This window comes from Actinacidiphila sp. DG2A-62 (genome assembly GCF_035825295.1).
Classification (GTDB): Bacteria; Actinomycetota; Actinomycetes; order Streptomycetales; family Streptomycetaceae; genus Actinacidiphila.
Map to the genome: position 1 here is coordinate 5708480 of NZ_JAYMGI010000002.1, position 57671 is coordinate 5766150.

General features: G+C 74.5%; 47 protein-coding genes and 2 pseudogenes (2 of these 49 running past the window's edge). 19 read left to right on the plus strand and 30 right to left on the minus strand.

Going from position 1 to position 57671, the window contains the following annotated elements; translation table 11 throughout:
• On the minus strand, nt 1-16 hold the beginning of the coding sequence (locus VSR01_RS25685) for a PadR family transcriptional regulator (protein WP_326451479.1). The gene continues 509 nt to the left of window position 1, outside the view; only the first 16 of its 525 coding nucleotides appear in the window; its start codon is at nt 14-16; its stop codon lies off the left edge, out of view.
• 254 nt (nt 17-270) lie between these two features.
• On the opposite strand from VSR01_RS25685, the pseudogene VSR01_RS25690 reads away from it, so the two are divergent.
• Nucleotides 271-1502: pseudogene (locus VSR01_RS25690) on the plus strand (APC family permease).
• Nucleotides 1503-1773: 271 nt separating this feature from the next.
• Here VSR01_RS25690 and VSR01_RS25695 read toward each other — a convergent pair.
• The 4 genes from VSR01_RS25695 to VSR01_RS25710 all read right to left on the minus strand — a co-directional run bounded on the left by VSR01_RS25695 (nt 1774) and on the right by VSR01_RS25710 (nt 7750).
• On the minus strand, nt 1774-4179 hold the full coding sequence (locus VSR01_RS25695; protein ID WP_326451480.1) for a SpoIIE family protein phosphatase: 2406 nt from the start codon (nt 4177-4179) through the stop codon (nt 1774-1776).
• 321 nt (nt 4180-4500) lie between these two features.
• Nucleotides 4501-5175: a class I SAM-dependent DNA methyltransferase gene (locus tag VSR01_RS25700; protein WP_326453815.1), complete on the minus strand. Its 675-nt coding sequence runs from the start codon at nt 5173-5175 to the stop codon at nt 4501-4503.
• A gap of 326 nt (nt 5176-5501) precedes the next feature.
• A complete protein-coding gene (gene fomD / locus VSR01_RS25705; protein ID WP_326451481.1) occupies nt 5502-6182 on the minus strand; it encodes a cytidylyl-2-hydroxypropylphosphonate hydrolase in 681 nt (226 codons plus the stop codon).
• A gap of 125 nt (nt 6183-6307) precedes the next feature.
• Entirely contained in the window at nt 6308-7750 is a 1443-nt protein-coding gene (locus tag VSR01_RS25710) for a class II fumarate hydratase (protein WP_326451482.1), read from the minus strand.
• 189 nt (nt 7751-7939) lie between these two features.
• On the opposite strand from VSR01_RS25710, the gene VSR01_RS25715 reads away from it, so the two are divergent.
• Nucleotides 7940-8533: a malonic semialdehyde reductase gene (locus VSR01_RS25715; RefSeq protein WP_326451483.1), complete on the plus strand. Its 594-nt coding sequence runs from the start codon at nt 7940-7942 to the stop codon at nt 8531-8533.
• A 39-nt stretch (nt 8534-8572) separates the two neighbouring features.
• Here the strand turns inward: VSR01_RS25715 and VSR01_RS25720 are convergent, their stop codons facing one another.
• The gene (locus VSR01_RS25720; RefSeq protein ID WP_326451484.1) at nt 8573-9145 is read right to left on the minus strand and encodes a DUF4245 domain-containing protein; all 573 of its coding nucleotides are present in this window, start codon (nt 9143-9145) and stop codon (nt 8573-8575) included.
• 129 nt (nt 9146-9274) lie between these two features.
• Between VSR01_RS25720 and glpX the strand changes: the two genes are divergently transcribed.
• Complete coding sequence (gene glpX, locus VSR01_RS25725) at nt 9275-10306, plus strand: class II fructose-bisphosphatase (RefSeq protein WP_326451485.1); 1032 nt, start codon at nt 9275-9277, stop codon at nt 10304-10306.
• Between the two features lie 183 nt (nt 10307-10489).
• On the opposite strand, the gene VSR01_RS25730 is transcribed toward glpX, so the two are convergent.
• From VSR01_RS25730 to VSR01_RS25740, 3 genes are all read right to left on the minus strand, one after another.
• Nucleotides 10490-10843, minus strand: a complete 354-nt coding sequence (locus VSR01_RS25730) for a WhiB family transcriptional regulator (protein WP_431059414.1) — start codon at nt 10841-10843, stop codon at nt 10490-10492.
• Nucleotides 10844-11061: 218 nt separating this feature from the next.
• Nucleotides 11062-11826, minus strand: a complete 765-nt coding sequence (locus VSR01_RS25735) for a DUF1707 SHOCT-like domain-containing protein (RefSeq protein WP_442785539.1) — start codon at nt 11824-11826, stop codon at nt 11062-11064.
• A 110-nt stretch (nt 11827-11936) separates the two neighbouring features.
• Entirely contained in the window at nt 11937-12830 is an 894-nt protein-coding gene (locus tag VSR01_RS25740; protein WP_326451486.1) for an IS982 family transposase, read from the minus strand.
• A gap of 218 nt (nt 12831-13048) precedes the next feature.
• Between VSR01_RS25740 and VSR01_RS25745 the strand changes: the two genes are divergently transcribed.
• From VSR01_RS25745 to VSR01_RS25755, 3 genes are all read left to right on the plus strand, one after another.
• Nucleotides 13049-14704, plus strand: coding sequence for a fumarate hydratase (locus tag VSR01_RS25745; RefSeq protein WP_326451487.1), 1656 nt, complete (start codon nt 13049-13051; stop codon nt 14702-14704).
• A gap of 108 nt (nt 14705-14812) precedes the next feature.
• The gene (locus VSR01_RS25750) at nt 14813-15247 is read left to right on the plus strand and encodes a hypothetical protein (RefSeq protein ID WP_326451488.1); all 435 of its coding nucleotides are present in this window, start codon (nt 14813-14815) and stop codon (nt 15245-15247) included.
• A 770-nt stretch (nt 15248-16017) separates the two neighbouring features.
• On the plus strand, nt 16018-17784 hold the full coding sequence (locus VSR01_RS25755; protein WP_326451489.1) for a tetratricopeptide repeat protein: 1767 nt from the start codon (nt 16018-16020) through the stop codon (nt 17782-17784).
• 6 nt (nt 17785-17790) lie between these two features.
• Here the strand turns inward: VSR01_RS25755 and VSR01_RS25760 are convergent, their stop codons facing one another.
• Nucleotides 17791-18117: an exodeoxyribonuclease VII small subunit gene (locus VSR01_RS25760; protein ID WP_326451490.1), complete on the minus strand. Its 327-nt coding sequence runs from the start codon at nt 18115-18117 to the stop codon at nt 17791-17793.
• A 125-nt stretch (nt 18118-18242) separates the two neighbouring features.
• A complete protein-coding gene (xseA, locus tag VSR01_RS25765; RefSeq protein WP_326451491.1) occupies nt 18243-19454 on the minus strand; it encodes an exodeoxyribonuclease VII large subunit in 1212 nt (403 codons plus the stop codon).
• Nucleotides 19455-19614: 160 nt separating this feature from the next.
• On the opposite strand from xseA, the gene VSR01_RS25770 reads away from it, so the two are divergent.
• Together VSR01_RS25770 and ppgK are read left to right on the plus strand one after the other, a co-directional pair.
• A complete protein-coding gene (locus tag VSR01_RS25770; RefSeq protein ID WP_326451492.1) occupies nt 19615-20601 on the plus strand; it encodes a 4-hydroxy-3-methylbut-2-enyl diphosphate reductase in 987 nt (328 codons plus the stop codon).
• Between the two features lie 30 nt (nt 20602-20631).
• The gene (gene ppgK, locus VSR01_RS25775; protein ID WP_326451493.1) at nt 20632-21369 is read left to right on the plus strand and encodes a polyphosphate--glucose phosphotransferase; all 738 of its coding nucleotides are present in this window, start codon (nt 20632-20634) and stop codon (nt 21367-21369) included.
• On the opposite strand, the gene VSR01_RS25780 is transcribed toward ppgK, so the two are convergent.
• Nucleotides 21290-21841: a DUF6542 domain-containing protein gene (locus VSR01_RS25780; RefSeq protein WP_326451494.1), complete on the minus strand. Its 552-nt coding sequence runs from the start codon at nt 21839-21841 to the stop codon at nt 21290-21292. The two genes, ppgK and VSR01_RS25780, sit on opposite strands and share 80 nt — an antisense overlap.
• 222 nt (nt 21842-22063) lie before the next feature.
• On the opposite strand from VSR01_RS25780, the gene ychF reads away from it, so the two are divergent.
• Entirely contained in the window at nt 22064-23152 is a 1089-nt protein-coding gene (gene ychF / locus VSR01_RS25785; protein WP_326451495.1) for a redox-regulated ATPase YchF, read from the plus strand.
• A 68-nt stretch (nt 23153-23220) separates the two neighbouring features.
• Here the strand turns inward: ychF and VSR01_RS25790 are convergent, their stop codons facing one another.
• The 4 genes from VSR01_RS25790 to VSR01_RS25805 form a co-directional block, all read right to left on the minus strand.
• Entirely contained in the window at nt 23221-24396 is a 1176-nt protein-coding gene (locus VSR01_RS25790) for a GDSL-type esterase/lipase family protein (RefSeq protein WP_326451496.1), read from the minus strand.
• Nucleotides 24397-24461: 65 nt separating this feature from the next.
• The gene (locus VSR01_RS25795; RefSeq protein ID WP_326451497.1) at nt 24462-24767 is read right to left on the minus strand and encodes a hypothetical protein; all 306 of its coding nucleotides are present in this window, start codon (nt 24765-24767) and stop codon (nt 24462-24464) included.
• Nucleotides 24768-24837: 70 nt separating this feature from the next.
• Complete coding sequence (locus tag VSR01_RS25800; RefSeq protein WP_326451498.1) at nt 24838-25437, minus strand: DUF6461 domain-containing protein; 600 nt, start codon at nt 25435-25437, stop codon at nt 24838-24840.
• A 191-nt stretch (nt 25438-25628) separates the two neighbouring features.
• Nucleotides 25629-26033, minus strand: a complete 405-nt coding sequence (locus tag VSR01_RS25805) for a DUF5997 family protein (protein ID WP_326451499.1) — start codon at nt 26031-26033, stop codon at nt 25629-25631.
• Between the two features lie 103 nt (nt 26034-26136).
• Here VSR01_RS25805 and VSR01_RS25810 point away from each other — a divergent pair, with 103 nt between their 5' ends.
• Nucleotides 26137-26970 (plus strand): LysR substrate-binding domain-containing protein, encoded by an 834-nt coding sequence (locus VSR01_RS25810; RefSeq protein ID WP_326451500.1) that lies wholly within the window; start codon nt 26137-26139, stop codon nt 26968-26970.
• A 252-nt stretch (nt 26971-27222) separates the two neighbouring features.
• Here VSR01_RS25810 and VSR01_RS25815 read toward each other — a convergent pair whose 3' ends face one another.
• The 8 genes from VSR01_RS25815 to VSR01_RS25850 form a co-directional block, all read right to left on the minus strand.
• Complete coding sequence (locus VSR01_RS25815; protein ID WP_326451501.1) at nt 27223-28260, minus strand: LacI family DNA-binding transcriptional regulator; 1038 nt, start codon at nt 28258-28260, stop codon at nt 27223-27225.
• Nucleotides 28261-28382: 122 nt separating this feature from the next.
• A complete protein-coding gene (locus tag VSR01_RS25820; RefSeq protein ID WP_326451502.1) occupies nt 28383-30455 on the minus strand; it encodes a glycoside hydrolase family 2 protein in 2073 nt (690 codons plus the stop codon).
• A 94-nt stretch (nt 30456-30549) separates the two neighbouring features.
• Entirely contained in the window at nt 30550-31452 is a 903-nt protein-coding gene (locus tag VSR01_RS25825) for a carbohydrate ABC transporter permease (RefSeq protein ID WP_326451503.1), read from the minus strand.
• Nucleotides 31449-32387: a carbohydrate ABC transporter permease gene (locus VSR01_RS25830; RefSeq protein ID WP_326451504.1), complete on the minus strand. Its 939-nt coding sequence runs from the start codon at nt 32385-32387 to the stop codon at nt 31449-31451. Before VSR01_RS25830 ends, VSR01_RS25825 begins: the two co-directional genes overlap by 4 nt.
• A gap of 5 nt (nt 32388-32392) precedes the next feature.
• A complete protein-coding gene (locus tag VSR01_RS25835) occupies nt 32393-33802 on the minus strand; it encodes an ABC transporter substrate-binding protein (protein WP_326451505.1) in 1410 nt (469 codons plus the stop codon).
• Between the two features lie 239 nt (nt 33803-34041).
• Entirely contained in the window at nt 34042-35436 is a 1395-nt protein-coding gene (locus VSR01_RS25840) for a glycoside hydrolase family 18 protein (protein ID WP_326451506.1), read from the minus strand.
• Nucleotides 35437-35598: 162 nt separating this feature from the next.
• Nucleotides 35599-36711: a hypothetical protein gene (locus tag VSR01_RS25845; protein WP_326451507.1), complete on the minus strand. Its 1113-nt coding sequence runs from the start codon at nt 36709-36711 to the stop codon at nt 35599-35601.
• Nucleotides 36708-37502 (minus strand): RNA polymerase sigma factor, encoded by a 795-nt coding sequence (locus VSR01_RS25850; protein WP_326451508.1) that lies wholly within the window; start codon nt 37500-37502, stop codon nt 36708-36710. Before VSR01_RS25850 ends, VSR01_RS25845 begins: the two co-directional genes overlap by 4 nt.
• A gap of 280 nt (nt 37503-37782) precedes the next feature.
• On the opposite strand from VSR01_RS25850, the gene VSR01_RS25855 reads away from it, so the two are divergent.
• The 7 genes and pseudogenes from VSR01_RS25855 (at nt 37783) to VSR01_RS25885 (ending at nt 46563) form a co-directional block, all read left to right on the plus strand.
• The gene (locus VSR01_RS25855; RefSeq protein WP_326451509.1) at nt 37783-38679 is read left to right on the plus strand and encodes a DUF4190 domain-containing protein; all 897 of its coding nucleotides are present in this window, start codon (nt 37783-37785) and stop codon (nt 38677-38679) included.
• Nucleotides 38680-38888: 209 nt separating this feature from the next.
• The gene (locus tag VSR01_RS25860) at nt 38889-39641 is read left to right on the plus strand and encodes a GntR family transcriptional regulator (protein ID WP_326451510.1); all 753 of its coding nucleotides are present in this window, start codon (nt 38889-38891) and stop codon (nt 39639-39641) included.
• Nucleotides 39642-39814: 173 nt separating this feature from the next.
• On the plus strand, nt 39815-40312 hold the full coding sequence (locus VSR01_RS25865) for an RpiB/LacA/LacB family sugar-phosphate isomerase (RefSeq protein WP_326451511.1): 498 nt from the start codon (nt 39815-39817) through the stop codon (nt 40310-40312).
• On the plus strand, nt 40309-40530 hold the full coding sequence (locus VSR01_RS25870) for an SPOR domain-containing protein (RefSeq protein WP_326451512.1): 222 nt from the start codon (nt 40309-40311) through the stop codon (nt 40528-40530). The genes VSR01_RS25865 and VSR01_RS25870 overlap by 4 nt, the downstream gene beginning before the upstream one ends.
• Nucleotides 40527-40913 (plus strand): (deoxy)nucleoside triphosphate pyrophosphohydrolase, encoded by a 387-nt coding sequence (locus VSR01_RS25875; protein ID WP_326451513.1) that lies wholly within the window; start codon nt 40527-40529, stop codon nt 40911-40913. The genes VSR01_RS25870 and VSR01_RS25875 overlap by 4 nt, the downstream gene beginning before the upstream one ends.
• 149 nt (nt 40914-41062) lie before the next feature.
• The gene (locus tag VSR01_RS25880; protein WP_326451514.1) at nt 41063-43777 is read left to right on the plus strand and encodes a SpoIIE family protein phosphatase; all 2715 of its coding nucleotides are present in this window, start codon (nt 41063-41065) and stop codon (nt 43775-43777) included.
• Between the two features lie 243 nt (nt 43778-44020).
• Nucleotides 44021-46563: pseudogene (locus VSR01_RS25885) on the plus strand (SpoIIE family protein phosphatase).
• 29 nt (nt 46564-46592) lie between these two features.
• Here VSR01_RS25885 and VSR01_RS25890 read toward each other — a convergent pair.
• From VSR01_RS25890 to VSR01_RS25915, 6 genes are all read right to left on the minus strand, one after another.
• Nucleotides 46593-47312, minus strand: coding sequence for a PspA/IM30 family protein (locus VSR01_RS25890; RefSeq protein WP_326451515.1), 720 nt, complete (start codon nt 47310-47312; stop codon nt 46593-46595).
• 199 nt (nt 47313-47511) lie between these two features.
• Nucleotides 47512-49794, minus strand: a complete 2283-nt coding sequence (locus tag VSR01_RS25895; RefSeq protein ID WP_326451516.1) for a TPM domain-containing protein — start codon at nt 49792-49794, stop codon at nt 47512-47514.
• 242 nt (nt 49795-50036) lie between these two features.
• Nucleotides 50037-50810: a succinate dehydrogenase/fumarate reductase iron-sulfur subunit gene (locus VSR01_RS25900; protein ID WP_326451517.1), complete on the minus strand. Its 774-nt coding sequence runs from the start codon at nt 50808-50810 to the stop codon at nt 50037-50039.
• Entirely contained in the window at nt 50807-52714 is a 1908-nt protein-coding gene (locus tag VSR01_RS25905; protein ID WP_326451518.1) for a fumarate reductase/succinate dehydrogenase flavoprotein subunit, read from the minus strand. The genes VSR01_RS25900 and VSR01_RS25905 overlap by 4 nt, the downstream gene beginning before the upstream one ends.
• A complete protein-coding gene (locus tag VSR01_RS25910; protein ID WP_326451519.1) occupies nt 52714-53562 on the minus strand; it encodes a hypothetical protein in 849 nt (282 codons plus the stop codon). Before VSR01_RS25910 ends, VSR01_RS25905 begins: the two co-directional genes overlap by 1 nt.
• Before the next feature lie 52 nt (nt 53563-53614).
• A complete protein-coding gene (locus tag VSR01_RS25915; protein ID WP_326451520.1) occupies nt 53615-53902 on the minus strand; it encodes a hypothetical protein in 288 nt (95 codons plus the stop codon).
• Between the two features lie 357 nt (nt 53903-54259).
• Here VSR01_RS25915 and VSR01_RS25920 point away from each other — a divergent pair, with 357 nt between their 5' ends.
• Together VSR01_RS25920 and typA are read left to right on the plus strand one after the other, a co-directional pair.
• Nucleotides 54260-56062 (plus strand): ABC transporter family substrate-binding protein, encoded by a 1803-nt coding sequence (locus tag VSR01_RS25920; protein ID WP_326451521.1) that lies wholly within the window; start codon nt 54260-54262, stop codon nt 56060-56062.
• Between the two features lie 188 nt (nt 56063-56250).
• Nucleotides 56251-57671: the 5' portion of a translational GTPase TypA gene (gene typA, locus VSR01_RS25925; RefSeq protein WP_326451522.1), read on the plus strand. 448 nt of this gene lie beyond the right edge of the window; only the first 1421 of its 1869 coding nucleotides appear in the window; its start codon is at nt 56251-56253; its stop codon lies beyond the right edge, outside the window.

Consider the following 57671-nt stretch of genomic DNA (forward strand, 5'->3'; position numbering starts at 1 on the left):
TGTGGCCGATGGACATGCGGCGCACACTACACCAGGGGTATACATCGCGTGTATACCCCTGGTGCATACGCCCTGCGTCCACCGTACGGAGGCTGTGGGTACCCCGTCCGTTCATTTGCCGGGCCTACTGTGCGGACCGCCCCGGAGGCGGCGGACCGGCCGGGCACGCCCGGGAGGTGGCAGTCAGGTGGGGACGCGACACGAGGAGCCGGCGGGGAGTCGGCCGGCCGGCGGGGAGCGGCGGACCGGGCCGGGCCCGGCGCCGGACTCGTGCGGCGGCTCGGGGTGTTCGACGCGGTGGTGGTCGGGCTCGGGGCGATGATCGGCGCCGGGATCTTCGCCGCGCTGGCCCCCGCGGCGGCCGCGGCCGGCCCGGGCTGCTGCCCGCGCTCGCGCTCGCCGCGCTGGTCGCGTACTGCAACGCCACGTCCTCCGCCCGGCTCGCCGCACGGCACCCGCAGTCCGGCGGCACCTACGTGTACGGCCGCGAGCGGCTCGGGCCGTTCTGGGGCTACCTCGCCGGCTGGGCGTTCGTGGTCGGCAAGACCGCGTCGTGCGCGGCGATGGCGCTGACCGCGGGCTCCTACGCCTGGCCGGCCCACCCGCACCTGGCGGCCGTGGCGGCGGTCGCCGCGCTGACCGCCGTCGACTGCGCCGGGGTGCAGAAGTCCGCGTGGCTGACCCGGGCGCTGGTCGCCGCGGTCCTCGCCGTGCTGGTGGCCGTCGTCGCGGTCTGCCTGGCCGGGGGCGAGGCCCGCGCGGGGCGGCTGCGGGCCGGCGGCGGGACCGGGCCGGGCGGCGTGCTGCGCGCGGCCGGGCTGCTCTTCTTCGCCTTCGCCGGCTACGCCCGCATCGCGACGCTGGGCGAGGAGGTGCGCGACCCGGGCCGCACGATCCCGCGCGCGATCCCGCTGGCGCTGGGCATCGCCCTGGCGGTGTACGCGGCGGTGGCCGCGGCGACCGTCGCCGTGCTCGGGCCCGACCGGCTGGCGGGCGCGGCGGCGCCGCTGGCCGCGGCGGCCCGGGCGGCCGGGGCGCCGGGCCTCGCGCCGCTGGTCCGGGTCGGCGCGACGCTGGCCGCACTCGGGTCGCTGCTGGCGCTGATCCTCGGCGTGTCCCGCACGACGCTGGCGATGGCGCGCGACCGCCACCTGCCGCACGCGCTGGCGGCGGTGCACCCGCGGTTCCGGGTGCCGCACCGCGCCGCCCTCGCGGTGGGCGCGGTCGCGGCGGTCCTCGCGGCCACCGCCGACCTGCGCGGCGCGATCGGCTTCTCCTCGTTCGGCGTCCTGGCCTACTACGCGATCGCCAACGCCGCGGCGCTCACCCTCACCCGCGCCGAACGGCGGCCGCCGCCGGCCGTCCCCGTCCTCGGCGCGGCCGGCTGCGCCGCCCTGGCCTTCGCGCTCCCCGTCCCCGCGGTCCTGTCCGGCGCGGCGGTCCTCGCGCTCGGGGCCGCGTCCTACGCCGTCCGCTGGTCGATCACCGGCCGCGCGGCCTGACCTGGCGCGCACGCCCCGGCCGGAAGCCGACGGCCGCGACCGCCCGCCGACGCCGCCCCCGCCGCGCGCTGCAGCCCCGGGGCACGGGACGTCCGCACCTGCCCCGAGGCTGCGTCCAGCCCCCGCCCGACACCGCGCGACGCCACCCACCATCGCACCGCTGCGGGCCCGCGGCACGTCGGGGCGGCCGCGCCCGCGCGGCCCCGCGGCGTGGCGGCGCGCAGCCTCCCGGAGCCGGGATCAGCTCGGCCCCGGCCGCAGCGCTCGCGCCCTACAGCGGCAGCTCGAACCAGACGACCTTGCCCGCGCCCAGACGGGTGGCGCCCCAGCGTTGGGCCATCCGGTTGACCAGGTAGAGCCCTCGGCCGCCCTCCTCCTCGGGGGCGGCGTGCCGCATCCGGGGCAGCAGCGGCGCGTCGTCGCCGACTTCGCAGCGCAGCACGTCGGTGCGCAGGAGGCGCAGGGTGATGGGCCGTTCGGCGTAGCGGACCGCGTTGGTGACGATCTCGCTGACCAGGAGTTCGGCCGCGTCGACCTGGTCCTCCAGCTCCCAGCGGCGCAGCGCCTGGCGGATCAGGCGGCGGGCCCGGCCGGCGGTCTGGGCCTGGGGCTCCAGGAACCAGTACGCGACGTCGCTCGGCGCGATCCCGTCGAACCGCGCGGCCAGCAGCGCGATGTCGTCGTCGCGGTCGCCGGGGCCGAGGATCTCCAGCACCTCGTCGCACAGCGGCTCCAGCGGCGGCGGGGACACCACGGTCGCCGCGTCGTGCAGACGCTCGCGCAGCAGCTCGATGCCGCCCCACACGTCGCGGCTGCGGGACTCCACCAGGCCGTCGGTGTAGAGCAGCAGCGTCGCACCGGCCGGCGCGGGCAGCTCGACCGCCTCGAACGGCACCCCGCCGACGCCGATCGGCGCGCCCGGCGGCACCCGCAGCACCTCCGCGAGGCCGTCCGCGTGCAGCAGGACGGGCGGCGGATGGCCGGCGTTGGCCACGACCAGGCGGTGGGCGATCGGGTCGTAGACCGCGTAGACGCAGGTGGCCATCCGGTCCTGGCCGAGCCGCTGGGCCTGCTCGTCCAGGTGGTAGAGGACCTCCTGCGGGGCGAGGTCGAGCCCGGCGAGGGTCTGCACGGTGGTGCGCAGCTGACCCATGATCGCGGCCGAGGTCATCGAGTGGCCCATGACGTCGCCGACCACCAGCGCGACGCGGCTGCCGGGCAGCGGGATCGCGTCGTACCAGTCGCCGCCGACCCGCGCGGACTCCGCGGCCGGCAGGTAGCGGCTGGCCAGCCGTACGCCGGTGGGCTGGGGCAGCGAGTCCGGCAGCATCTCGCGCTGCAGCGCGTCGGCGATGTACGCCTCGCGGCCGTAGAGCACCGCCTTGTCGACGCCGAGCGCGGTGTGCGTGGCCAGCTGCGCGGCCACCAGCAGGTCGTCGGCCTCGAAGGCGGGCCGGTCGGGGCGGCGCAGCAGCACCGCCGCGCCGATCACCCGGCGCCGGCCGCGCAGCGGCGCGAGCAGCGCGCGGCGGCCGGTGGGCAGCGGGCCCTCGGGGTTGCCGAGCAGCTCGGCCAGCGCCGCCGCGGCCCGCGGCGAGTCCGCGAACACCGGCCGCACCCCGCGCAGCACCTCCGCCAGCGGCCCGTCGAGCAGCACGCCGATCGGCTCGGAGCCGTAGGCCGGTTCGAGCGAGGGCAGCGGCGGGCCGACCGCGCCCACCGGCTGGTCGCCGGCCGGGTCGGGCCCGTCCAGACCGCCGTCGGAGCGCCGCAGCCGCAGCCGCAGCGGCCCGCTGGGCCGTTCGTCGCCGACCGGCAGCGGATCGCGCAGGTAGACCAGGATCGCGTCGGCGAAGGCGGGCACCGCGGAACGGCACAGGCCCAGCAAAATCTCGTCCAGGTCCAGGCCGCGGGCGATCCGCCGGGTGGCCGCGCCCACGTAGCGCAGCCGGTCGGCCTCCGGGCCGGTCTGTGCGGGCATCGGGATGCGCATCCCGACCGAGTCCTCGTCCCCGATGTGGCTCGCGTCGACCGGCGTCCCCCGCGGCGGCGTGCTCACGAACGACTGCGCCACCGCGTCGCCCCCTTCGCTCCCTCGGGCTGCCCGGGGCCCTCGGGTCCCCTGCGCCCTCCGTGTCCCGTGGCCCGCGCGGGCGTCCCCCCGCGGGCGGTCGTCGCCCGGCCCGGCCGGCTCGCGGGCGCCGCGCGGCCCGTCCGCTCCGTGCGCCCCGGCGGCTCCCGGTGCGCCCGGCCCGCCGCCCCGGCCCTCGCGCCCGCCGTACGGGCCGTAGGGGCCCTGTCCGCCGTACGGGCCGTGCTCGCCGTACGTCTCCTGGTACGCGTCCTGCCCGGTGTACGGCGAGGGTTCCGCGTACGGCGCGGGCCGGTCGTAGCCGGGCGGCTCGGTCACCGCGTCCTGCGCGGGTCCGGCCGTCCCGTCGTCGTGGCCGTAGGGGCCGGCCGCGTGCGGCGAGCGGCGGTCGCGGCCCGGCTCGTCGCCGTCCCGCGCGTCGTCGCGGCCGCGGTCGTGGGGGTCCTCGGCATGCGAAGATCCGCCGCGCGGAGGGTCCGCGTGCGGGCGCGCCGCCGCGTCGTCCCCGTCCGCGGGCTGCCCGCTGGCGGGCGCGCGCTGCGGACGCCCCGCGCCCGGCGGCTCCGCCGTCCCTGATCCGGCCACTGGGTCACCATACGGCGCATCCGTGCCCGCCGTGCGGGGGCGGGGGTGTGCGGGGTCGGCGGAGGACTCGTGCGGGGAGTCGCCGGCCCGCGCGGACTCCTCCGGGGGCGCGGCGGCCGCGCCACGCGGTTCCCGGGCACGGCGGGGGTCCGCCGGGCCCCTCGACCCCCGCGGGCCCCGGGAGCCGGGAGACTCCTGGGGGTCCGGGGAGCCGAGCGGGGGCGCGGCGGGTGTGTGGGGCGGGTCCGTGGTCACGCGAGTCGGTTCCATCCGTCGGTGCGCCGGCCGCGCCGTGGCGCGCCGGGCTCGGGCCTGGCCAGGTCAGGCGCGTCGGCAGTAGAGGAAGATCTGCTCCTCCGGCGGCACGTCGGTGCTCGCCGGCGCGTACACGTACGACTCCTCCTTGATCACGTCGAAGCCCGCGTCCGTCACGACATGGCGCAGTTCGTCCCGCAAGTAACCGGATACCCGGATCGTGTTGCCGAGGAACGGGATCGCCATGTCGTCCACGTCGGCCTCGACCATGCTGAGCGCGAGCAGCCCGCCGGGCTCCAGCAGGTCCCTGATCGACTCCAGCGCGCCGGGGATCTCCGCGCGCGGCAGCATCAGCAGCGAGAAGAACGCCGTGGCGCCGGCGAAGGGCCCCTGGACCAGGCCGTCCGCCAGGTCGGCGATGTCGCCGCGGACCAGCTCGGCCTCCGGGACGTTGCGCCGGGCCAGGGCGAGCATGCCGGGCGACAGGTCGACGCCGGTCACCCGCAGGCCCGCGTCGGCGAGCTGCCGGGCGGTCGGCAGCCCGGTGCCGCAGCCGACGTCGAGCACCCGCGCGCCGGCCGGCAGCGACGCGGTCAGCCAGCCGCCGCCGTCGACCTGGCCCTCCTTGTGCGGGAACGCCTCGTCGTAGCGGTCGCCGATGGCGTCGAACGCCTCGGCCTGGCCGTCCCGGTTCCGCGTGCCGCCCCACTGCGGCGGGGCGCCCGCGAGGTCGCCGTCCAGGCCCGCGAGATCGCCGTCGAGACCCGCGAGGTCGTCCTCGGGGCCGTTCTCGTTGCCGCCGGTACCCACTGCTCAGGTCCTCCCTGGCTGATCGTCGACGCGGCGCCAGGGGTGGTGGCGCCGACCGTGCGGACTGGCGTGCTGGGCGGTACGCGGCTCGGTTCGTACGCCCGGCGGTGACGTGGCGTCAAACTCTAGGCCGCGATTGACAATTGTGCAGTGCTGCGGATGCGCTGTGTTCCGGAGGACGATCCTACGGTTAACGGTCGGGGGCCCCACAAGAGGCTCCGCCCATTCGGGGCGCACCCGGCGCGCGCCGGCGCGTCTCAGACCCGGGCCGGCTCGGGCGCGCGGTCCCAGTCCGCGGGCAGCGCGGGCAGCGGCCACGCCGGGTCCGGCCGCCAGTCCTCCCAGTGGTCGCGGAACGGCGGTCCCCACGCCTGGATCACCTCCACCGCCCGCTGGCCGGCCCGCCGCACCCGGGCCGCCAGCTCGGCCGGCATCAGGCCGTCGGCCTGCGCCTGCGCGAACTCGTCCTCGTCCCGCCAGTCCCAGCTGCGGTCCGGGCGCACGGAGATGTCCAGGAAGTGGTCCTCCGAGTCCACTCCGCCTGCCCAGCGCCGCAGCGGCTCCTCCAGGTTCACGTACCAGCTGCGGAACTGCCACCCGGCGTCCCAGAACAGCCACACCGACCAGGGCTCACCGGGCCGCGCCAGCTTCAGCACACCGGTACCCCACCAGCGTGTGACGTGCGGCACGTGCGGCTTGACGTAGCGGGTCTCCAGCGGCTCCCGGTGCACCGGCGTGCCGTCGGCCATCGCCGGCCGGACCACCGGCGTGTCCGGGGCCATCCACACCGCGAGCAGCTCGGCGTCGTCGCGGACCACCGTGACCGGGCGGCAGATGTGGACGGCGCCGGTGCCGTTCCCCCGGTAGCGCCACAGCACCTGCGTGCCGGGGGTCCAGAACTGCGGCGTGGGCGGGCGGCGGCCGGTGTGCGCTGTCATGACGGGAGTTTACGGAAGCGGTGGTGACGGACGGTGCCCGAACGGGTCATGTGCGTGCGGCACACGCGGCCCGTACGGGTCATGTGCGTGCGGCACACGCGGCCCGTACGGGTGGACCGGCGCGGTCACGGACGGGTCATCCGCAGCACGTCGAGCGCCTCGTCCAGCTGTTGCTCGGTCAGCTCGCCGCGTTCGAGGTAGCCCCCCTCGACCACGACCTCGCGGATGGTCTTCCGCTCGGCCAGCGCCTTCTTGGCGACCTTCGCGGCCTCCTCGTAGCCGATGTGGCGGTTGAGCGGGGTGACCACGGACGGGGAGGACTCGGCGTACTCCCTGGCCCGCTCGGCGTGCGCGGTGATTCCGCCGATCGTGCGGTCGGCGAGCAGCCGGGTGACGTTCGCCAGCAGCCTGATCGACTCCAGCATGTTGCGGGCGATCACCGGCAGCATCACGTTCAGCTCGAAGTTGCCGGCCGCGCCGGCCACCGCGATCGTCGTGTCGTTCCCGGCGACCTGCGCGGCGACCATCAGGACGGCCTCGGGGACCACCGGGTTGACCTTGCCCGGCATGATCGAGGAGCCGGGCTGCAGGTCCGGCAGGCTGATCTCGGCGAGTCCGGTACGCGGCCCGGAGGACATCCAGCGCAGGTCGTTGGCGATCTTGGTGAGGCCGACCGCGATGGTGCGCAGCTGGCCCGACGCCTCCACGATCGCGTCGCGCGCGCCCTGCGCCTCGAAGTGGTTGCGGGCCTCGGTCAGCGGCAGTCCGGTGGCGGCGGCGACCTCGGCGATCACCGCGGCGGGGAACCCGGGCGGGGTGTTGATGCCGGTGCCGACCGCGGTGCCGCCCAGCGGCAGCTCGGCCAGCCGCGGCAGCACCGACTCCAGTCGTTCGATGCCGTACCTGACCTGCGCCGCGTAGCCGCCGAACTCCTGGCCCAGCGTCACCGGTGTGGCGTCCATCAGGTGGGTGCGGCCGGCCTTGACCACCTCCGCGAACTCCTCGGACTTCGCCTCCAGCGCCGTGGCCAGGTGGTCGAGGGCCGGGATCAGGTCGCGGGTGACGGCGGCGGTGGCGGCGATGTGGATGCTGGAGGGGAACACGTCGTTGGACGACTGCGAGGCGTTGACGTGGTCGTTCGGGTGCACCGGGCGGCCGAGCCGCTCGGCGGCGAGCGAGGCGATCACCTCGTTGGCGTTCATGTTGGACGAGGTGCCCGAGCCGGTCTGGAAGACGTCGACCGGGAAGTGCGCGTCCCACGCGCCGCCCGCGACCTCCTCGGCCGCGGCGCGGATCGCCTCGGCGAGGTCCGCGTCCAGCACGCCGAGGTCGCCGTTCACCCGGGCGGCGGCGGCCTTGATCCGGGCCAGCGCCTCGATGTGGGCGCGCTCGATCCGCCGGCCCGAGATCGGGAAGTTCTGCACCGCCCGCTGGGTCTGCGCGCCCCAGCGGGCCTCGCGCGGCACCCGCACCTCGCCCATCGAGTCGTGCTCGGTCCTGAAGTCCGCGCCGGGGGCGCCGCCCGCGGGAAAGTCCTGGCCTGCCGCCGTTGCGCTCGTGTCGTCCATACCTATAAGAGTGCTCCCCGCGGCCGGAGTGTTCCGAGCGGCTCCCGGGGGCCGCTCACAACAGGCGCGGCCGGCGGGAACGGGGGCGGCCGGATGTGGAGCAGGTCACATAGGTGGCGGGAATGGTTGAACTCTCATCTAGGTTGGAGCCTGACGTAAGGCGTCCACCACGACCGATGAGGAACCCCCATGACGCTCGCCCTCGACAGTGCCGCGCAGGACCTGCTGTTCCGCGAGGCCCGTACCGCGAACACGTTCACCGACGAGCCGGTGACCGACGAGCAGATCCAGGCCGTGTACGACCTGGTGAAGTACGCCCCCACCTCGATGAACCAGCAGCCGCTGCGGATCGTGCTGGTCAGGAGCCCCGAGGCGCGCGAGCGGCTGGTCCGGCACATGGCGGACGGCAACAAGCAGAAGACCGCCGCCGCGCCGCTGGTGGCGATCCTCGCCGCGGACAACGAGTTCCACGAGGAGCTGCCGGTCCAGTTCCCGCACTATCCGCAGGCCAAGGACGTCATCTTCGCCGAGCGCCCGGTCCGGGAGAAGTCCGCGCACTTCAACGGCAGCATCCAGGTCGGCTACTTCATCATCGGCGTGCGCGCGGCGGGCCTGGCGGCCGGCCCGATGACCGGCTTCGACGCCGAGGCGCTGAACAAGGAGTTCTTCCCCGAGGGCGACCACTCCGTGCTGGCCGTGGTGAACATCGGCAAGCCGGGCCCGGACGCCTGGTTCCCGCGCTCCCCGCGCCTGGCGTACGACGAGGTCGTCACCACCGTCTGACCCGCCCGGCGCCTCGGGCGCCCGTGCGGGCGCCCGCGCCTACGACGCAGCCTTCGGACGGCCGCCGCGCTCCTTGAGCGCGGCGGCCATCTGCACGAGCCGGGCCTGCGACGCGGTGCCCATGACGACCGTGGTGCGGCCGGTCTCCACCCGCACCAGCGCGCTGTACCGGCCACCGGTCCAGCGCTGCCACGCCACACCGGCCACCGGGACCGTACGGGCGCCGTCGCGGTGGCCGCCCATGGTGACCGAGGAGACGAACGGAGCGGTCGCCGCGTTGCTCTGCTCCACCGCCACGTACTGCTGGGACGGGTCGACGAAGCCGATGTGCCAGGTCACGTTCTGCGGGTCGGAGTCGCTGTACGTCACCGAGGTGGACCGCCAGTCCGCGCCGAGGCCCTCCGGGCCGGCCACCGGGTAGGGCGCGTCGCGCCGCGCCTGCCCCAGCTCCACCGAGAACGGGACCACCTTCACCGGGTCGGCGTGCGAGTCGTGCGGGATGAACAGGTAGATCGCGGACACCACGACACCCAGGACCACCAGGGAGAGGATCAGGTCCCGCACCGTCTTGCTGCCGCGCTTGTCTGCTGCCACGCCCCTATCGTCCCCCATGCCCGGTTGCCTCCGGCCCGCCGGGGTACCCGCTCATGTGACGCGCATCCTGCTCAGACTCGCAACCAGCCGATAGGGTCGTAGCACCCTCATATCTACGGCCGTCCTCGTACAGGAAGGTGCGCTGCGATGACCGACCAGCATCTGCCCCCGCAACTCGAAGTGAGCCCGGAGGCCCCCGACCGCAACCTCGCCCTGGAACTCGTCCGGGTCACCGAGGCCGCCGCGATGGCGGCCGGCCGCTGGGTCGGCCGGGGCGACAAGAACGGCGCCGACGGCGCGGCCGTCAAGGCGATGCGCACCCTGGTGCACACCGTGTCGATGAACGGCGTCGTGGTGATCGGCGAAGGCGAGAAGGACGAGGCGCCGATGCTGTTCAACGGCGAACGGATCGGCGACGGCACCGGCGCCGAGGTCGACGTGGCCGTGGACCCCGTGGACGGCACCACGCTGACCGCCAAGGGCATGCCGAACGCGGTGTCCGTGCTGGCCGCCGCCGAGCGCGGTTCGATGTACGACCCGTCGGCCGTCTTCTACATGGACAAGCTGGTGGTGGGCCCGGAGGCCGCGGAGTTCGTGGACATCACCGCGCCGCCCGCGGTGAACGTGCGCCGGGTCGCCAAGGCCAAGGGCGGCGCGCCGGAGGACGTCACCGTGGTGGTGCTCGACCGGCCGCGCCACGATGAGCTGGTGCGCGAGCTGCGCGAGGCCGGCGCCCGGATCAAGTTCATCTCCGACGGCGACGTGGCGGGCGCGGTGATGGCCGCCCGCGAGCACACCGGGGTGGACATGCTGATGGGCATCGGCGGCACCCCGGAGGGCATCATCGCCGCGTGCGCGATGGCCTGCCTGGGCGGCTCCATCCAGGGCCGGCTGTGGCCCAAGGACGACGCCGAGCGGCGCAAGGCGCTGGACGCCGGGCACGACCTGGACCGGGTGCTGTTCACCGAGGACCTGGTCAGCGGCGAGAACGTCTTCTTCGTCGCGACCGGCATCACCGACGGCGAGCTGCTGCGCGGCGTGCGCTACCGCGCCGAGACCGCGACCACCTCGTCCCTGGTGATGCGGTCGAAGTCCGGCACGATCCGGCAGATCGACTCCGTGCACCGGCTGTCCAAGCTGCGGGCGTACAGCGCGATCGACTTCGACCGGGCGAACTGAGCCCCACCGGTCTGTGCCGCCCGGTCTGTGCCGCGCGGTCTGAGCCGCACCGGTCTGAGCCGCACCGGTCTGTGCCGCACCGGTCTGTGCCGCACCGGTTCGACGCACTGACCCGTTTCCCCTCCGCCGCCCGGCCCGGGCCCCGTATTCCCGGTGTCCGGCGGAGGGGGAGCGGGTCAGTGGTCAGCCCGCGGCGGCTATGCCCGCTGCGGGGCGCTGGAGTTCGAGTTCGCGGCGGCGCCTGCGGGCCAGCACCACCCGGCGCTCGGCGGCCGTCATCCCGCCCCACACGCCGTACGGCTCGGGCTGCAGCAGGGCGTGCTCGCGGCATTCGAGCATCACCGGGCAGCGGGCGCAGACGCGCTTGGCGGCCTCCTCGCGGGACAGCCGGGCGGCGGTGGGCTCCTTGGACGGGGCGAAGAACAGCCCCGCCTCGTCACTCCGGCAGGCGGCCTCCGAGTGCCAGGGGCCGCCCAGATCCCGCGGGTGTCCTGGCGGGAGGGAGGGGTCCGTGGCGGGCTCGATCGGTTGAAGCACGGGAAACTCCTGACGACGGCTCGGCGATGGCCACGCTTGCCGCGTCGCCGACCGGTACCGGCGTCAGGTGTGCCGGAGCTGCCGGCGCGGCGGCGTGCTCCATCCCCTACCCGCTGTACGCGACTTCATGCGCACCGTGTTCACCGCCGTGCACGCCCGTTCACTTGCGCTCGCTTGTGCTCAACTGTGGTCGTGGCGGGAGGATCTGCGGCCGTGCGTCAGTCCGCCAGGCGTTTCTTCGTCCAGTCCTTGACCTTCTTGCCGCGCTTCGCCTTCGCCTCCACGCCGCCGCAGAACGCGACGCCGTCGATCCGTACCACCGGAGCGTCCGGGTCCGTCGCCTCCAGCGACTGGATGTCCGAGCCGCCCATGATCCCGATCACACCGCTGCCACGCAGCGTGACGTTCTCCGGGAGCCTGATGCTGACCCCGCCCATGATCGCGGTGCAGTGGATCACCAACTCCGGCGCGGTGAAGGTCGCTTCCGACAGGTCGATCTCCACGCCGCCCATGATCGCGACCGCGTTGATCCGGTGGCCGACCCGCCAGCGGCCCTTGCGGGTGGCGCCGCTGAGGATGCCGACCAGATTCGGGTTCTCGCCGCTGGGGTCGGGGGTGTACGTGCGCGGCGCGGCCGGCGCGGGCGTGGGGGCCGCGGCCCGGCCCACCGGCAGGTCCCGTACCAGCGGCTGGAGTTGGCCGACGGTCTTGGCGGCGTACGCCCGCTCGATCCGCTCCGCGTGCTCCCCGGCGTCGAGCCGTCCCTCGGCGAGCGCCTCGCGCAGGATGTCGGCGACGCGGTCCCGGTCGGCGTCCGAGGCGCGCAGGTCGCCCTCGGCGAGGGCGGTGGGGGCAGCGGAGGCGGCGGGGACGGCGGGGGTGGCGGGGACGGTGTGCGCGGGCGCCGGAGCGGCCTGCTCCGCGGCCGTCCCGGGGGCCTGCGGCTGCTTCTGGGGCTGCGATTCCTCGACCGGTTCATCCACCGTCCCACCGTACACAGACGCGATAGATCGCGACTAGCCTCGGCCACCCCGAGACCCGCCTGAGCGCACCCCGATCCGACCCCTAGACGAGTAAGTCCGAAGTCTGGGGGTTAGTGGTCGTAGGCGATCAGTGATCTGGTGATGGGGCTTCCGGTGTTGCGGTTGTGCCAGATGGCGGTGGTCAGGGCGAGGATGCGTTGGCCGATGCGGGCCAGGACTCCTTCTGGTGTTCTGGCGCCGTGGCGTTCGAGGTCGAGTTGGCCTTTGAGGGTGTCGTTGACGGACTCGATGAGCTGCCGGATCGGCTTGAGCAGGTGCTCGTCGGGGCGGGGTTTGCGGTTGCGGTAGCTGGGTCTGATCAGGGTCGGGCCCAGCTGCGCCAGGTGGGCGTCGAGCTGGTGGGAGACGTAGCCCTTGTCGCCGATGATGGTCTGCCCGGGGTGGGTGGCCGGCAGGTCGGGGTCGCGGGTGAGCATGTCGGCCAGGATTTCGCGTTCGTCGACCTTGGGGTTGGCCAGAGCCCAGGCGATGGGCAGTCCGCCGGGGGTGCACATCAGGTGCAGACGCAGGCCCCAGAAGAACCGTGAGTGCGAGGGGCAGTAGCCGTAGCCGGCCCATCCGGCCAGGTCGGAGCGTTTGGCCGTCGGGCGGGAGCGGGCGCATTCCACCGGTGTGGAGTCCACGACCCACACGTCGTCGTGCCACAGGTCGCTGTCGCGGGCCAGTGTGCGGATGAAGCGGCTGATCAGGGTGTTCGCGGCGCGTAGGCGTTTGTTGTAGCCGGACTGGCCGGGCAGGTAGGGGAACTCGGCCGACAGGTGGGTGCGGGTGTAGCGCAGCCATCTGGCCTCGGAGACGAAGCCGAGCAGTGCCTGCATGACCGCCAGCGTCAGCAGTTCGGCGTCCGACAGTCGGGGCGGGCGTCCTGAGCGCCGCGATCCTGCCAGACAGTCATCGATCTTCACGTAGAGTGCTGTCGCGAGGGCCTTGAGGTTTGTCGTCACACACAAACAACGAGGCCCTCGCGCCTTTGCACCCTGAAGACTTCGGACTTACTCATCTAGGGGATGCCGCGCGGGCGCCGCGGGGTCGCCGCTCGGGGGGCGGCCGGGCGACGCCGGGGCGCCGCCCGCTGAGGGGGACCTCACAGCGGCGCGCCCGCGCGCACGCCGTACCCTGGGAGCGCTTCAGCGTTGACGCAGCCGAGTGAGGAATGGCCCCCATGCCCGAGTTTGTCTACACGGATCTGCTCCCGCTCGGCGAGGACACCACGCCGTACCGCCTGATCACCGCGGACGGCGTGAGCACGTTCGAGGCGGACGGGCGCACCTTCCTGAAGGTCGAGCCGGAGGCGCTGCGCGCGCTCGCCGCCGAGGCGATGCACGACATCTCGCACTACCTGCGCCCGGCCCACCTCGCGCAGCTGCGCCGCATCCTGGACGACTCGCAGGCCAGCCCCAACGACCGCTTCGTGGCCCTGGACCTGCTGAAGAACGCCAACATCGCCGCCGCGGGCGTGCTGCCGATGTGCCAGGACACCGGCACCGCGATCGTCATGGGCAAGCGCGGCCAGAACGTCCTCACCCGGGGCGGCGACGAGGAGGCGCTGTCGCGCGGCATCTACGACGCGTACACCAAACTCAACCTGCGGTACTCGCAGATGGCGCCGCTGACCATGTGGGACGAGAAGAACACCGGCTCCAACCTGCCGGCCCAGATCGAGCTGTACGCGACCGACGGCGGCGCCTACAAGTTCCTGTTCATGGCCAAGGGCGGCGGCAGCGCCAACAAGTCCTTCCTCTACCAGGAGACCAAGGCGGTCCTCAACGAGGCGTCGATGATGCGCTTCCTGGAGGAGAAGATCCGCTCGCTGGGCACCGCGGCCTGCCCGCCGTACCACCTGGCGATCGTGGTCGGCGGCACCAGCGCCGAGTTCGCGCTGAAGACCGCCAAGTACGCCTCCGCGCACTACCTGGACGAGCTGCCCGCCGAGGGCTCGCCGGCCGGACACGGCTTCCGCGACAAGGAGCTGGAGCAGAAGGTCTTCGAGCTGACCCAGACCATCGGCATCGGCGCGCAGTTCGGCGGCAAGTACTTCTGCCACGACGTGCGGGTGGTACGGCTGCCGCGGCACGGCGCCTCCTGCCCGGTCGCCATCGCCGTCTCCTGCTCCGCGGACCGCCAGGCGCTGGCGAAGATCACCGCCGAGGGCGTCTTCCTGGAGCAGCTGGAGACCGACCCCGCGCGCTTCCTGCCCGAGACCACCGACGAGCACTTGGACGACGACGTGGTCCGCGTCGACCTCAACCGGCCGATGGACGAGATCCGCGCGGAGCTGACCAAGTACCCGGTCAAGACGCGGCTGTCGCTGTCGGGACCGCTGGTCGTCGCCCGCGACATCGCGCACGCGAAGATCAAGGAGCGGCTGGACGCGGGCGAGGAGATGCCGCAGTACCTGCGCGACCACGCCGTCTACTACGCCGGCCCCGCCAAGACCCCCGAGGGCTACGCCTCCGGCTCCTTCGGCCCGACGACGGCCGGCCGCATGGACGCCTATGTCGAGCAGTTCCAGGCGGCCGGCGGCTCCTTCGTGATGCTCGCCAAGGGCAACCGCTCCCGGCAGGTCACCGAGGCCTGCGCCGCGCACGGCGGCTTCTACCTCGGCTCCATCGGCGGCCCCGCCGCCCGCCTCGCCCAGGACTGCATCAAGAAGGTGGAGGTCCTGGAGTACGCCGAACTCGGCATGGAGGCCGTGTGGAAGATCGAGGTCGAGGACTTCCCGGCGTTCGTCGTCGTGGACGACAAGGGCAACGACTTCTTCAGCGACCCGGCCCCGTCGCCGACCTTCACGAGCATTCCGGTCCGCCCGGGGGCGTGAGGCCGAACCCTTGCGGCGACGCGGTCTCCTTCGTCGTGCACACTCCACGGGCAAGGCCGAAGTCCTAGGCTGGTGAGCCCGGTTCGGGGACCTTCGGAGGGGGACGCAATGCTGGTTGAGGCACTCATGGCGTTGTCGGCGACCGGTGGCGGGGCGATCGCCCAGGCCGCCGGCACGGACGTCTGGCACGCGGTGCGCGGACGGATCGCCCGGCTGCTGGGCAGAGGCGACGAGGCCCGCGAGCGCGTGGAGTTGGAGCGTCTGGACCGTACCCGGGCGGCGTTGGAGGCGGCGGCCGGCGGTGAGGCGGACCAGGTCCGCGCGGAGCATGCCGCGGTGTGGCGCAGCCGGCTGGAACTGCTGCTGGAGGAACTGCCCGAGCCGCAGCGGCAGGAGGCCGCGGCCGAACTGCGCGCGGTGGTCGAGGCGGTGGTGGCCGCCTCGCCGGCCGGGGGACAGAGCGTGCACAACGACTTCAGCGGCGCGACGTTCACCAAGTCCGCGGTGCAGGGCGGCGGCACACAGCACAACACCTTCAACTGACGGCGGGAGCAGGCCGGATGGGGGAAAGAACAAGCCCAAGGGCCGCAACGGCAGGACTGCGCGCGGACGTTCCCAGCGGTCCGCCAGGCGGCCCCCCGGGGGATCGGCGTCGGCACAGGAGAGGCTGGGCGACGTCGGGCAGCCCGGGGAGCCGTACGCGCAGGGGCGCCGGCAGGGCGGCGCGCAGGACCACGGACAGGACCGCGCGCAGGAACGCGACTTCGCCGGGGCCCAGTTCAGGTACGCGGCGGCCCAGCAGCGCGGCACGCAGTACAACACGTTCGTCCAGCAGTACGCGCCCGCGCCGTCCGCGCTGGACTCCCTCCCGGACCTCCCGGCGGAGTTCACCGGCCGCGACGAGGACCTCGCGCCGCTGCTGGCGCTGCTCGATCCCGGCGCGGGCGGCGGGCCGGGCGCCGGCTCCGGCAGCAGCACGGGCGGCGGCCCCGGTCACGGCGGCGGCCCCGGTCACGAGGGCGGCTCGGCGCCTGCATCCGGTTCCGCGCCTGCATCCGGCTCCGCGCCCGCATCCGGTTCCGCGCCCGTACGCCCGGTCGCCGTCGTGGCCGGCATGGGCGGCGTCGGCAAGACCACGCTCGCCTACGCCGTGGGCCACGAGGTCCTGCGGCGCGGCTGGTTCACCGGCGTCCTGCTGGTGGACCTGCGCGGCTACGACCCACCAGGCCCTGCCCGAGCAGTCCCTCGACGCTCTGCTGCGGCGGCTCGGCGTACCGCCCGAGCACATCCCGCCGACCGGCGCGGACCGCGAGGTGTTCTACCGCTCGCACCTGGCCGAACGCGCCCGCAAGGGCGAACGGCTGCTCGTCATCGCCGACAACGCCTCCAGCGCCGCCCAGGTCAGGCCGCTGCTGCCGCCCGGCCCGCACGGCCTGATCGCCACCTCGCGCAAAGCGCTGCCCGGCATCGGCCGCCCGCGCTCGCTGCACCAGCTCCAGCCGGACGACGCGGTCACCCTGCTGGACCTGGCCCTGCGCGAGGCCGACCCCGGGGACCTGCGGGTGCGGGAGGACCGGGAGGCCGCCGAGAAGGTGGTGACCGCGTGCGGCTGCCTGCCGCTGGCGCTCCAGATCGTCGCCGCGCTGCTCGTGCAGGACCCCGGCCAGCCGCTGGCCGAGCGCGCCGCCCGCCTCACCGCGGGGGAGGGCCGGCTGGACAGCCTCGACGACGGCGAACGCGACCTGCGCACGGTCTTCGACCAGACCTTCGAGAGCCTCACCCCGCAGCAGCAGGACCTCTTCCGCCTGCTCTCGCTCAACGCCGGCCCCGACATCTCCACCGCGGCGGCGGCCGCCCTCACCCACCAGACCTCGACGGCCATCGACCACCAGCTCGGCCGACTCGCCGCCGCCCACATGCTCAACCGCGGTGCCACCCGCGGCCGTTGGCAGATGCACGACCTGCTCCGCGACTACGCCGAGGAGCAGGCCGCCGCCCACGTCGCCGACAACCGCCCGGCCCGCCGCAAGTACGACCAGGCGCGCGGGCGGCTGGTCGACTACTACGTGAAGTGGGGCGAGGCCGGCCTCACCCATGTCGAGCTCTCGTCGGGGCAGTTGCAGCCGTCCCCGGAGTTCGCGGACCGGGACGCCGCAATGCGCTGGATGGACGACGAGTGGGGCAACCTCGTGGGCATGGCTCACGCCACCGCGCCCTCGACGGCCACGGCGCGCCTTTCCGTCGTCCTCATCCCCTATCTGCAGCACCGCCATCTGTGGGACGACGCCCTGGCGGTGGCGGCACTGGGTCTGGACTCGGTCCGCACGATGGGGGACCACCGCAACGAACCCGGTGGGTGGGGCAACCTCGGCAGGGTACTTTTCGGGCTGTCCCGATACGAGGAGGCGCTGGAGGCGAGCACCACCGCGCGTGACCTCTCCCGGAGGATCGGAAACGTCACCGGCGAGGCCACCGCTCTGCACAACGTCGGCTCCGCTCTGCGGAAGCTGACGCGGTACGAGGAAGCGCTGGACGCGCTCGCCACGGCGCTGGAGTTGAACGAGCGGATCGGCGACATCTCCCGCCAGGCCGCGGTGTGGAACGAGAGGGGCAACGTCCTCAACGACACAGGCCGGCACGAGGAGGCGCTCGCCGCCCACAGGTCGGGCTGTGCCCTCAGCGAGCAGGTCGCATACCCCTATGGCATGGCCATCAACAGGAACAACATGGGAACCGCGCTCCGGGCCCTCGGACGCTACGAGGAAGCCGTGGCCGAGGGCAGGGTCGCCGCCGAGACGCTGGAGGGCGAGGGGGATCTCACGCGAGCCGGCGAGGCGTACGCCGAACTGGCGACCACGCTCGCCATGTCGGGAGCGCCGACCGCGCAGGTGCGGGACACCTGGCTGCGCTCGGCCTCCTGCTACGAGGCGGCGGGCGCGGCCGACAAGGCGCGGGAGTCGCGCGCGAAGGCGGAGGGCGACGCGGATGGAGCCGACGTGGAGGGAGCCGACGCGGATCGAGCCAAACCGGACCGACCCGACGCGGATCGAGCCGACGCGGATCGAGCCGACGCGGACTGAGCCGGGTCACTCCTCCGCATCGTCCGGGACCGGGCGGCGGGCCTCCTCCGCGTCGACGAAAGCCTGCTCGGCCGCGCCCCGCGCGAGCTCCGCGGCCTCGTCGGCGTCCTCGTCCGCGGCCAGAGCGGCGTCGAGGCGGGCGCGGGCGCCCTCCAGCCAGTGGCGGCACACGCGGGCCAGTTCCTCGCCGCGCTCCCACAGCGCGAGCGACTCCTCCAGCGTGGCGCCGCCCGCCTCCAGGCGGCGGACGACGTCGATCAGCTCGTCGCGCGCCTGCTCGTAGCCGGGGGTCGAGGTCGGCGCCGACGTCGCTTTGGGGTCCTGGTCTGCCATGTCCGCCAGCCTAGGGCGTACCGCCGACGCTCCCGGCCACCTGGCCGCCCGGCCGACGCTCCCGGCCACCCGGCCACCGCGCCCGGCCGACGCTCCCAGGCTCCCAGCCGCCCCGGGCCCCGCCGTCAGTCCTCGCCGACCCGTACCGCGAACCCGCCCTCCGCGACCCGCGCCCGCAGCCGGTCGCCGGGCGCGACCTCCGCGGCGGAGCGCACCGCCGCGCCGTCCTCGCGCTGCAGCACCGCGTACCCGCGGCGCAGCGTCGCGGCGGGGGAGAGGGCGACCACGCGCGCCAGGGTGTGCGCGAGGTCCGCGTCCGCCCGGTCCAGCGCGTGCCGCAGGCCGCGGCGGGCCCGGTCGACCCGGTCGGCGACGTCCGCCGCCCGCTCCTCGACCATCCGGTACGGCTGCGCCAGCGACGGCCGGCTCAGCGCCGCCGCGAGCCCGCGCTCCTCGCGGTCCAGCAGCCCGCGCACCACCCGCAGCGCGCGCTCCCTGACCTGCCGGACCCGTTCCAGCTCCTCGCGCACGTCCGGCACGACCCGCTTGGCCGCGTCGGTCGGCGTGGACGCCCGCAGGTCCGCGACGAGGTCCAGCAGCGGCGCGTCCGGCTCGTGCCCGATCGCCGAGACCACCGGCGTACGGCACTGCGCGACCGCACGGATCAGGCGCTCGTCGGAGAAGGGCAGCAGGTCCTCCACGCTGCCGCCGCCGCGCGCCACGATGATCACGTCGACGCCCGGGTGCTCGTCCAGCGCGCGCACCGCCTCGATCACCCGCGGCACCGCCGACGCGCCCTGCACCGGCACGTTGCGCACCTCGAAGCGCACCGCGGGCCAGCGCAGCCGGGCGTTCTCCCGCACGTCCCGCTCGGCGGCCGAGGCGCGGCCGGTGACCAGGCCGATCAGCTGCGGCAGGAACGGTATCGGCCGCTTGCGGTCCATCGCGAACAGCCCCTCGGCGGCCAGCGTCCGCTTCAACTGCTCCAGCCGCGCGAGCAGTTCGCCGATGCCGACCGGCCGGATCTCGGCCGCCCGCAGCGACAGGGTGCCGCGCGGGCCGTACCACTCGGGCTTCGCGTGCAGCACCACCCGCGCACCCTCGCCGACCACGTCGGCCACCTGTTCGTACACGCCGCGGAAGCACGTCACCGGGATCGACACGTCCCGCGAGGGGTCGCGCAGCGTCATGAAGACCACGCCCGCGCCCGGCCGCCGGGACAGCTGGGTGATCTGCCCCTCCACCCACACCGCGCCGAGCCGGTCGATCCAGCCGCCGATCAGCCGCGACACCTCGCCGACCGGGATCGGCGCGTCCGCCGAGGTGTTCAGAGCCATGCCCGCCACCCTAGCCCGCGCCACGGACAGGCCGGCGGCCCGGCAGGCGCGCGCCCCGCGGCCCCGGCGCGCCCGTCGTCACCCCACGCGCCGGGGCAGTTGTCCACAGGCGCCCGCCGCCGCCCACCGTCACCGGGGGTGATCCCCGTACGATGGGCGCATGACCACTGACACCACCCGCCGTGTCCTGCTCGCCGCCCCTCGCGGCTACTGCGCGGGCGTCGACCGCGCCGTCATCACCGTCGAGAAGGCGCTGGAGCAGTACGGCGCGCCGGTCTACGTCCGCAAGCAGATCGTCCACAACAAGTACGTCGTGCAGACCCTGGAGAAGAAGGGCGCGATCTTCGTCGACGAGACGCAGGAAGTGCCCGAGGACGCCATCGTGATCTTCTCCGCGCACGGCGTCGCCCCGGTCGTGCACGAGGAGGCCGCCGAGCGCCGCCTCGCCTCCATCGACGCGACGTGCCCGCTGGTGACCAAGGTCCACAAGGAGGCCCGGCGGTTCGCCGACTCCGACTACGACATCCTGCTCATCGGCCACGAGGGCCATGAGGAGGTCATCGGCACCATGGGCGAGGCCCCGGAGCGGATGCACCTGGTGGACGGCCCCGAGGACGCCGCCAAGGTCCGGGTCCGGGACGAGGACAAGGTGGTGTGGCTCTCGCAGACCACGCTGTCGGTGGACGAGACCATGGAGACGGTGGACGCGCTGAAGAACCGCTTCCCGAACCTCCTCTCACCGCCCAGCGACGACATCTGCTACGCCACCCAGAACCGCCAGGTCGCGGTGAAGCAGATCGCCGCGGAGGCGGACCTGGTGATCGTGGTCGGCTCCCGCAACTCCTCGAACTCCATCCGCCTGGTCGAGGTCGCCCTGCAGTCCGGCGCGGGCGCCTCCCACCTGGTGGACTTCGCCGAGGAGTGCGAGGACGCCTGGCTGGAGGGCGTCGCCACGGTCGGCGTCACCTCGGGCGCCTCGGTGCCGGAGGTCCTGGTCGACGGCGTCCTGGAGTGGCTGGCCGCGCGCGGCTTCGCCGATGTGTCGGTGGTGACGTCGGCGAAGGAGTCGATCCAGTTCTCGCTGCCCAAGGAACTCCGCCGCGACCTGCGTGCGGAGGCCGCCGCCCGGGCATCTGCCGAGAGGTGAGCTTTCCCGCCCGCCCCTACCGTGGAGGCCATGGACATGTTCGGAGTGGACATCGGCGGCACGGGCATCAAGGGTGCCCCCGTCGACCTGGCGAAGGGCGCCCTCGCCGAGGAGCGCCTGAAGGTGCCCACGCCGCACCCGGCGACGCCCGACGCCGTCGTGGAGGGCGTGGAGGAGGTCGTGCGGCACTTCGGCCACACCGGGCCGCTCGGCGTGACCTTCCCCGGTGTGGTGGTGGACGGCGTGACCCGCACCGCGGCGAACGTGGACAAGGGCTGGATCGGCTGCGACGCCCGCAAGCTGATCGGTGAGCGGCTCGGCGTGCCGGTCGTGGTGCTGAACGACGCGGACGCGGCGGGCGTGGCCGAGATGACGTTCGGGGCGGGCCGCGGCCGCAGCGGCACCGTCATCGTCCTCACCCTCGGCACCGGCATCGGCAGCGCGGTCTTCGCCGACGGCCGGCTGGTGCCCAACACCGAGCTGGGCCACCTGGAGCTGCACGGCCACGACGCGGAGAAGCGCGCGTCGGTCAAGGCGCGGGAGGACGAGGACCTGAGCTGGGAGCACTGGGCGCACCGGCTGCGCAAGTATCTCGCGCACGTGGAGATGCTGTTCTCGCCCGAGCTGTTCGTGATCGGCGGTGGCATCAGCCGCAAGGCGGACAAGTTCCTGCCGCTGATCACCGGGATCAACGCGGAGATCGTTCCCGCGGAGCTGCAGAACAACGCCGGGATCGTCGGCGCCGCGATGGCAGCCGCAAAGCTCTGACCCCGGCGATCAGCGCGGCCAGCGCCGTGCCGGTGTACAGCCAGCCGGTCATCGTGGCCAGGCCGGTGAAGACGCCCAGCAGGTGGCCGACCAGACCGCCGGCGCCGCTGTCGGCCGTCAGGGCGATGCCGACGGCGAAGGCGATGGGCGCCGAGACCGGCGCGGCCACCAGGTCGTAGGGCCGTACGTAGAGGGCCCCGGCGATGCTCACGGCGACGAAGACCACGCCGAAGAGGACGCCGGGGCCGCCGAACAGCAGCGAGTCGAGGCCGCCGCCGAGCGCGGTCACCACGGTGGTCAGCGCGCCGGTGCCCAACCCGGTCAGCCGCGGCCTGGGCCCCTGGACGGCGCGCGGGCGGCGGGCCGCGCCGGGCTCCGGGTGGGCCGGGCGCGGGGCGCGGTAGACGCCGGCGGCGGCCTCCCCGCCGGGGGCCGGGCCGGGAGCGCCCGTGCGCGCAGTGTGTTGGTCCACCTACGTACAGTAGGCATGCCGGTCGGTTGATCGCATGGTGGGACACGCGGGTTCCCTCCCACGGGGGCGGGTGTTCGGTTGTCCACGGGCGGTGGCGGGGCGCCGGGGGGCGCGGGTCGTCCACAGGCCGCGGCCCGCGGCGGACGGGGGCGGGCGCGCGGCCCGTAGACTGGGCGGAGTCTCGGAAAACCCCCTCGGATCTCGCTTACGGGAAGTCGCCTCGTGTCGCTCACCATCGGAATCGTCGGTCTGCCGAACGTCGGCAAGTCGACGCTCTTCAACGCCCTGACCAAGAACGACGTGCTCGCGGCCAACTACCCGTTCGCCACCATCGAGCCCAACGTCGGCGTGGTGGGCGTGCCCGACCCGCGCCTGGCCACGCTCGCGGAGATCTTCGGCTCGGCGCGGGTGCTGCCCGCCACCGTCGACTTCGTGGACATCGCCGGCATTGTCCGCGGCGCCTCCGAAGGCGAGGGCCTGGGCAACAAGTTCCTGGCGAACATCCGCGAGTCCGACGCGATCTGCCAGGTCATCCGCGCCTTCAAGGACGAGAACGTGGTCCACGTGGACGGCAAGGTCTCGCCCAAGGACGACATCGAGACGATCAACACCGAGCTGATCCTCGCCGACCTGCAGTCCGTGGAGAAGGCGCTGCCGCGGCTGACCAAGGAGGCCCGGCTGCAGAAGGAGAAGGCCGCGGTGCTGGCCGCCGCCGAGGCCGCGCAGGAGATCCTCGCGGCCGGCGAGACCCTCTTCTCCCGCGGCATCACCAAGGGCACCGAGCAGGGCGTGCTGCTGCACGAGCTGCACCTGCTGACCACCAAGCCGTTCCTCTACGTCTTCAACGTCGACGAGGACGAGCTGACCGACGAGTCCTTCAAGGACGAGCAGCGCGCCCTGGTCGCGCCGGCCGAGGCGATCTTCCTCAACGCCAAGCTGGAGGCCGACCTCGCCGAGCTGGACGACGCCGAGGCGCTGGAACTCCTGCAGTCCGTCGGCCAGCAGGAGCCGGGCCTGGCCACCCTCGCCCGCGTCGGCTTCGAGACCCTGGGCCTGCAGACCTACCTCACCGCGGGCCCCAAGGAGTCCCGCGCCTGGACCATCAAGCGCGGCGCCACGGCCCCCGAGGCCGCCGGAGTCATCCACACCGACTTCCAGAAGGGCTTCATCAAGGCCGAGGTCATCTCCTTCGACGACCTCGTCGCCGCCGGCTCCGTGGCCGAGGCCCGCGCCAAGGGCAAGGCCCGCATGGAGGGCAAGGACTACGTCATGCAGGACGGCGACGTGGTCGAGTTCAGGTTCAACGTGTAGCGCTCAGCTCCCCCGCTGGGGCGCGGCGCCGAGGTGGCGCTGAGCGCCGCGCCGGGGTGGGGGCTGGGTCAGGTGGTGGGGGTGGGGCGGAGGGTCATGGCGGTGGGGGCCGCCCCCGGGGTGTTGGTGCAGGCGTAGGCGCCGGGGGTGCGGGCGAGGTCCAGGGCGAGGCAGGCGCCCAGGGCCTGCTGGCCGTAGTAGTCGGGGTGCAGGGACTCCTGCTTCTGGCCCTGGCCCGCGCCGGTGGTCACGAAGCGCACCCACTCGCTGGTGCTGCCGGAGGGCTGGTGGCCGGCGTCGGCCTGGACGGTGCCGGTGGAGCAGACCTCCCGGCCGTCGAAGGCGCGCGACAGGTCGAGGAACTCCGCCCCGCCGGCGCGCGCGGCCTCCGCCAGCGTGCGGCTGATCTCGGGCACGAGTTCGTCGTGCGCCCAGGTGAGGTCCTCGTCGAAGAACGGGCAGCCGCCGGTGGTCAGACGGTCGTACTTGTCCCCGGGGTAGCGCACGTGCGCGGCGTCCGGCAGCGGCGAGGGGTAGGACTGCAGGATCAGGCGGTAGCTGCCCCTGGGGTGCCCGGCCCGGTCCATGGCGGTGGTGATGTCGGCCAGCGCGTCGACGGCCGCGGTGCGCATCGCGGGCAGCCAGGCCACCGCGGGACCTTGCGTCGGAGCGCAGGGGCTGGCGCCGAACGGCGTGAGGAAGCTGCCTGCGCAGGAGGTGATGACGCTCTCGAAACCCAGGTCGTTGCCGCCGACCGAGACGACCACCGCGCGCACGCTGTGCCCGGTCACGGCCTTCTGGAGCTGCTCGGCCTGGGACGGTTCGGTCTTGAACGGGCTGCCGCCGTGCTCGGGCAGCAGGATCGCGGTGGACGTGGCGCCCGAGCACGCGAGGTTGAGCCGGCGGTCCTGGCCGGGCGCGGAGTGGACCTCGGCGCTGTCGGAGCGGTTGCAGCCGTCATCGTACGAGGGGCCGTACACCCGGTGCGGGTCGGTCGTGCCCGTCGCGGGGTCGAAGGCCCGGTCGGTGCCGGCGATGCCGTCGCCGCCGTCGTTGCTGTTGCCCGCCCACCGGCCGGCCTCGCCCGAGATGAAGCTGTCGCCCAGCGAGACCACCCACGGGGTGTCCGCCCTGGTCTGCGGCTGCGCGGTGGCGGCCGGCGCGATCCCGGCCATGCACAGAGCCGCGGCACCGACCACCAGAGCGGCGGCCGTACGGCCCCGCTGACGCTTGAAAGGTGTCATACCGTTGTGCATCGGCGTCAGCGGGACCGATCATGCTCTTCCGCCTTCATGATCACTCCAAGGAGTCATCGCCGGCCGGGGAGCCGGGCGCGGCGGACGCGGCAGACGTAGTGATCGGGGCGGCGGAAGCCGCGGGAGTGCGCCGCGAGTACGGCCGGCGGATCGGCGGGGGCCGCGGTGATGGCGGTGAGCCAGGCGTTCCCGACTCGTGGGTCGAGCAGGTGAGGACGCCGGAGGGCACGGCGGTCCTGCTGACGCAGCGGTCCTGCTGGCGCCGCGGTCCTGCTGACGCCGCGGTAGGCGTCGCCGCCGGCGACGATGTCGTACCTGAGCGCCGTGGTCGCGCCGTCGGCGTCGCGGTGGCGCACCACCGGGTTCGCGGTGCCGACGTCGTGCGGGGCGACGGCCCGCGCCGCACGACGCGGCGCGGGCCGTCGCCGGTCACACCTCCAGCAGCCCGGCGGTCAGCGCGTCCGCCAGCACCGCCTGCCGCGGCAGGTCGAGGCCGAACTCCGCCTCGGCCAGCGCCAGCACCCGCGGCAGCGCGTCGGGCAGGTCCTCGCCGTGCTCGAAGGGCGTCGTGCCGTCCGGCAGCACCAGCCCGGCGGCGCGCAGGGCGGGCAGCAGGCGGTCGGGCTCGGAGCCGGCGCGCTCGTGCTCGCGCCCCGGCTCGAACCGGCACACCGTCCGCCCGTCCTCGGCGAACGCGAAGCCGGTGTCGCCGTTCACCGTGCGCCACAGCTCCACGGCCCGGGCGCCGGCCGAGAGCGCGCCGGCGCCCCGGTCGGGAGCGCGGCCGACCGGGCCGCCCTCCACGATCCCGAACGCCCAGCCCGCGCTGCTCCCGGCCCGCACCACGACGGCGTCGCCCGCGGCCGAGTCCTCGACGTCGTCCACGTCCACGCGCGTCACCGGGCCGGCCACCGGCGTCACCGGCGCGAGCCGCCGCACCAACTCCGCGGGCTCCAGCCCCTGGGCGAACAGCACCCAGTAGCCGAGGTCGAAGTGGTCCTCGGTCGCGAGCCACTGGATGCCGTCCACGTGTACGGCACCTCCTCGTCGGGCCGGTCGTCGGGCCGGTCGTCGGGCCGGTCGCCGGGTCGCCGGGTCGCCGGGTCGTCGGGTCGGTCGTCGGGTCGTACGGGTCCTGCGCGTCGTACGTCCGCCGCGGGCGTGGCGGGCGGCCGGGGGTGCCGCCGGTTCCGTCAGAGGTCAGGCGTCAGGCGTCAGGCTCAGGCGTCCGGCGCGGTGCCGCGGGACTCCTTGCGGCGGGCGGCGTCGGCGAGGCGGGCGTTCTCGGCGCGGACCTGGGCGGCGGTGGTGCGCTCGCGTTCGAGCCAGGCGGGCGGCGCGGCCCGCAGGGCCTCGATCTCGGCCGTGGTGAGCGGGTCGGTGACGCCGCCGCGGGCCAGTCCCGCGATCGAGACGCCGAGCCGCGCGGCGACGACCGGGCGGGGGTGCGGGCCGTTGCGGCGCAGCGCGGTCAGCCACTCGGGCGGGTCGGCCTGCAGCGCGTTCAGCTCGTCGCGGGAGACGACGCCCTCCTGAAAGTCCGCGGGGGTGGCCGGGAGGTACACGCCCAGCTTCTTCGCCGCGGTCGCGGGCTTCATCGTCTGGGTGGTCTTGTGCGACGTCATGGGGTCAAGGGTAACGAGCGCGGCGGCGGCGCAGGACCGGCGAGCGGGGTCGTCGTGCGCGGTCGGCGGCGGGACCGTCCGGCACGGCGGGTAGCCTTGCCGGGTGACCGGCTCGCACGCATCCGCCTCCTTCCGCCTCGCGTACGTCCCGGGTGTGACGCCCGGGAAGTGGGTGCGGATCTGGGAGGAGCGGCTGCCCGGCGTGCCGCTCAGCCTCGTCCAGGTGCCCGCCGCGGACGCCCCCGGTGTGCTGCGCGCCCTCGACGCGGACGCCGGCTTCGTACGGCTGCCGATCGACCGTACGGACCTCAGCGCGATCCCGCTCTACGTCGAGACGACCGTCGTCGTGGTGCCCAAGGACCACCTGCTGACGGCGGCCGACGAGGTCACGCCCGAGGACCTCGCCGAGGAGACCGTGCTGCATCCGCTCGACGACACGCTGGACTGGGAGGGTCCGCCCGGGCTGCCCGCGCGGGAGCGTCCGCCGACCACCGCGGACGCGGTCGCGCTGGTCGCGGCGGGCGTCGGCGTGCTGGTCGTGCCGCAGTCGCTGGCCCGCCTGCACCACCGCAGGGACGTCGCCTACCGGCCGCTGACCGGCGTCCCGGCCTCGCAGGTCGCGCTCTCCTGGCGGGAGGACACGACCACCGATCTGGTCGAGGACTTCATCGGCATCGTCCGCGGCCGTACGGTCAACAGCTCGCGCGGACGCGGGGGTGCGTCCCCGGGGCCCGCGGGTGCGAAGCCGGCGGCGAAGGGGGAGGGAGCGCAGAAGTCCGCGAAGGCCGCTGCGGCCAAGTCCGCCAAGTCTGCCAAGTCCGCCAAGTCCGGCGGCAGGTCCGGCGCCACCCCCCGCGCCGGCGCCGGCGGCAAGCGCACCGCCAAGGGCGGCGCGGCGAAGAGCACCGGCCGCGGCCGCCCCCGCCGCCGCTCCTAGCCCGGCCACCGCCGCCGCTCGTAACCCGGTCCGCCCGGCGGCGGCTCGCGTCCCCGTAACCCGGCCCCCGCTGCCGCTCGTAACCCGGTCCGCGGCGGCGTCCCCGCGACCCGGTCCGCCCGGCGGGGTCCCGCGTCCCCGCGACGCGGGCCACCCCGCGGCGTCCCGGGGCAGCATCACCGCGGCGGACCCGCGCCGACGCCCTCGGGGGCTCCGGCCGCGCTCGCCGCGGGCCGCGGGCGCTGCCGCTTCTCAACCCCCCGTGCTCTCCCGCACGATCAGCCGGTGCGGCGCCCAGAACTCCGCGGGAGGGCCCGCCTGCGCCGGGTCCGCGCCGGACGAGCCCGCGGCGATCCGCGCGGTGAGCCGCTCGACGGCGAGTCGCGCGATGACCGCCTTGTCCGGCGAGACCGTGGTCAGCGTCGGGGTGTTGTAGCGGCCCGCCTCGATGTCGTCGAAGCCGACCACCGCCACGTCCTGCGGGATGCGCAGCCCCCGGGTGAGCAGGGTGCGCACGGCGCCCAGCGCCAGCAGGTCGTTGTAGCAGAAGACCGCGTCGGGCGGGCCGCCCGGCCGGTCCAGCAGCGCGGCCATCGCCGCCGCGCCGTCGGAGCGGTGGAAGCGGTGGGTGGCGACGATCAGCGAGTCGTCCACCGCCAGGCCGCGCGCGGCGTGCGCGTCCCGGTAGCCGCGGGTGCGCAACTGCGCGGTCTCGCCGGTGTCGTAGGGCTGGTCGCCGACCGCGGCCACGCGCGTCCTGCCCAGGTCGAGCAGGTGCTCGGTCGCGGCGTACGCGGCGGCCACGTTGTCGATCGCGACGTGGTCGTACGGGCTCTCCGCGATCCGCTCGCCGAGCAACACCAGCGGGCTGCCGCCGCGGCGTTCGGCCAGGTCGGCCTGGGAGAGCGAGAGCGGGCTGAGGATGACGCCGTCGAACAGCGCCGCGCCCGCCCCGCCGATGATCAGCTCCCGCTCGCGGTCCGGCTCCCCGTCGGTCTGGTCTATGACCACCGTCCAGCCGTGCTTGCGGCCCTCGGCGATGACGGCGCGGGCCAGTTCGGAGAAGTACGGCACGTCCAGCTCGGGCACGACCAGGGCGACCATGCCGGTGCGGCCGCGCTTGAGGTTGCGCGCGGCCAGGTTGGGGCGGTAGCCGAGCTCGGCGACCGCCTTCTCGACCCGCCGCCGGGTGTCGTCGGCGACCTGCGCGTAGCCGTTGACGACGTTGGACACCGTACGGATCGACACACCGGCTCGTTCGGCGACGTCACGCAGTCGGACGGTGGCCATCGAGGTCCTTTCACGCCTGGCCGGCCCTGGTGTCGGACCGGCTCCGGCAGCCTATTTCAACGATGCACAGTGCGGCCAGCCGCCCGTGCGCCGGCCGGCCGCGGTCATGTCCCCCGCCGTGCTCACCCCACCGCGACGTCCACGCAGGTCGCGCCGCGCACCGTGCCGTCCGGGCCGAGGGCGAACAGGTGCAGGCGGGCGGCCGACACCCCCTCGGGCAGGGACTCGGCGACGTGCACCGGCTCGCTCAGCCGGTACGGCTCGACGGTGACCGCCGCCGCCGCGCTCCCCGACAGGTCGGCGCCGCCCGGGAGTTCGCCCCCGCGCCCGCCGACCGTGATCCCACCGGGGTGGCCCATCACCGGCCCCCACACCGCCGCCACCGCGAACCGCTCGGGCCGCGGGCCGTGGTAGGAGATCCGTACGTCGAACGCCGCCTTGCGGTCCGCGCCGACCACCAGATCCCGCCCGGGCGCGGCCGGTTCGAGGTCGACGACCAGCACGGTGTCGGCGTGCGCGTGGGCCGCGGGGTTGCCGCCGTCGTCCTTGCGCGAGCGGTCGAAGGCGTAGACGCCGGCCATCTCGTGCTCGACGTCGTACAGTTCGGTCCACACGTAGCCCGAGAGCAGGTCGTGGCGGCGCAGTTCGGCGGTCTGCCAGCGCTGGTTCCAGCCGCGCTCGACGCTGGTCTTCCCGCCGCCGTACTCGCTGTTGAGGTGCGGGAGTTCGGGGACGGTGCCGCCGTCGGCCATCAGCCGCTTGCGGACCACGGTGCCGCCGCCGAGGCCGACCGGGAAGTCGGTGGCGTCCCGGTCGAGCAGCGCGCGGACCTTCGCCGACCAGCCGGCCGGCGTCTCGTCGTAGACGTGCCAGTCCACCAGGTCGGTGGCCACGTGCGTCCAGCCGGAGTTGTCGGCCACCGGGCGCGTGTCGTCCAGCTCCTTGAGCAGGTCGTACGCCCGCCGGACCGCGGCCTGCTTGGCCTCGTCGCCGGGGACGTCCCAGTCCAGCCCCCACTCCTCGTTGTACAGGCCCCAGACGACGACGCTGGGGTGGTTGCCGTCGCGGGCGACCATCGGCGCGATCTGCGCCTCGAAGCGCGCCGCGGCCCGCTCGCCGAAGGTGCCGGTGCTGGCCGGCTCCGCCCACACCAGCATGCCCAGCCGGTCGGCGTGGTGCAGGAACCGCGGGTCCTCCAGCTTCAGGTGCTTGCGCACCACATTGAACCCGGCCTCGCGGGCGAGCTCCAGGTCGGTGACGAACGCCTGGTCGTCCGGTGCGGTCAGCCCGGTGCGCGGCCAGTAACCCTGGTCCAACACCCCGCGCACGTACAGGCGTTCGCCGTTGAGCAGCAGCCGGTCGCCGTCCGTCTCGATCCGCCGCAGACCGGTCGAGCAGCCGACCTGGTCGGAGCCGTCGGCCGAGTCGAGCGTCACCGTCACGCCGTAGAGGTACGGGTCCGCGGGCGACCACAGCCGCGGCGAGGCGACCGGCAGCACCACGCGCACACTGCCGGCCGGCACGCTCACCGGCTCGCCGCCGACCGCCTGCACGGTCAGCCGCGCGCCCGCCGCGGCCGGGCCGGCCACCGCGATGTCCGCGACGATCGCGTCGAGCCCTTCGGAGGGCGCCAGCGCGACCGAGGCGATGTGGGTGGCGGGCCGCGCCTCCAGCCACACCGGCTGCCAGATGCCGCTGGTCGGGGTGAACGCGCAGTCGTCGTAGTCGTCGCGCGGGACGCTGCGCTGCTTGCCGTGCACGATCTCCCGCTTGTCGACGGGCGCGTGCACGCGCACCAGCACCGTGCCGTGGTCCCGGCCGGCCAGCGCGTCGGTGATGTCGAAGGCGAACGGCGTGTAGCCGCCCTCGTGTGCGCCGACCTCGACGCCGTCCACCCACACCGTGGCGTGGTGGTGGACCGCGCCGAAGTGCAGCACCACGCGCAGCCCCCGCCACTCCTCGGGCACGCTCACCGTGCGCCGGTACCAGCCGTGCTCCAGCCAGTGCGCGCCCACCCCCGACGCCTCGGTCTCCCAGGCGAACGGCACGGTGATCCGCTGCGGCCACGGCCGCGCCGACAACTCCGCGGGCGTCGCGGTGCCGTGGGGGTCGGCGGCGAACTCCCAGGTGCCGTTGAGGCTCTGCCAGGCGTACGAGCGGTCGAAGTGCGGGCGGGGATACTCGGGGCGGGGCATGCCGGGCTGCTGGACTGAGGACACGTCTTCTCCAAGTGGCGGGTGGTACGGGGGTGGTCGGCGTGCGGGCGCCGGCGTGCGGGCGGGGGTGCGGTCAGCCGGTGGTGCTGCCCTGGAGCGCGCCGCCCCTGAAGTACTTCTCCAGGAACAGGAACAGCACGATCAGCGGCAGGATCGTCACCAGGCCGCCGGCGATGAGGACCGGGACCAGTTCGGCCTTGGAGCCGGTCTCCGCCGCGTGCGACAGCGAGGACAGGCCGACGGTCAGCGGGTAGAGCCGGTTGCGGCTGAAGATGATCAGCGGCAGGAAGTAGTTGTTCCAGACCGCCACGACGGTCAGCAGCAGCACGGTGACCAGGCCGGGCACGGTCAGCGGCAGCACGATCCGCAGGAAGATCCGGATCTCGCCGGCGCCGTCCATCCGGGCCGCGTCGATCAGGTCGCGCGGCACCGAGGCGTCGATGTAGGTGCGCATCAGGTAGATGCCGACCGGCGAGACCATGCTCGGCAGGATCATCCCCCACACCGAGTTGACCAGCCCGACCTTGGCGTACACCAGGAACAGCGGCAGCGCGACGGAGGTGATCGGCACCAGGAGCGTCGACATCACCAGGTAGAACAGCGCGTTGGAGCCGCGGAAGCCGAAGCGCGCGAAGCCGTAGCCGGCCATCGCCGACAGCAGGGTGGCGCCGATCGCGGCGCTGCCCGCGTACAGCAGCGTGTTGCCGAGCCACTGCAGGTAGACGCCCGCGCCGCTGACGTCGCGGCCCAGCGCGGACAGGTTCTGGAAGAGGTGGAAGGGGCGGGCGAACCAGAAGCCGGGCGTGCCGTAGACGTTGGCCTGCGTCTTGGTCGCGTTGATCAGCAGCCACAGCAGCGGCGCCAGGATGAACGCGGCGAACAGCCCGCAGATCAGCGTGACGACGGTGACGGTGCCGCGGCGCAGCCCGTACAGGTGGATCGGCACGGTGTCGCTCGTGCGGTCCTTCTTGCTCATCGGAACTCCCCGGCCCGCTTGCGGATCGCGAACGCGCCCAGCGACAGGGCGCCGATGATCAGCGCCAGGACCACGGCGGCCGCCGCCCCCAGGTTGTAGTCGCCGCTGCCGACCGCGGTGTTGTAGACGTACAGGCTCGGGGTGAAGCCGTAGCTCACCGCCTGCGGCTGGAACGCGGCCAGGATGGACGGTTCGGTGAACAGTTGGAGCGCGCCGACCGTGTTGAGGAAGCACAGCATCACGATCGTCGGCCGGACCATCGGCAGTTTCAGCCGCAGGATGATCGTGCGCAGCGACGCGCCGTCCATGATCGCGGCCTCGGTCACCTGCTGCGGCAGGGACTTCATCGCGGTGTAGAGGATGGTCACGTTGTAGCCGGTCCACTCCCACACCACGATCACCACGATCGTCGGCAGGATCAGCTTCGAGGAGAAGAAGTCCACGTGCCCGAACCCGAGGGACTGCGCGACCTTCGCGTACGGCCCGAAGTCCGGCAGCAGCAGGAACGACCACATCACGGCGGCCACGACGCCGGGCACCGCGAACGGCATGAAGAACACCGTGCGGAAGAAGCGGCTGTACTTCACGATGCCGGCGTCGAAGACCGCCGCGAAGAAGAAGGCCAGGGCGATGGTGACCGGGACCTGCACCGCGGTGAAGATCAGCACCCGGCGCACGCCCTCCCAGAACTGCGCGGAGTGCAGCACCGTGCGGTAGTTGGCCAGGCCCGAGTAGTGGGTGCCGCCGATGAGCTGGGTGGTCTGCAGGCTGTCGTAGACCGCGTACACCGTCGGCACCAGCATGAACAGCGCCAGGGCCAGCAGGTGCGGGCTGACGAAGACCGCGCCCGGCCACTCGCGGCGGCGCCGGCGGCGGGGTGCGCGGCGGCTGTCGCGGGTGGCCGCCGGGCCCGGTCGGACGATCGTGTCGGTCACGGTGCTCAGCCCTCGGTGACCGTGAAGCCCTGGGACTTGGCGTAGTCCACCATCTGGTGCTGGAAGGTCGCGAAAGCCTGCTCCAGGGTGGTGCTGCCCTTGGTCACGCCGGCGAACGCGGTGGTCCACCGGGTGAGCGCGGCGGTCATGATCGGCGGCCACTGCGCGGGCCGCACGGCGTGGGCGGCGGTGGCGAACACCTTGTTGGGCTGGGAGTCGCCGGAGATCGGCAGGGTGCGGGCCTGGAAGCTCGGCGAGTCCATCAGCGGCAGATAGCCGGGGAACGCGCCGGCCACGTCGCCGCTGAGGATCTGCCAGGCGTCGGCCGAGCCGCCGAACCACTTGACGAACTCCGCGGCCTCCTTGGCGTGCGCGGTGCCCTTGATCACCGCGAGGGTCGAACCGCCCCAGTTCCCGGTGGCGTTCTGGCCGGCCGTGGTCTGCGGCATGGGCGCGGCGCGCCAGGAGCCGATGGTCTTCTTGATGCTGCCCTGCATGCCCACCGGGCCCCAGGCGGGGCTGATCCGGGCGGCGTTGGCGCCGCTGTCGAGGTTGGACCACTGGGCGGGGGAGAAGTCGGCCGCGGTGGTGACCTCCTTCTTGTCGATCAGGCCCTGCCAGAACCTGGCGAACGCGGTCTGCGCCGGGCCGGTGAAGTCGATGCCGACGGTGTCGCCGCCGCTGTAGCTGAACGGGAAGGCGCCGTACTGCTGCATCAGCGCGAGCACGTCCTGCGCGGAGACCGGGTCGAAGTTGGTGATCGCGGCCTTGGGATCGGCCGCGTGCAGCTTGTCGGCCGCCGTGGCGAACTCGGCCCAGGTGGTGGGCACGGCGATCTTGTGCGCGGCGAACACCGCGGAGTTGTAGTAGAGCGCCAGCGGGCCGAGGTCGACGGGCATCGCGTACTGCGCCGAGCCCTGCACCACCTGCGACCAGGCGGCCGGCGCCTCGTCGGCCTTGGCGTCGCCCACGCCGTACGGGGTGAGGTCGACCAGGCTCTTGGTGATCTCGAACGACGGCAGTTCGAAGTACTCGATCTGCGCCACGTCCGGGGTCCCGGAGTGCGCCTTGAGGGCGTCGCTGAGCTTGGTGTACTCGTCGCCCGCGGCGCCGGCGTTCTCCAGCTTCACGCAGATGTCCGGGTGGGTCTGGTTGAACTTCTTGACCACCAGGTCGTAGCCGGCCGACCAGCCCCAGGCGGTGAGCGTGGTCGCGCCCGCGTGGCAGCCGCCGCCGGTCGCGGCGCTCCCGGTCGCGCCCGGGGCGCTCGCCGCGGGGGTGCCGCTGGTGCCGCCGCAGGCGGCGAGCACGACGCCGGCCAGCGCTGCCGCGGCGGCGGTCGCCAGTGCGCGGGTGCGCCGCCTGCGGGGGCGGCCGCCTCTGTCTGCGTAGTCCTCGGACATCGTGATCGTCACCTGAGCCCTCCATCGCGCCGGAATGCAACGTTGCAAGACGCTAACCTGCGCGTTGCAACGTTGCAAGACTCCGGATGCAAGGGCCTGGGTCACGGTTGGATCGCGGCGCGGCGGCGGAACGGACACGGCGCGGCGCGGTCATCCCGCCCGCGGAAGGGCCCGGCCGCCCGCGGACGGACGACAGCGGCCCGCCGGAGGACTCCGGCGGGCCGCTGGGGCGTTCGGGACCGGCGTCGCGGTCAGCGGTGGTGGCGCGGCGGGTTGAGGCCCGTGTGGATCGCGGAGATCAGCTCGCCGTCGGCGGTGTCGCCGTCCAGCGACCAGGCCATCGCGCCGCCCAGGTGCGCGGCCCTGATGAACGCGGTCTTCTGGGCGATCACCTGCGGATCGTCGTACGTCCAGAAGTTCGTGCCGTCGTAGAGCCAGGCGAAGCCGTCCCGCACGTCCCGGTGCACGGTGTAACTCCCGGACTGCGCCAGCGCCTTGAGCGCGTGGTAGTCCTCGTTCCCGGCCTGCCAGGTGGCCGGCGCGGGGCCGGTGGAGGGCTGGAAGAGGCCGGCCGTGCCGCCGTCGGGCACGCCGGTCCAGCCCTGGCCGTAGAACGGGACGCCCAGCACCAGTTGGCGGGCGGGCGCTCCGCGGCGCAGCCAGTCGCCGATCGCCTGGGTGTCGCTGAAGTCGTTCGCCACCGGGGTGTCGCGCGGCGCCCGCAGTGCCGACTGCTGGTTGGTGGTGGCCTCGTACGGGCCGTGGAAGTCGTAGCCCTGCACGGTGCCGAAGTCGAGGTACCGGAAGATCTTCCGCGCCTCGAAGCCCGCGTCGATCTTCGCCGGTGCGGCGGGCAGGAAGGCGCTCAGGTCGTAGTGCTTGTGCGTGGTGCGGCCGTACGCGTCCAGCTGCCGGCGGAACTCCGCGGCCAGCGCCGTGAAGTCCTGCTTGTCCTCGGGACGGTAGACGGTGTCGGTGTCACCGGAGGAGGCCGGCCACTCCCAGTCGATGTCCACGCCGTCGAAGAGGCCGGCCGCCGAACCCGGGCCGCCCTTGCCGTCCAGCAGCGGCAGGTTGCCCTTGATGAAGATGTCCAGGCAGGAGGCGACGAGTGCCTGGCGCGAGGCGGCCGTTCGGGCCGCGTCGGAGAAGTGGGTGGACCAGCCCCAGCCGCCGATCGAGATCAGCACCTTCAAGTGCGGGTTCTTCGCCTTGAGTTCGCGCAGCTGGTTGAAGTTGCCGGCCAGCGGCTGCTCGGCGGTGTCGGCGGTGCCGTCGACGGAGGTCGCGGCGTCCACCGGGTGCTGGTAGTCGGCCCAGGCGTCGCCCTCGCCGGCCACGTTGGCCTCGAAGCACTTGCCGTCGGCGCCGATGTTGGCGAACGCGTAGTTCAGATGGGTGAGTTTGGCGGCGGTGCCGGACGTCTGGACGTTCTTCACCTGGTAGTTGCGGCCGTAGATGCCCCACTGGGTGAAGTAACCGACGCTTCGGTACGGCGAGTCGGCCGCGGGACCGTGCGGCGAGTCGTGCGTGGCGGCGGGGGAGTGCGCCCCCGCGGTGGCGCCGCCTGTGAGGGCGGGCAGGACGGTGGCCACGCAGAGCGCGGCGGCCGTCGCGGCCGTACGGCCGAGGAGTCTTCGACGCATGGCCGGACGCTATTGGCCTAGACCAATAGCGTCAAGGGTGAGGGGGCCTGGCGGCCCGGCCGAATCGCCATATACGCGCATCGGCGTAGACGGCGACCGGCCGGACCTGGCCCCGACGGGTCGGCACCGGCGGCGGAGCGGCCTCGTCCCGCGCCGGCGGCGTCAGTCGGTGACGCGCTGGCTGAGGAACGTCATCCGGGACACCAGGTCCCCCGCGGCCAGCGCGGGCGGGCAGGCCGGCGGCGTGCGGTCCTTCGTACAGGGGGCCGCCGGCACCGCCTTCAGGGTCACCTGGTCCTGCTGGAGCAGCCGGCCGGTGTCCGGGTCGAGAAGCAGCTTCCAGCGCGTCGTCCCGTCGTCGTGCGCCACCCAGGTCCCCGCGCGCCCCCGCGCGTCCCTGCCCGGGCCGAGCAGGTCGACCCCGGGCACCGTGGCCAGCACCCGGTAGAGGGCGGCGCGCACCTGTGGGGTCACCGGCGAGATGCCCAACAAGCCGCCGATCACACGGAAGAGGTCCTGATGCGGCGCCAACTCCTCCAGCCGAGCGCGCAGTTGCGCGGTCCCGGACGGCAGCGTGGCGACCTCCCGCCAGCTGAACGAGGGGGCGAGGAACGGGCCGTAGGGGACGTTCGGCGACTGCGCCGGCCCGTGCCCCCGCGCGGGGCGGATGACGCCCTGGCCGTGGCCGATCGCCACCGTGAACTCCGTCTCGGGAGAACCGGGCCGGCGTTCGCGGACGGTCGTCAGCAGCGAGGCGTTCGCGCCGACGGAGGAGCCCCGGGCGTGCGCGGCCACCGAGCCGAGGAACGCCGAGGCGGCGTTCGCCGCGGCCGGCGGCGGCCCGTCCGCGCCGACCGTGGGCAGCGCGGCCAGTCCGGCGGTGAGCGCGGCGACGCAGGCCGCGGCGACGATCCAGCGGCGGCTGTCGCCGGTACGCAGCGCGCGGGCGGCGCGGGGGCGCGCGGGGGCGGGGGGCTGCGCGGGCGCAGGGACCTCGCCGGTTCGCGTCACGCCGGCGAGAGCGGCGGCCTCGTTGCTGCCGACGCCGGCGACCGAACCGGCCTCGCGGACTTCGCCGACCTCGCGGATCTCCGCGGCCACCGCGACCTCCCGTGCCTCGCGCCCGGCCGCCGCGCGGACCGCCGCCAGCGCCGCGACCACCACCGCGGCGTCCGGCGGCGGGACCGCGCGGGCCGCCGCCAGCGCGGCCAACTCGGGCGCGGCCTCGGAGAATCCGTACAGGTCGTCGTCGTGCAGGGTGCCGTTGCCGGTCATCGCAGCCCTCCTGTCGTACCGGTAAAAGCGGGTGTGTCCGCGAGGACGTCGCGCAGCCGGGCGCGGGCCCGGTGCAGCCGCGAGCGCGCGGTGCCCTGCGGGACGCCGACCACTGCGGCGGCCTCCGCGGGGGTCAGCTGCTCCCACGTCACGAGCAGCAACAACTCCCGCTCCACATGCGGGAGTTCGCTCAGTGTTCGACGGATCAGCGGTGCGACCGCCGCCGCGTCGAGCCGCTGGTCGACGGCCGCCCAGGGGTCCGCGGACGGTTCCGCGCCCGCCGCCGTGCCCGCGCCCGCCGCCGTGCCCGTGCCCGCGGCCCCCGTCCGCCCGCCCGGGCCGTAGCCGTCCACGCCGCGCCAGTGCGCCGCGAGCACGTGCCGGGCCACGCCGAACAGCCACACCCGCGCCGTCCCGCGCGTTGGGTCGTAGCCGGCCCGGCCCGCGAACGCCCGCAGCCACACCTCGGCCAGCAGGTCGTCCGCCGCGGCCGGCGCCCGCCGCGCCAGATAGCCGTGCAGCGCCGCCGAATGCGCGACGACCAGTTCCTCGAACCGCGCCGCGTCCCGCACCCCGCCGTCGTGCGCGTCCCGCGCATCGCCGTCGTGCGCCTCGCCGTCACCGCCCGCCGCGTCCCCCCGCGCCCCCGCCGCGTCCCCCGGGCCCGCCGCCCGCACCTCCGGCGCCGCCTCTCCCGTCTCCGTATCCCCTCCGGTCCTGGTGTCCCCGCGTGTCACGCGCCTGCGGCGGTCGCCCGCCCGGGCCGCCGGGAACCAGTTGTGGCTCTCCATCGCACCTCCCCTGCGGCCGGAGTCTCCGGCCCCGTCCGGTACTTGCCGGGCCGGGGCGGAAGCGTTCGCGGTGACCGTAAACTCCCCTGGTGGACATACCTCCGCCGCCTCCGCCCCCGCCGTCCCCCGAGGACGCGAAGCCCTCCGGCGCGCCCGCGCCCGAGACTCCCTCGCCGGCCGCGTCGGAGGCCGCCGCCCAGCCGACCGTGGCGGCGGGTGTGCCCGCACCGCGCGACCCCTTCGCCCCGCCGCCGGCCGGGCCGGCCCGGCCGGACCGCCCGTGCCGCCCGCCCCCGGCACACCCGCGCAGGGTCCCTACGGCGGTCAAGCGCCGTACCCGCAGCAGTCGTACGCCGCCCCCGGCCCGTACCCGGCGCCCGGACCGTACCCCCAGACGCCCCACGCGCCGGGTCCGTACCCGCCGCCGGGCCAGGTCCCCGGTCCGTACGGGCACGGCTACGGATACGGGTACGGATATCCGGGCGCCGGCGGCTGGTACCCCGGGCCGCCGCCGAACCAGAGCACCAACGGCCTGGCCATCGCGTCGCTCACCGTCTCCATCGCGGCGTTCTGCGTGCCCCTCGTGGCACTGCTGCTCGGCGTCTTCGGCCTGCGGAAGATCCGGCGCACCGGCCAGCGCGGGCGGGGCCTGGCGATCGCCGGCATCGTGATCAACAGCGTGGCCACGGCGCTGGTCGCGCTGTTCGTCGTGCTCGGCGTGGTCGGCGCGTTCGACGAGGGGGACACCGACGTGCAGGACCTCCAGGTCGGCCAGTGCTTCAACACGGTCGGCGACCCGCCGGAGAACTACGGCGGCGGTCACCGCGCGAGCACCGTGAACGTCGTCTCCTGCGACGACGAGCACGACGCCGAGACGTACGGCGTCTTCTCCGTCGCCGACCGCTTCGACGACGACTACCCGGGCGCGGTGGCGATCGCCGAGATCGCCGGCGACTCGTGCCGGCGCGACGCCGAGGACTACCTCGGCGACGACGGGCTCGACGCCGCCCTGATCCCGGACTTCTACGTCCCGCCCAGGGCGGACTGGGCCGCCGGGGGCCGGAGCGTGGTGTGCTTCTTCACGGGCCGCTCCGGCAAGGTGACCGGCTCGGTGCGCAACAGCGACCGCTCGGACGGCGGCTCCGGCGGGGACTCCGCGCCGAGCGTCGGCGTCTGACCGGTCCGCGCGGAGGCGGCGCGCGCCGGCGCACGCCCCCGGTCGGCCGGTCACCGGCACCGCGCGGACCCGGCCGGCGGCCCCTCACCGGCCCCGGCGCCGGCCGCGCGCCGCGCTCCCGCACGTATCGTGATGCTCAGGGCAGGACTTGCGGATGCGTACCGTGGGTTGCCAAGCTGTTGCTCACAGTCAACCCCTGGGAGGGGCACGTGGCTTTCGGTGAGCAGCCCGCGTACCTGCGTGTGGCCGAGGACCTGCGGCGGAAGATCCTCGACGGCTCGCTGCCGCCGCACGCGCGGCTGCCCTCACAGGCGCGCATCCGCACCGAGTACGGCGTCTCCGACACCGTCGCGCTGGAGGCCCGCAAGGTGCTGATGGCCGAGGGGTTCGTCGAGGGCCGCTCCGGCTCGGGGACGTACGTCCGCGAGCGTCCGCGCCACCGGCTGGTGGTGCGCAGCGGCTACCGCCCGGCCGTCGCGCCGACCCCGTACCGGCAGGAGCAGGCCGACGAGGACGCCAAGGGCACCTGGGAGTCGCGCAGCGTGCAGGACGTCGCCTCGCCGGACGTCGCCGAGCGGCTGGCGATCGAGCCGGGCGCGCGGGTGATGCGCACGCAGTACGTGTTCCGCACCGAGGGCGAGCCGTCGATGCTGTCGACGTCCTGGGAGCCGCTGAGCCTGACCGCCCGGACGCCGGTGCTGCTGCCCGAGGAGGGGCCGGTCGGCGGGCAGGGCGTGGTGCCGCGGATGGCCGCGATCGACGTGGTCGTGGACCACATGGCCGAGGAGGTCGGCGCGCGGCCCGGCCTGGCCGAGGAGACCGCCGCGCTCGGCGGCGTCCCCGGGCACATCGTGATCGAGATCCGCCGCACGTACTACGCGTCCGGGCGGCCGGTGGAGACCGCGGACGTGGTCTTCCCGGCGGAGCGCTTCCGGGCGGCGTACCACCTGCCGGTGAGGTGACGGCGCCGGGCCGGCCCGTCGGTGAGATGACGGCGGCCGTCCCTCAGCCCGGTGACGCTCGGTCGGCGCCGGGTTGACGTCCCGTCAACTTCTGGACGATCATCTGGCCGGATCGGTATCTCTTCGTGTCAACGCGGACCCGCGCCGTGAACCTCGGGCGTAGGGTCGGGCATATGCGCATCGCCGTTTCCTCGGACATGGATGAGCCCGTGGCCCGCCGGCTGGTGGAGGAGTTGCGCCGGCGCGGGCACGACCTGCTGGTGTTCGGCGCGCTCAGCGACGGCGACCGGGAGGACGACGAGAGGGGCGCGGAGCCCGTTGGAACGGCGGTGGCGGGCGACGGGTGGGCGTGGAGCGCGTCCGCCGCGGCGCGGGCCGTGGCGGACGGGGAGGCCGATCAGGCCGTCGTGTGCTGCTGGACCGGCACGGGGGCGTCCATCGCCGCGAACAAGGTCGCCGGGGTGCGGGCCGCGCTGTGCGGCGACGCGTACACCGCTGAGGGGGCACGGAAGTGGAACGACGCGAACGCGCTGGCGCTGAGCCTGCGTACGGTCTCCGCGCCGGTACTGGGGGAGATCCTCGACGCCTGGTTCGCGGGCGGCCCGAGCCCGGACCCGGAGGACCGGCGCAACGTGGCGCGGCTGACGGAGCTGGAGGGGGGTTCGTCGTGACACCCGAACTGGTGTGGCTCCTCATACGCCAGGACGCCGGCGGCAACCGCTACCGCGTCGGCCGTTTCGCCACCCGCGCCGAGGCCGAGCGCGTCGCCGAGACGCTCGGCGCCGCGGGCGCGGACGGCCGGGCGGCGGGCGAGACCGCCGGCGGACCGGCCGGAGACGGCCAGATCTACGTGATCGAGCGGGTGGCGCCGCGGCCGGCCCAGGCATGACGCGCGGGATCGTCGTCGGCGGGATGCTCGTCCGGGACGGCCGGCTGCTGGCCGCGCGGCGCACCGCGCCGGCGCACACCGCCGGGATGTGGGAGTTCCCCGGCGGCAAGGCGGAACCGGGCGAGGACGAGCGGGACGCGCTGGTGCGCGAACTGCGCGAGGAACTGGGCGTCGGCGTCCGCCCGCTGGCCCGGGTGCCGGGGGAGTGGCCGCTGACCGGCCCCTACGTGCTGCGGATCTGGACCGCCGAACTCCTCGACGGCACCCCGCGCTGCCTCCAGGATCACGACGCGCTGCGCTGGGTCACCCCGGCCGAGGCGCGGGCGCTCACCTGGCTGGCCCCGGACCGCCCCGCGCTCGCCTGGGCCGCCGCGCATCTGTGAGGCGGCTCCCGTGCGTCGGGGGCCGCCGCCCGTCTGCGTCACCGGGTGGGCGTTTCCGGCGCGAAACGGGCAGTATCGGGTAAGAAGGCACAAAGCCTTCAGGAGGCCGGGCGGGCAGCCCCGGCCGTACCCGGTCGGGGGTGCGAGCGATGAGCGCCAGCGGCGACGACCCCAAGGCTGCGGGCCTCCGTCCCGGCGACCCCCACGACGCCGCGCCCGACGACGCGCGGGGTGCCGCGCCCGACGACGTGCGGGACGTCGCGCCCGACGACCGCCGGGACAGCGCGCCCGGCGAACCCTCCGCTCTCGGCGCGCGCGACCTCGACGACGGCGGCCCGGACGCGCCCGACCCCGCGGGCGGCGGCCCGCACGCGCCCGACGCCCCCGACGAACCGCCCGGCGGCAGCGGCACGCTGCTGGACACCCTCCGCGTCGCGGTCGTGATGCTCGACACCCGCGGGCGGGTGCTGCTGTGGAGCCCGCTCGCGGAGGAGGTGCTCGGCTGGGCCGGCGAGCACATCGTGGGGCGGCGGGTCGGCGGGCTGTTCGGGCCGGCCGAGGCGATGGACACCGCGGGCGCCGGGCAGGGCGCGCCGCCGCGGCTGCGGTCGATCCCCGAGCCCGGCCAGGCCGAGGCGATCCTCGCCGAGCTGCTGCGCGGCGGCCGCTGGGACGGCATCCTCTCGCTGCGCCACCGCGACGGCCACACCGTGCAGGTCGAGACCCGCGCGAGCCTGCTGGTCGACGGCGACGGCCGGCCCTTCGTGCTGGCCTCGATGGTGGAGACCAGCCGGCTGCGCACGCTGGAGCACGACCTGGCCGCGCTGGACTCCCTCTTCGACTCCTCGCCGCTGGGCGTGGCGATCTTCGACAGCGACCTGCGCTACGTCCGCGTCAACGCGGCGCTGGCCCGGATGAACGGTCTGCCGATCGCCGACCACCTCGGCCGCACCGTCGCCGAGGTGCTCGACCGGGCCACCGCCGACTACCTCACCGAGCTGCAGCGCACCGTCCTGGCCACCGGCCGCCCGGTGATCGACCTGGTCGCGCTCGCGCCGCACGGCCGCGGCCACCGCTCGCTGTCGTACCACCGGCTGGTGGACCGGGCCGGCCGGGTGCTGGGCGTCAGCGCGACCGTCATGGACGTCACCGAGCGGGTCCAGGCCGCGGCGAAGGCCGAGCGGGCCCGCCGCCGGCTGGCGCTGCTCAACGACGTCGGCACCCGTATCGCCGGCGAACTGGACGTGCACCGCGCCGCGCAGGCGCTCGCCGAGGCGCTGGTGCCGACGTTCAGCGACTACTCCGGGGTGATCCTGCACTCCGAGGTGGCCGGCGGCGGCGAGCTGCCCTCGGTGACGTACCGCGAGGGCACTCCGCTGCGGCAGCTCGGCATCGCCGCCGTGCACTGGAGCCCGGCGGTGGCGCGGATGCTGCGCCGCGGCCAGCCGATCGCCTTCACCGGCTCGTCGGTCTTCGGCACCGTGCTGCGCACCGGACGGCCCCGGCTGGTGGCCTCGCAGGAGGAGCTGCGGGCCACCACCTACCCCGACGACCCCAAGGTCGCCGCGGCCGTCGAGCTGGGCATCACCTCGCTGCTGGTGCTGCCGCTGCGCGCCCGCGGCGTGGTGCTCGGGCTGCTGGTGATCAGCCGCGGCCGGGGCCGCGAGCCCTTCGATCACGACGACCTGGCGCTGGCCACCGAGCTGGCCGACCGGGCCGGCGCCGCGCTGGACAACGCGCGGCTGTACGTGCGCGAGCGGGAGGGCGCGCTGATGCTCCAGCGCAGCCTGCTGCCGCGCGCGCTGCCCGAGCCGCCGGGCGTCGAGGTCGCCTTCCGCTACGTGCCCGGCAGCAGCGCCGCGGAGGTCGGCGGCGACTGGTTCGACGTGATCCCGCTGGCCGGCGGCCGGCTGGCGTTCGTGGTCGGCGACGTGATGGGCCACGGGCTGGGCGCCGCGGCCACGATGGGCCGGCTGCGCACCGCCGTGCGCACCCTGGCCGGCCTGGACATGCCGCCGGACGAGCTGCTGCGCCGGATCAACGAGCTGGGCGACGACCTCGCGCAGAGCCAGGCCGAGGGCTGGATGGCGACCGCCGTGTACTGCGTGTACGACCCCTCGACCCGGCGCTGCTCGATCGCCCAGGCGGGGCACCTGCCGCCGGTGCTGGTGGAGGGCATGGCCGGCGAGCCGGAGCGCTGCCGGGCGCGGCTGCTGGAGCTGCCGACCGGAGTGCCGCTGGGCGTCGGCGGGGTGAGCTTCGAGAGCACCGAGCTGGAGGTGCCGGACGGCGCGGTGCTGGTGCTCTACACCGACGGACTGGTCGAGGCCCGCGGCAAGGACATCGGCGCGGGCCTGGACCGGCTGCGCCGGACGCTGTGCCGGCCGCTGCACTCCCTGGAGGACGCCTGCGACGAACTGCTGGCCACCATGGAGCCGGGCCGCGAGCCGGACGACGTGGCGCTGCTGATGGCCCGGCTCGGCGGGCTGCCCGCCGGGTCCACCGCGAGCTGGACCTTCCCCGCCGAGCCCAGCGCGGTGCGCCTGGCCCGCCGCCGGGTCCGCGACACGCTGCTGCGGTGGGACCTCGCGCCGCTGTCGGACATCACGATGCTGCTGGTCAGCGAGCTGGTCACCAACTCGCTGCGGTACGCGCACGGCCCGATCGGGGTGCGGATGGTGCGCGGCGGTTCGCTGCTGGTGGAGGTGTCCGACCCGCTGCCCGACCCGCCGCTGGAGCGGTTCGCGGGCGAGGAGGACGAGGGCGGGCGCGGCCTGCAGCTCGTCGGCCGCGCCTCGCGCCGCTGGGGCACCCGGCACGGCCCGCTGGGCAAGACCGTCTGGTTCGAGCTGGCCCTGCCCTGAGCGCGCGGTGGCGGGCGTCACTCCCCGGTGCCGCGGCGGGGATGGTTCGACGGCAGCGTGCCGGGTATGCCGAAGGGGCGGGAGCGGAAGGAGCGACCGCGGTGTTCCGGGGACGGCCCCCGTACCCCAGGAGCCGAGATGATGCTGTGATCGACAAGACCGTGTGCTGGACGGTCCTGATGCTGGATACTCGGCTCCAACCGGTCCGTGTGTGCTGAGCTGGAGGGGTCGGGCGTGAGCGACATGCCAGCCGGGGCGGTTCCGCCCGGAGACGAAGCGGACTCCGCGCACGGCGCGGTCTGGCAGTCCAGCCCGCCCGGTTCGATCTACGACTACATACGGGTCGCCTCCTTCGCGCTGGACCGGCACGGCCTGATCGCCCAGTGGAGCGAGCGCGCCGAGGAGTTCTTCGGCGTCGCGGCCGACCAGGCGCTCGGCAAGGACCCGGTGGCCGCGTTCGCGCCGCCGGACGTCCAGGTGCGCGCCCACGAACGGCTCGCGGAGATCCTCGACGGCCGCGAGTGGACCGGCCTGGTGCCGTACAACGACGCGTCGGGCGTGCGCGGCCTGGCCGAGGTGTACGTGATGCCCGCCGACGAGGGCGCGCTGTGCATCGCCGTCGACGTGGCGACGCTGCGTCAGATCGAGACCGACCTGGCCGCGTCCCAGGCGGTGTTCGGGCAGTCCCCGATGGGCTTCGTGCTCTTCGACACCAAGCTGCGGCTGATCCGGGTCAACGACCGCTTCGCCACCGTCTTCGGCCGCCCCGCCGAGCAGCACCAGGGCCGCGGCCCGCACGACTTCCTGTCCCGGGTCGAGGCCGACCGGCTGGGCGCGGCGCTGCGCCAGGTGCTGGAGACCGGCGAGACGGTCCTGGACATGCCGCTGGTCGGCACCGTGCCCGGCGACCCCTCGCGCCGCCGCTGGACCATGTCGCTGTACCGGCTGCACAGCAGCACCGGGCGGCCGATCGGCGTCGCGGGCCTGGCCGTCGACGTGACGGGCCGGCAGCGGGCCGAGCGCGAGGCCGCGCACGCCCGCCGCAACCTCGCGCTGCTCAACGACGCGGGCTCGCGGATCGGCACCTCGCTGGACCTGGAGACCACCGCGCGCGAACTGCTCGATGTCGCCGTGCCGCACTTCTGCGACCTTGCCTCGGTCGACCTCTACCAGGCGCTGCTGTCCGGCGAGGAGGACCTGGCCGGCATCACCGACGGCAGCGGCGAGGTGCGCCGGGTCGCCTTCGCCAGCGCGGTCTCCGACGCGCCGGTGGTGATGGCGGGCGACGACGACATGGCGCCGGGCGACGGCCCGGTGTCGGTCGGCGCGGTGCACCGCTACCGCTTCGGCTCCGCCTCCGCCCGCGCGCTGCGCACCGCCCAGCCGCAGGTGCTGGACGGCGAGGGCGCCAACGACCTGGGCGGCGCGCTGGTCCAGTGCACGCTGATCGTCCCGATGGTGGCGCGCGACACCGTGCTCGGCCTGGCGCAGTTCTCCCGGGCCAAGGGCAGCGAGCCGTTCACCGAGCGGGACCGGATGCTCGCCGAGGAACTCGCCGGCCGCGCCGCCATCTTCCTCGACAACGCCCGCCTCTACCGTCGCGAGCACGAGCGCGCGCTGATCCTCCAGCGCAGCCTGCTGCCGCCGGACGACCCGGAGGCAGCGGGCCTGGACATCGCCTGTCGCTACCTGCCCGGCAGCATGGAGACCGAGGTCGGCGGCGACTGGTTCGACGTGATCGACCTGCCCGGCCACCGCACCGCGCTGGTGGTCGGCGACGTGATGGGCCGCGGGTTGCGGGCCGCCGTCGCGATGGGCGAACTGCGCACCGCGGTCCGCACCCTGGCCATGCTGGACCTCGAACCGGCCGAGGTGCTGGGCGAGTTGGACCAGGTGGTCAGCGGACTGGGCGCGCCCGGCGGCGGCCGCCGCACCAAGCACCCCGGCGACGCGGACCTGGCCGAGGTCTACCTCGCCACGTGCGTCTACGTGGTCTACGACTCGGTGACCCGCCGCTGCACCATCGCCAACGCCGGCCACCTGCCGCCGGCCTGGTCGAGCCCGACGAGAGCCCGATGCTGCTGGAACTGCCGCGCGGGGTGCCGCTCGGCGTCGGCGGCGAGCCCTTCGAGGAGATCGAGATCGAGCTGAGCGACGGCGCGCTGCTCGCCCTCTACACCGACGGCCTGGTGGAGTCCCGCAGCCTGTCGCTGGACGAGGGCCTGGAGGCGTTCCGCTCCTCCCTCGACGGGCGGCCGCGCCCGCTGGAGGACGTCTGCGACCACGTGCTGGCCACGCTGGACACCGCGCACGGCGAGGACGACATCGCGCTGCTGATGGCCCGGGTGCAGGGGCTGTCGCCGGACAAGGTCGGCGACTGGACGCTGGAGGCGCAGCCCACCTCCGTCGCGCGGGCCCGCGAACTGGCCCGCGACCAGTTGGTGCGCTGGGGCCTGGACGACCTGGTCGACACCACCGAGCTGCTGGTCAGCGAGCTGGTGACGAACGCGCTGCGGCACGGCTACGGCGACATACGGCTGCGGCTGCTGCTGGACCGGACGCTGGTGTGCGAGGTATGGGACAGCGCGCTGATGCAGCCGCGCCGCCGCCGCGCCCGCGAGACCGACGAGGGCGGGCGGGGCCTGCAGCTGGTCGCCATGCTCAGCCAGAGCTGGGGCAGCCGGCGCACCCACCGCGGCAAGACGGTGTGGTTCGAGCTGGCCTTGCGCGGCGGCGGGAAGGCCTCGGCGGGGCCGTCGGTGGACGACCTGCTGAGCATGTTCTGACGCTCGGTCCGGGCCGTGCCGGACACGGCCTACCGAGTGCTGCCGGACTTCAGCCGGGCCAGGCGCGCGTCGACCTCGGCCGCGTCGGACAGCGCGTCCAGCGACTCGAACTGCGCGTCCAGCGAGGACGCGGCCAGCTCCTGGCGGCCCTGCGCACGGGCCTCCTCGCGGCGCACCTTGTCCTCGAAGCGGCCGAGGTCGCTCGTCGGGTCGAGCACGTCGACGCTGCGCACGGCGTCCGCCATCCGGTTCCTGGCCCGCGCCGAACGCGACCTGGCGACCAGCTCGTCCCGCTTGACCCTGAGCTGCTCCAGCCGCGCCTTCATGTCGTCGAGCCCCGACCTGAGCGTGGCGACCACCTCGTTCTGCGCGGCGATGGCCGGCTCGGCGGTGGCCGCCTCCTTCTCCGAGCGGAGCTGGCGGCCGAGCGCGACCTTCGCGAGGTGGTCGAAGCGGTCCGCCTCCGCGGTGCTGCCCGCGGCCCGCATCTCGTCCGCCCGGCGGCTGGCCGCGGCGGCCTTGCCGCCCCACTCGGCCGCCGCCGCGACGTCCTCGGCGTGGTCCTGCTCCATCAGCCGGAGGTTGCCGATGGTGTCGGCGACGGCCGTCTCCGCCTCGGAGATGTTGTTCGTGTAGTCGCGGATCAGCTGGTCGACCATCTTCTGCGGGTCCTCGGCCTGGTCGAGCAGCGCGTTGACGTTCGCCCTCGCGAGCTGCGTCACCCGGCCGAGGATGGTCTGCTTGGTCATCGGTGCTCCTTACGCTGTGCCGTGCGGTGGTGCGGGATGCGGTCGTACGTGCGAGCGGCGCCGTCGCGGCGGCGGCCGGCTGTCGTGCGCTGCCGGGCGGGTGTCGTGCGGCTGCCGGGCGCCCGACGTGCGGCTGATGTGCGCCTGACGTGCGCCTGACGTGCGGCTGCCGTCCGGGTCGGCGGGCGGTGACCGGCGGTCAGAAGCGGCCTCCCGTGCCCATCCGGCCGCGGGTCTGGCCGCCGCCGAAGCTGCCGGGCGCGCCGCCGAAGCCGCCGCCCATGCCGCCGAAGCCGCCGAAGCCGCCGCCCCGGCCGCCGCCCAGCAGGTCGCCGAGGAGGATGCCGCCGAGGACCGCGCCGCCCATGCCGCCCATCCCTGCTCCTCGTCTGCCGCCGTCGAGGCCGCCGAAACCGCTCACGTCGTGCCGGGCGTACTCCTGCGCCTGCCGGGCCAGCCGGTCGGCCTCCCGCGCGTGCTCCAGCGCGTCCGCGGCGCCGCCCATGCCGGCCGTCCCGCCCGCCCCGGCCGTCCTGCCGGTCCCGCCGGCCGCGGGCCCGCCCGCGGCGATCCGCTCGGCCAGGCGCAGCCGGCGCTCGGCCTCGGCGAGCCGGGTACGGGCCCGGCTGCCGATCGCGCCGCGGTGCGTGGTGACCAGGTCCCGCGCCGCCGCGACCTCGCTGCGCGCGGCCAGCAGCGCCTGGTCCAGCAGCCCGAGGGCGCGCCGCCCGGCCTCCTCCTGCTCCCGCACACCGGCGAGCGCCGCGTCCAGCGCGCTGTCGGCCTCCTCCAGCCGCCGCAGCGCCGCGAGCGGGTCGTACCGCCCCTGTGCCATCTCCGCCCGCACCTCGGCGAGCACGGCCTCCAGCCGCCCCACCCGCCCGCGCAGCTGCGCGCCCCCGGCAGCGCCGCCGGGACCGCCCGCCGCGTCCGGGCCGCCCAGGATCGCGCGGGCCTCCGCGAGGTCGGCCTCGGACTCGGCCACCGCCTCGCGGAGCGTGCCGTCCGCCGCGGTGAGCTCCTGCTCCCGGCGGGTCACCGCGGCGGCGAGCGTCGCCGCCTGGTCCAGGGCGCTCTCGGCGGCGCGCACGAACACCGCGGCCCGGCCGCGGTCGGCGTCGAGCGCGGCGCGGGCCTGCTCCAGGCTGGTACGGGCGAACTCCAGCCGGTCGCGGGCCTCCGCGGGGTGTCCGGCGACCGGTTCGAGCGCCGCGTCGCCGTACCGCCGGGCCAGCTCGGCGAGCGCGTCGTCGGCCGCCGCGACCCGGGCCGGCAGCTCCGCCGCCGCGGCCTCGGCGCGCTCCAGCACCTGGTCGGCGTTCGCCTCCATCGCGCGCAGCCGGTCGAACGCCTCGGACTCCGCGTCCAGCCGCCGGTTGGCCTGGGTGCAGCGGGAGAGGATCTCGTCCAGCATCTCGCGGCGTGTCGCGTCGTTCTCCGGCATCGCGTCGTCCAGCCGCTGCCGCAGCCGGAACGCGGCGGTCAGCTCCCCCTCGGCGTACTCCACCGCCTCCGCGAACGGCCGCGCCGCCTCGTCGCCGAACTGCGCCGCGGCGAACCCCACCTCCTCCCGGCTGGTGCGCACCGCGTCGTCGGTCTCCACCAGCAGGTGCCGGGCCTGCGCGTCCAGCTCGGGCAGCGGGGTGAGCGGAGTGGGCCGTTTGGGTCCGTGCCCGGCCGCCGCGCCCCAGCCCTCCGCGCCCGCCCGGCCGGGCTGCCGCGCCTGGGCGGCCCGCCGCCGCAGCACCGCGAGGCCGACCACCAGCACGGCGGCCAGCGCGGCGACCGGCACCCACACCGTGCCCGAGGTGTGCGCGCCGCCGCCGTCCGCGCCGCCGGGGTCGGCCGGGCCCGGGCTCAGCTCGACGGCCGGCACCGGGCGGCCGGCCAGCACGGCGCCGACGCCGTCGGCCGCGCCGACCGCCGCGCCCGCCCAGTCGTTCACCCGCAGCGCCGGCTCGACGCCGCGGTCGCTCACCTCGTCCAGCTGGGCCTGCGTCAGCCCGGAGTCCTGATCGGCGGAGACCGCGAACTGGCGGGCACGGGTGGCGACCGCGAGCAGCATGTCCTTACGGCCCAGGCCGTTCTTCACCGCGGTGGCGTCCGCCCAGTCCTGCGCGCTGCCGCCGGAGAAGTCGTCGACGTACGCGACGAACAGCTGCACGCCGTCCGACCGGTCCAGCCGCGCCAGCGCCGCCCGCACCTCGGGCAGCCGGTCGCCCAGCGCGCCCACCTGGTCGGTGACCTGGCCGCTGTGGGACAGCGGTATCGGCCCGTCCGCGGGTCCGAGGCGGTCGGGACCGGCCGCGGCCGCGAGCCGGCCGCCGGGCCGGGCCGCCGCCGCCCGGTGCGGGTGCGCCGCGGCGGCGGGGCCCGCGGCGTGGGCGGGCACGGCGGTCAGGGCGAGGGCCAGCGCCGGCGCCGCCGCGAGGGCCGCGAGGGCGGCGGACAGCGCCGCCCGGGCCCCGCGTCTGCCGCGCACCTCTCTCCTGCGCACCGCGCCGCCTCCCGCTCGCCGCGCCACGGCGCACCCCGTGGCTCCTTTTGGGAGGCTATGCGCGGTTCGCCCGCCCCGCGACTCCGGGCCGCCTCGCGACTCCGGCTGTCCCGTGACTCCGGGCCGTCCCGCGACTCCGGCCGTCCCGCGACTCCGGGCCGCCCGCGGCGCCCGGCCCCGCCCGCGGCCTTCCGCCGCCCGGGGCCGCGGCGCGCCGTACCGGGGCGCTACGGCTGCCCGCGGCGCCTGATCCGGGAGCCGAGCCAGACCAGCGGGTCGTACTTGCGGTCGACCGCGCGCTCCTTGAGCGGGATCAGCGCGTTGTCGGTGATGTGGATGTGCTCCGGGCAGACCTCGGTGCAGCACTTGGTGATGTTGCAGTAGCCGAGCCCGTGGTCCTCCTGCGCCGACGACGCGCGGTTCAGCCCGCGCTCGGCCGCCGCGTCCAGCGGGTGCATGTCCAGCTCGGCGACCCGCATCAGGAACCGCGGACCGGCGAAGGCCGGCTTGTTCTCCTCGTGGTCGCGCACCACGTGGCAGGTGTCCTGGCACAGGAAGCACTCGATGCACTTGCGGAACTCCTGCGAGCGCTCCACGTCGACCTGCTGCATCCGGTACTCGCCCGCCGCCACGCCCGCCGGCGGCACGAACGCCGGGACCTCCCGCGCCTTCTCGTAGTTGAACGACACGTCGGTCACCAGGTCGCGGATCACCGGGAACGCCCGCAGCGGGGTGATCGTGACGGTCTCCTCGCGGGAGAACACCGACATCCGCGTCATGCACATCAGCCGCGGCCGGCCGTTCACCTCCGCGCTGCACGAGCCGCACTTGCCCGCCTTGCAGTTCCACCGCACCGCGAGGTCGGCCGCCTGGGTGGCCTGCAGCCGGTGCACGATGTCCAGCACCACCTCGCCGTCGTTGACCTCGACCTGGAAGTCCCGCAGTTCCCCGCCGTCGGCGTCGCCCCGCCAGACCCGGAAGTGGGCCGTGTACGTACTCACGCGTCGAGCTCCTCGTCCGTCAGGTATTTGAGCAGCTCGTCCCGCTCGAACAGGGCGAGCAGGTCGGGCCGGATCGGGTCCATCGGGCGCTTGCGCAGGCCCACCGCGGCGCCGTCCGCGCCGAGTTCGCAGACCAGGTTGACCTTGCGCCAGGCGCGGTCCATCTCCGGGTGGTCGTCGCGGGTGTGGCCGCCGCGGCTCTCGGTGCGCTCCAGCGCCGCGCGCGCCACGCACTCGCTGACCAGCAGCATGTTCCGCAGGTCGACGGCCAGGTGCCAGCCCGGGTTGAACTGCCGGTGGCCCTCCACCCCGGCCCGCCGCGCCCGGGTCTTGAGCGCCTCGAGACGCTCCAGCGCGCGTTCCATCTCCGGGCCGCGCCGGATGATGCCGACCAGGTCGTTCATCACCTGCTGGAGCTCCTGGTGCAGGGTGTACGGGTTCTCCGCCGCGCTCGCCTCCGCCGCCGCGAACGGCCGCAGCGCCTCCTCGGCCGCGGCGTCCACCGCCGCGTCGTCGGCCACCGGCCGCTCGCCCGGGGCCAGCGCCGCCGCGTACTCGGCCGCGAACAGCCCCGCGCGGCGGCCGAAGACCAGCAGGTCGGACAGGGAGTTGCCGCCCAGCCGGTTGGAGCCGTGCATGCCGCCGGCCACCTCGCCGGCCGCGAACAGGCCCGGCACACCGCGGGCCGCCGCGGTGTCCGGGTCCACGTCGACGCCGCCCATCATGTAGTGGCAGGTCGGGCCGACCTCCATCGCCTCGGCGGTGATGTCGACGTCGGCCAGCTCCTTGAACTGGTGGTGCATCGACGGCAGCCGGCGCCTGATCTCCTCCGCGGACAGCCGCGTCGACACGTCGAGGTAGACCCCGCCGTGCGGGGTGCCGCGGCCCGCCTTGACCTCGGAGTTGATGGCGCGGGCCACCTCGTCGCGGGGGAGCAGCTCCGGCGGCCTGCGGTGGTGGTCCGGGTCGGTGTACCAGCCGTCCGCCTCCTGCTCGCTCTGCGCGTACTTCTCCTTGAAGACGTCCGGCACGTAGTCGAACATGAAGCGCTTGCCGTCGCTGTTGCGCAGCACCCCGCCGTCGCCGCGCACCGACTCGGTGACCAGGATGCCCTTGACCGACGGCGGCCAGACCATGCCGGTGGGGTGGAACTGGATGAACTCCATGTTGATCAGCGGCGCCCCGGCCAGCAGCGCGAGCGCGTGCCCGTCGCCGGTGTACTCCCAGGAGTTGGAGGTCACCTTGAAGGACTTGCCGATGCCGCCGGTGGCCAGCACCACGGCGGGCGCGTCGATCACGAACAGCCGGCCGGACTCGCGGACGTAGCCGAAGACGCCGGCCACCTTGCCGCCCTCGCCGTCGCCGTCCTTGAGGATTCGGGTGACCGTGCACTCCTGGAAGACCTTCAGCCGCGCCTCGTAGTCGCCGGTCTCGGCGTGGTCCTCTTGCTGCAGCGAGACGATCTTCTGCTGGAGGGTGCGGATCAGTTCGAGCCCGGTGCGGTCGCCGACGTGCGCCAGGCGCGGGTACTCGTGGCCGCCGAAGTTGCGCTGCGAGATCCTCCCGTCCGGCGTGCGGTCGAACAGCGCGCCCCAGGTCTCCAGTTCCCAGACCCGGTCCGGCGCCTCCTTGGCGTGCAGCTCGGCCATCCGCCAGTGGTTGAGGAACTTGCCCCCGCGCATGGTGTCGCGGAAGTGCACCTGCCAGTTGTCGCCGGAGTTGACGTTGCCCATGCTGGCCGCGATGCCGCCCTCGGCCATCACCGTGTGGGCCTTGCCGAACAGCGACTTACAGATCACCGCGGTCCGCAAGCCCCGCTCCCGCGCCTCGATCGCCGCCCGCAGCCCCGCGCCGCCCGCGCCGACCACCACCACGTCGTACGCGTGCCGTTCTGCGTATCTCACTAGAAGAACCTCGGATCGTCGAAGGCGCCGCTGGACACCAGGTACACGTACAGGTCCGCGATGCCGACGCTGACCAGCGAGGACCAGGCGAGCAGCATGTGGCGGCCGTTGAGCAGCCCCACCCAGTTCCACAGCCGGTAGCGCACCGGGTGGCGGGAGAAGTGCCGCAGCTTGCCGCCGATGATGTGCCGGCAGGAGTGGCAGGACAGGGTGTACGCCCAGATCAGCGCGATGTTCGCGAGCATTACCAGGGTGCCCAGGCCCATGTGGCCCCAGTCGCCGTGGACGTCGCGGAAGCCGAGCGCGGTGTCGTACGTGAGCACGCCGGCCACCAGCAGCGCGAGGTAGAAGAAGTACCGGTGCGCGTTCTGCAGGATCAGCGGGAAGCGGGTCTCGCCGCTGTACGCCGCGTGCGGCTCGGCGACCGCGCAGGCCGGCGGCGAGGACCAGAAGCTGCGGTAGTACGCCTTGCGGTAGTAGTAGCAGGTCAGCCGGAAGCCCAGCGGGAAGACCAGCACCAGCAGCGCGGGGGACAGGCCCCACCAGTGCCCGAACAGCGCCCAGTCGGCGCCGCCCTTCATGTCGGTGCAGCGGGAGGCGAGGCAGGGCGAGTAGAACGGCGAGACGTAGGGCGCGGCGTAGTAGTGCGCGTCGGCGAACGCCCGCCAGGTCGAGTACGCCACGAAGGCGGCGAGACCGAGCGCGGTGACCAGCGGCGGCAGCCACCACCGGTCGGTCCGCAGGTGCGGGGCCTCGATCGCGGCGCGTCCGGGGGAGCGGACGCCGCGGCCGGGCGGGGGCTGCGATGACGGTGTTTCCGGGGTGGCTGATGTGGTTCCGGTGGCCAAAGGGGACTCCGATGGAGCGGGGGTGAGGGGGCCTGGTCCGCGGACGGCCGGGTCAGGGCGCGTGCCGGTACGGCGAGCCCAGTCCCTCGTCCTCGGCGTCCGTCCACAGCCCGCGGTCGTAGGGGGCGTCGGGGACCGTCACCATGTCGACCTCGCGGTCGTTCGCCGCGGCGGGGGCGGAGGCCTGCAGCAGGCCGAGGCTCTCGCGCAGGTGGGCGGCGTCGGCGCGGACCCGCCGCATGTCGAGGGTGTCGCCGGCCTGCTCGTCCAGCCGCGCGACGCAGCGCATCAGGTCGTCGAGCCGTCGCTGTACCGAGGTCAGGTCGTCGTGCAGGGACATGGGGTGCCCTCACCATCTGCCGCCGTGCGGTGGGTGTGACGTGGCCGCTCGCGCGGATCGGTCGCTCGCGCGGTCGCGGAAGCGAGTGTCGCGCGTCACACCGGCTCTTGGGAAGACGGCTGCATGGATTCCCGCGGGAGGTGGTAAAGCGGGCCCGCATCTCGGGCCGGACCGGGCGCGGGGTCGGCCGGACGGGTGGTGTTGCGGGGGCGCCGCGGCGGGTCGGCCGTCGGTGGCGGCGGGCCGTGGTGTGCCATGGCGTCCGTATTTGCCCGACAAACAGCACGTCTGACCAGATGACTGTCCCGGACGCCGCGGGTCCTTCCGCCGGACCGCCGGGGCGCGGAGGTGTCACCCATGAACCGCAGTGTGTCCCCGGCCGCTCCCCGAACGGCCGCTCCCGCCACGACCGCTTCCCGCCGGGCGGTCCGGATCGCCGTCGCGCTCACCGCCGGCGCGCTGCTCGGCCTCACCTCGGCCTGCTCCTCCGGCACTCACTCGGCGACGGTGCCGGGCGCCGACCTCGCCAAGGTCGCGCCCGCCAAGGTGCGCGACGGCGGCACCCTGCGCTGGGCCGTCGACAGCCTGCCGCGCACCCTGAACGCCTACCAGTCCGACGCCGACCAGGACACCACGACCATCGCGGACGCGACGCTGCCGCAGATGTTCACCCTGGACCAGCACGGCACCCCGCACGCCGACGCGGACTTCGTCACCAAGGCCGAGGTCACCGCGACCGAGCCGCGCCAGGTGGTCACGTACACCCTGAACCCGAAGGCGCGGTGGAGCGACGGCCGCGCGGTCGGCGTGGCGGACTTCGCCGCCCAGTGGAAGGCGCTGAACGGCCGGAACTCCGCCTACTGGACGGCCGGCGCGGCCGGCTACGACCGCATCTCGGCGGTCGCCGCCGGCAAGGAGGCGCACCAGGTCCAGGTCACCTTCGCCACGCCGTACGCGGACTGGCGGTCGCTGTTCAGCCCGCTGTACCCGAAGGCGGTGACCGCCGACCCCGACGCGTTCAACGACGGCGCCCGCACCAAGCTGCCCGCCGTGGCCGGACCCTTCGCGGTGCGGGCGGTGGACGCCAAGGCCGGCACGGTCACGCTGACGCGCAACGGCGCCTGGTGGGGCGAGCGGCCCAAGCTCGACACGATCGTGCTGACCGCGGTGCCGCGGGCGCAGCGCGCCGCCCAGCTCGCGGCCGGCAAGCTCGACGTCGCCGAGGTCGACCCCGGCGCGCTGCCCGCGGTGCGCCGCACGGCCGGCGTCGCGGTGCACACCGCGCCCGCCGCGGCCTACGCCCAGCTGGCCATCAACGGCACCTCGCCCTCGCTCACCGACGAGCGGGTGCGGCACGCGGTGGCCCGCGCGATCGACCGCAAGGCCATCGCCAAGGCGGTGCTCGGACCGCTCGGGCTGCCCGACGAGCCGCTCGGCAACCACCTCGTGCTGCCCTCCCAGCAGGGCTACGCCGACCACAGCTCGGCGCTCGGCGACCAGGACGTGGAGCAGGCCCAGGCGCTGCTGGCCGACGCGGGCTGGCAGCGCTCCACCGCCAAGACCGGCGAGAAGGCCGCGGGCAACGGCGACACCTCGGCGGCCGGCGCGCTGACCGTGGTGGAGCCGGCCCGCGCGGTGACCAAGAGCGGCAAGCAGCTCACGCTGCGGATGGTGCTGCCCGCGGACTCGCCGACGCTGGACGACGTCGGCGGCCGGATCGCCCGGATGCTGTCCGGGATCGGCGTGCGCACCGAGATCAGCAAGGTCAAGGACGACAGCTACTTCCAGGACCACATCGCCTCCGGCGACTTCGACCTGGCGCTGTACTCCTGGCCGGGCACCGCCTACCCGGCCACCGACGACATGCCGATCTTCGCCAAGCCGGTGCCGGCGCCCGACGGCTCGCTGAGCGTCGCGCAGAACTACAGCCGGGTCGGCACCGACCAGATCGACCAGCTCCTCAACCGGGCCGGCGCCGAGCTGGACGCCTCCGCGGCCCGCGACCTGACCGCCCAGGCCGACTCCCGCATCTGGGCCGCGGCCGGGTCCATCCCCCTCTACCAGCGCCCCGAGGTCGTCGCCCAGCGCACCACGGTCGCCAACGCCGGGGCCTTCGGCTTCCAGACCCCCGACTTCACCACCCTGGGCTTCACGAAGTAGCCCCAGGCCCCCGCGCCGCCCGCGCCGCGTCCCGCCCGGCCCGCCCCCTCCCCCCGGAGGCGGCGGGCCGGTCCGCGCCGCCGGGCCCGTACCATGGGGGGAGGCCGTGGCGGGAGTGCGCCCGGCGGGCGTGTGCGCCGGGAGCAGGGGCGCGACGTCATCCACGATTCCCGGGAGAACGCCGCAGCATGTCCACGCGCCACGACATCCGCAACGTCGCCATCGTCGCCCACGTCGACCACGGCAAGACGACCCTGGTCGACGCCATGCTCAAGCAGGCCGGAGCGTTCGCCGCGCACCAGCACGTGGACGACCGGGTGATGGACTCCAACGACCTGGAGCGCGAGAAGGGCATCACCATTCTCGCCAAGAACACCGCCGTGAAGTACCACCCCAAGGACGGCGGGGACCCGGTCACCATCAACATCATCGACACCCCCGGCCACGCCGACTTCGGCGGCGAGGTGGAGCGCGGCCTGTCCATGGTCGACGCCGTCGTGCTGCTGGTCGACGCCTCCGAGGGCCCGCTGCCGCAGACCCGCTTCGTGCTGCGCAAGGCGCTCTCGGCCCGGCTTCCGGTGATCTTGTGCATCAACAAGACCGACCGCCCGGACGCCCGCATCGACGAGGTGGTCAACGAGACCTACGACCTCTTCCTCGACCTGGACGCCGACGAGGACCAGATCGAGTTCCCGATCGTCTACGCCTGCGCCCGCGACGGCGTCGCCTCGCTCACCAAGCCCGCCGACGGCACCGTGCCCGCGGACAGCGACAGCCTGGAGCCGTTCTTCTCCACCCTGCTCCAGCACGTCCCGGCCCCCACCTACGACGAGGACGCGCCGCTCCAGGCGCACGTCACCAACCTCGACGCGGACAACTTCCTCGGCCGCATCGCGCTGCTGCGGGTCGAGCAGGGCCACCTGAAGAAGGGCCAGACGGTCGCCTGGATCAAGCGCGACGGCACCACCTCCAACGTCCGCATCACCGAGCTGATGATGACCGAGGCGCTCACCCGCAAGGCCGCCGAGGCCGCCGGCCCCGGCGACATCTGCGCGGTGGCCGGCATCCCCGACATCATGATCGGCGAGACCCTCGCCGACCCGGAGAACCCGATCGCGCTCCCGCTGATCACCGTCGACGAGCCCGCCATCTCGATGACCATCGGCACCAACACCTCCCCGCTGGTCGGCAAGGGCGGCAAGGGCCACAAGGTGACCGCCCGGCTGGTCAAGGACCGCCTGGAGCGCGAGCTGGTCGGCAACGTCTCGCTGCGCGTGCTGCCCACCGAGCGCCCCGACGCCTGGGAGGTGCAGGGCCGCGGCGAGCTGGCGCTGGCCATCCTGGTCGAGACGATGCGCCGCGAGGGCTTCGAGCTGACCGTCGGCAAGCCCGAGGTGGTCACCAAGGAAATCGACGGCAAGGTGCACGAGCCGATCGAGCGGATGACCATCGACTCGCCGGAGGAGCACCTCGGCGCCATCACCCAGCTGATGGCCGCCCGCAAGGGCCGTATGGAGACCATGACCAACCACGGCTCGGGCTGGATCCGGATGGAGTGGATCGTGCCGTCCCGCGGCCTGATCGGCTTCCGCACCGAGTTCCTCACCCA

What these genes read in the sequence shown, in the direction of transcription:
- fomD (WP_326451481.1), bottom strand. Translation starts at nt 6,182, where the DNA reads ATGACAGCGCACACCGGCCGCCGCCCGCCCACGCCGCAGTTCTGGACC.
- VSR01_RS25710 (WP_326451482.1), bottom strand. Translation starts at nt 7,750, where the DNA reads ATGGACGACACGAGCGCAACGGCGGCAGGCCAGGACTTTCCCGCGGGC.
- VSR01_RS25715 (WP_326451483.1), top strand. Translation starts at nt 7,940, where the DNA reads ATGACGCTCGCCCTCGACAGTGCCGCGCAGGACCTGCTGTTCCGCGAG.
- VSR01_RS25720 (WP_326451484.1), bottom strand. Translation starts at nt 9,145, where the DNA reads ATGGGGGACGATAGGGGCGTGGCAGCAGACAAGCGCGGCAGCAAGACG.
- glpX (WP_326451485.1), top strand. Translation starts at nt 9,275, where the DNA reads ATGACCGACCAGCATCTGCCCCCGCAACTCGAAGTGAGCCCGGAGGCC.
- VSR01_RS25745 (WP_326451487.1), top strand. Translation starts at nt 13,049, where the DNA reads ATGCCCGAGTTTGTCTACACGGATCTGCTCCCGCTCGGCGAGGACACC.
- VSR01_RS25750 (WP_326451488.1), top strand. Translation starts at nt 14,813, where the DNA reads ATGCTGGTTGAGGCACTCATGGCGTTGTCGGCGACCGGTGGCGGGGCG.
- VSR01_RS25760 (WP_326451490.1), bottom strand. Translation starts at nt 18,117, where the DNA reads ATGGCAGACCAGGACCCCAAAGCGACGTCGGCGCCGACCTCGACCCCC.
- xseA (WP_326451491.1), bottom strand. Translation starts at nt 19,454, where the DNA reads ATGGCTCTGAACACCTCGGCGGACGCGCCGATCCCGGTCGGCGAGGTG.
- VSR01_RS25770 (WP_326451492.1), top strand. Translation starts at nt 19,615, where the DNA reads ATGACCACTGACACCACCCGCCGTGTCCTGCTCGCCGCCCCTCGCGGC.
- ppgK (WP_326451493.1), top strand. Translation starts at nt 20,632, where the DNA reads ATGGACATGTTCGGAGTGGACATCGGCGGCACGGGCATCAAGGGTGCC.
- VSR01_RS25790 (WP_326451496.1), bottom strand. Translation starts at nt 24,396, where the DNA reads ATGACACCTTTCAAGCGTCAGCGGGGCCGTACGGCCGCCGCTCTGGTG.
- VSR01_RS25805 (WP_326451499.1), bottom strand. Translation starts at nt 26,033, where the DNA reads ATGACGTCGCACAAGACCACCCAGACGATGAAGCCCGCGACCGCGGCG.
- VSR01_RS25815 (WP_326451501.1), bottom strand. Translation starts at nt 28,260, where the DNA reads ATGGCCACCGTCCGACTGCGTGACGTCGCCGAACGAGCCGGTGTGTCG.
- VSR01_RS25820 (WP_326451502.1), bottom strand. Translation starts at nt 30,455, where the DNA reads ATGCCCCGCCCCGAGTATCCCCGCCCGCACTTCGACCGCTCGTACGCC.
- VSR01_RS25825 (WP_326451503.1), bottom strand. Translation starts at nt 31,452, where the DNA reads ATGAGCAAGAAGGACCGCACGAGCGACACCGTGCCGATCCACCTGTAC.
- VSR01_RS25840 (WP_326451506.1), bottom strand. Translation starts at nt 35,436, where the DNA reads ATGCGTCGAAGACTCCTCGGCCGTACGGCCGCGACGGCCGCCGCGCTC.
- VSR01_RS25845 (WP_326451507.1), bottom strand. Translation starts at nt 36,711, where the DNA reads ATGACCGGCAACGGCACCCTGCACGACGACGACCTGTACGGATTCTCC.
- VSR01_RS25850 (WP_326451508.1), bottom strand. Translation starts at nt 37,502, where the DNA reads ATGGAGAGCCACAACTGGTTCCCGGCGGCCCGGGCGGGCGACCGCCGC.
- VSR01_RS25865 (WP_326451511.1), top strand. Translation starts at nt 39,815, where the DNA reads ATGCGCATCGCCGTTTCCTCGGACATGGATGAGCCCGTGGCCCGCCGG.
- VSR01_RS25875 (WP_326451513.1), top strand. Translation starts at nt 40,527, where the DNA reads ATGACGCGCGGGATCGTCGTCGGCGGGATGCTCGTCCGGGACGGCCGG.
- VSR01_RS25880 (WP_326451514.1), top strand. Translation starts at nt 41,063, where the DNA reads ATGAGCGCCAGCGGCGACGACCCCAAGGCTGCGGGCCTCCGTCCCGGC.
- VSR01_RS25890 (WP_326451515.1), bottom strand. Translation starts at nt 47,312, where the DNA reads ATGACCAAGCAGACCATCCTCGGCCGGGTGACGCAGCTCGCGAGGGCG.
- VSR01_RS25915 (WP_326451520.1), bottom strand. Translation starts at nt 53,902, where the DNA reads ATGTCCCTGCACGACGACCTGACCTCGGTACAGCGACGGCTCGACGAC.
- VSR01_RS25920 (WP_326451521.1), top strand. Translation starts at nt 54,260, where the DNA reads ATGAACCGCAGTGTGTCCCCGGCCGCTCCCCGAACGGCCGCTCCCGCC.